At 58.0% G+C, this 56,492-nt stretch carries 56 protein-coding genes (1 of these 56 running past the window's edge); 16 read left to right on the top strand and 40 right to left on the bottom strand.

The window, feature by feature from the left end:
* Positions 1–860, bottom strand: the 5' portion of a protein-coding gene (locus ACSEXW_RS24055) for an ABC transporter permease (RefSeq protein WP_438448732.1). 115 nt of this gene lie to the left of the window's left edge; 860 of the gene's 975 nt are visible here — the first part of the coding sequence; its start codon is at positions 858–860; its stop codon lies off the left edge, out of view.
* Between the two features lie 184 nt (positions 861–1,044).
* Here ACSEXW_RS24055 and ACSEXW_RS24050 point away from each other — a divergent pair, with 184 nt between their 5' ends.
* Entirely contained in the window at positions 1,045–1,461 is a 417-nt protein-coding gene (locus ACSEXW_RS24050; RefSeq protein ID WP_438448731.1) for a MerR family transcriptional regulator, read from the top strand.
* 71 nt (positions 1,462–1,532) lie between these two features.
* Positions 1,533–2,486, top strand: coding sequence for an alpha/beta hydrolase (locus ACSEXW_RS24045; protein WP_438448730.1), 954 nt, complete (start codon positions 1,533–1,535; stop codon positions 2,484–2,486).
* 16 nt (positions 2,487–2,502) lie between these two features.
* Here ACSEXW_RS24045 and ACSEXW_RS24040 read toward each other — a convergent pair whose 3' ends face one another.
* From ACSEXW_RS24040 to ACSEXW_RS24030, 3 genes are all read right to left on the bottom strand, one after another.
* Complete coding sequence (locus ACSEXW_RS24040) at positions 2,503–2,961, bottom strand: DUF3939 domain-containing protein (RefSeq protein WP_438448729.1); 459 nt, start codon at positions 2,959–2,961, stop codon at positions 2,503–2,505.
* 547 nt (positions 2,962–3,508) lie between these two features.
* Complete coding sequence (locus ACSEXW_RS24035) at positions 3,509–5,143, bottom strand: response regulator transcription factor (RefSeq protein WP_438448728.1); 1,635 nt, start codon at positions 5,141–5,143, stop codon at positions 3,509–3,511.
* Complete coding sequence (locus tag ACSEXW_RS24030) at positions 5,136–6,884, bottom strand: sensor histidine kinase (protein ID WP_438448727.1); 1,749 nt, start codon at positions 6,882–6,884, stop codon at positions 5,136–5,138. The genes ACSEXW_RS24035 and ACSEXW_RS24030 overlap by 8 nt, the downstream gene beginning before the upstream one ends.
* Before the next feature lie 286 nt (positions 6,885–7,170).
* Here ACSEXW_RS24030 and ACSEXW_RS24025 point away from each other — a divergent pair, with 286 nt between their 5' ends.
* From ACSEXW_RS24025 to ACSEXW_RS24015, 3 genes are all read left to right on the top strand, one after another.
* On the top strand, positions 7,171–8,220 hold the full coding sequence (locus ACSEXW_RS24025; RefSeq protein ID WP_438448726.1) for a LacI family DNA-binding transcriptional regulator: 1,050 nt from the start codon (positions 7,171–7,173) through the stop codon (positions 8,218–8,220).
* Positions 8,221–8,390: 170 nt separating this feature from the next.
* Positions 8,391–10,838, top strand: coding sequence for a glycoside hydrolase family 94 protein (locus ACSEXW_RS24020; RefSeq protein ID WP_438448725.1), 2,448 nt, complete (start codon positions 8,391–8,393; stop codon positions 10,836–10,838).
* Between the two features lie 89 nt (positions 10,839–10,927).
* Positions 10,928–11,140, top strand: coding sequence for a hypothetical protein (locus ACSEXW_RS24015; RefSeq protein ID WP_438448724.1), 213 nt, complete (start codon positions 10,928–10,930; stop codon positions 11,138–11,140).
* Between the two features lie 98 nt (positions 11,141–11,238).
* Here ACSEXW_RS24015 and ACSEXW_RS24010 read toward each other — a convergent pair whose 3' ends face one another.
* The 3 genes from ACSEXW_RS24010 to ACSEXW_RS24000 are packed head-to-tail and all read right to left on the bottom strand — an operon-like array spanning position 11,239 to position 12,291.
* Positions 11,239–11,394: a hypothetical protein gene (locus ACSEXW_RS24010; protein WP_438448723.1), complete on the bottom strand. Its 156-nt coding sequence runs from the start codon at positions 11,392–11,394 to the stop codon at positions 11,239–11,241.
* Complete coding sequence (locus ACSEXW_RS24005) at positions 11,391–11,741, bottom strand: MmcQ/YjbR family DNA-binding protein (RefSeq protein ID WP_438448722.1); 351 nt, start codon at positions 11,739–11,741, stop codon at positions 11,391–11,393. Before ACSEXW_RS24005 ends, ACSEXW_RS24010 begins: the two co-directional genes overlap by 4 nt.
* Before the next feature lie 22 nt (positions 11,742–11,763).
* Complete coding sequence (locus ACSEXW_RS24000) at positions 11,764–12,291, bottom strand: cysteine hydrolase family protein (protein WP_438448721.1); 528 nt, start codon at positions 12,289–12,291, stop codon at positions 11,764–11,766.
* A gap of 195 nt (positions 12,292–12,486) precedes the next feature.
* Between ACSEXW_RS24000 and ACSEXW_RS23995 the strand changes: the two genes are divergently transcribed.
* From ACSEXW_RS23995 to ACSEXW_RS23980, 4 genes are all read left to right on the top strand, one after another.
* Entirely contained in the window at positions 12,487–12,726 is a 240-nt protein-coding gene (locus ACSEXW_RS23995) for a hypothetical protein (RefSeq protein WP_438448720.1), read from the top strand.
* A 121-nt stretch (positions 12,727–12,847) separates the two neighbouring features.
* Positions 12,848–13,780, top strand: coding sequence for a nucleoside hydrolase (locus ACSEXW_RS23990; protein WP_438448719.1), 933 nt, complete (start codon positions 12,848–12,850; stop codon positions 13,778–13,780).
* A complete protein-coding gene (locus ACSEXW_RS23985) occupies positions 13,777–14,322 on the top strand; it encodes a D-glycero-alpha-D-manno-heptose-1,7-bisphosphate 7-phosphatase (protein ID WP_438448770.1) in 546 nt (181 codons plus the stop codon). Before ACSEXW_RS23990 ends, ACSEXW_RS23985 begins: the two co-directional genes overlap by 4 nt.
* The gene (locus ACSEXW_RS23980) at positions 14,294–14,488 is read left to right on the top strand and encodes a YwbE family protein (protein ID WP_438448718.1); all 195 of its coding nucleotides are present in this window, start codon (positions 14,294–14,296) and stop codon (positions 14,486–14,488) included. The genes ACSEXW_RS23985 and ACSEXW_RS23980 overlap by 29 nt, the downstream gene beginning before the upstream one ends.
* 41 nt (positions 14,489–14,529) lie before the next feature.
* On the opposite strand, the gene ACSEXW_RS23975 is transcribed toward ACSEXW_RS23980, so the two are convergent.
* Positions 14,530–14,892 (bottom strand): YkvA family protein, encoded by a 363-nt coding sequence (locus tag ACSEXW_RS23975; RefSeq protein ID WP_438448769.1) that lies wholly within the window; start codon positions 14,890–14,892, stop codon positions 14,530–14,532.
* Positions 14,893–15,041: 149 nt separating this feature from the next.
* On the opposite strand from ACSEXW_RS23975, the gene ACSEXW_RS23970 reads away from it, so the two are divergent.
* On the top strand, positions 15,042–15,863 hold the full coding sequence (locus ACSEXW_RS23970) for a DUF2935 domain-containing protein (protein ID WP_438448717.1): 822 nt from the start codon (positions 15,042–15,044) through the stop codon (positions 15,861–15,863).
* A 52-nt stretch (positions 15,864–15,915) separates the two neighbouring features.
* Here ACSEXW_RS23970 and ACSEXW_RS23965 read toward each other — a convergent pair whose 3' ends face one another.
* The 11 genes from ACSEXW_RS23965 to ACSEXW_RS23915 form a co-directional block, all read right to left on the bottom strand.
* Positions 15,916–16,431, bottom strand: a complete 516-nt coding sequence (locus tag ACSEXW_RS23965) for a GrpB family protein (protein WP_438448716.1) — start codon at positions 16,429–16,431, stop codon at positions 15,916–15,918.
* 185 nt (positions 16,432–16,616) lie between these two features.
* The gene (locus ACSEXW_RS23960; RefSeq protein ID WP_438448715.1) at positions 16,617–17,531 is read right to left on the bottom strand and encodes a hypothetical protein; all 915 of its coding nucleotides are present in this window, start codon (positions 17,529–17,531) and stop codon (positions 16,617–16,619) included.
* Between the two features lie 161 nt (positions 17,532–17,692).
* On the bottom strand, positions 17,693–18,427 hold the full coding sequence (locus ACSEXW_RS23955; protein WP_438448714.1) for a WecB/TagA/CpsF family glycosyltransferase: 735 nt from the start codon (positions 18,425–18,427) through the stop codon (positions 17,693–17,695).
* A 93-nt stretch (positions 18,428–18,520) separates the two neighbouring features.
* A complete protein-coding gene (locus ACSEXW_RS23950) occupies positions 18,521–18,973 on the bottom strand; it encodes a VOC family protein (protein WP_438448713.1) in 453 nt (150 codons plus the stop codon).
* 119 nt (positions 18,974–19,092) lie between these two features.
* A complete protein-coding gene (locus tag ACSEXW_RS23945) occupies positions 19,093–19,353 on the bottom strand; it encodes a hypothetical protein (protein ID WP_438448712.1) in 261 nt (86 codons plus the stop codon).
* 18 nt (positions 19,354–19,371) lie between these two features.
* Positions 19,372–19,689 carry a hypothetical protein gene (locus tag ACSEXW_RS23940; protein ID WP_438448711.1) on the bottom strand — a complete coding sequence of 106 codons (318 nt, stop codon included), beginning with the start codon at positions 19,687–19,689 and terminating at the stop codon, positions 19,372–19,374.
* A 229-nt stretch (positions 19,690–19,918) separates the two neighbouring features.
* Positions 19,919–20,404, bottom strand: coding sequence for a GNAT family N-acetyltransferase (locus ACSEXW_RS23935; protein WP_438448710.1), 486 nt, complete (start codon positions 20,402–20,404; stop codon positions 19,919–19,921).
* A gap of 215 nt (positions 20,405–20,619) precedes the next feature.
* Positions 20,620–22,095 (bottom strand): glycoside hydrolase family 28 protein, encoded by a 1,476-nt coding sequence (locus ACSEXW_RS23930; RefSeq protein WP_438448709.1) that lies wholly within the window; start codon positions 22,093–22,095, stop codon positions 20,620–20,622.
* A 25-nt stretch (positions 22,096–22,120) separates the two neighbouring features.
* Positions 22,121–23,242: a glycoside hydrolase family 88/105 protein gene (locus ACSEXW_RS23925; RefSeq protein WP_438448708.1), complete on the bottom strand. Its 1,122-nt coding sequence runs from the start codon at positions 23,240–23,242 to the stop codon at positions 22,121–22,123.
* A 39-nt stretch (positions 23,243–23,281) separates the two neighbouring features.
* Complete coding sequence (locus tag ACSEXW_RS23920) at positions 23,282–24,394, bottom strand: prenyltransferase/squalene oxidase repeat-containing protein (RefSeq protein ID WP_438448707.1); 1,113 nt, start codon at positions 24,392–24,394, stop codon at positions 23,282–23,284.
* 86 nt (positions 24,395–24,480) lie between these two features.
* Positions 24,481–25,902 carry a family 43 glycosylhydrolase gene (locus ACSEXW_RS23915; RefSeq protein ID WP_438448706.1) on the bottom strand — a complete coding sequence of 474 codons (1,422 nt, stop codon included), beginning with the start codon at positions 25,900–25,902 and terminating at the stop codon, positions 24,481–24,483.
* A gap of 314 nt (positions 25,903–26,216) precedes the next feature.
* Here ACSEXW_RS23915 and ACSEXW_RS23910 point away from each other — a divergent pair, with 314 nt between their 5' ends.
* Positions 26,217–27,041 (top strand): sugar phosphate isomerase/epimerase family protein, encoded by an 825-nt coding sequence (locus ACSEXW_RS23910; RefSeq protein ID WP_438448705.1) that lies wholly within the window; start codon positions 26,217–26,219, stop codon positions 27,039–27,041.
* 54 nt (positions 27,042–27,095) lie between these two features.
* On the opposite strand, the gene ACSEXW_RS23905 is transcribed toward ACSEXW_RS23910, so the two are convergent.
* Positions 27,096–28,505: a sensor histidine kinase gene (locus ACSEXW_RS23905; RefSeq protein ID WP_438448704.1), complete on the bottom strand. Its 1,410-nt coding sequence runs from the start codon at positions 28,503–28,505 to the stop codon at positions 27,096–27,098.
* Entirely contained in the window at positions 28,495–29,169 is a 675-nt protein-coding gene (locus ACSEXW_RS23900) for a response regulator transcription factor (RefSeq protein ID WP_438448703.1), read from the bottom strand. The genes ACSEXW_RS23905 and ACSEXW_RS23900 overlap by 11 nt, the downstream gene beginning before the upstream one ends.
* A gap of 176 nt (positions 29,170–29,345) precedes the next feature.
* Between ACSEXW_RS23900 and ACSEXW_RS23895 the strand changes: the two genes are divergently transcribed.
* On the top strand, positions 29,346–30,149 hold the full coding sequence (locus ACSEXW_RS23895) for a hypothetical protein (RefSeq protein WP_438448702.1): 804 nt from the start codon (positions 29,346–29,348) through the stop codon (positions 30,147–30,149).
* A 256-nt stretch (positions 30,150–30,405) separates the two neighbouring features.
* Here the strand turns inward: ACSEXW_RS23895 and ptsP are convergent, their stop codons facing one another.
* From ptsP to ACSEXW_RS23830, 13 genes are all read right to left on the bottom strand, one after another.
* Entirely contained in the window at positions 30,406–32,139 is a 1,734-nt protein-coding gene (gene ptsP, locus ACSEXW_RS23890; protein ID WP_438448701.1) for a phosphoenolpyruvate--protein phosphotransferase, read from the bottom strand.
* Positions 32,136–32,405, bottom strand: a complete 270-nt coding sequence (locus ACSEXW_RS23885; protein WP_438448700.1) for an HPr family phosphocarrier protein — start codon at positions 32,403–32,405, stop codon at positions 32,136–32,138. The genes ptsP and ACSEXW_RS23885 overlap by 4 nt, the downstream gene beginning before the upstream one ends.
* 15 nt (positions 32,406–32,420) lie before the next feature.
* A complete protein-coding gene (locus ACSEXW_RS23880) occupies positions 32,421–32,873 on the bottom strand; it encodes a PTS sugar transporter subunit IIA (protein WP_438448699.1) in 453 nt (150 codons plus the stop codon).
* 70 nt (positions 32,874–32,943) lie between these two features.
* Complete coding sequence (locus ACSEXW_RS23875; protein WP_438448698.1) at positions 32,944–34,338, bottom strand: fructose-specific PTS transporter subunit EIIC; 1,395 nt, start codon at positions 34,336–34,338, stop codon at positions 32,944–32,946.
* Positions 34,339–34,395: 57 nt separating this feature from the next.
* Complete coding sequence (gene pfkB / locus ACSEXW_RS23870) at positions 34,396–35,334, bottom strand: 1-phosphofructokinase (protein WP_438448697.1); 939 nt, start codon at positions 35,332–35,334, stop codon at positions 34,396–34,398.
* On the bottom strand, positions 35,331–36,116 hold the full coding sequence (locus tag ACSEXW_RS23865) for a DeoR/GlpR family DNA-binding transcription regulator (protein ID WP_438448696.1): 786 nt from the start codon (positions 36,114–36,116) through the stop codon (positions 35,331–35,333). The genes pfkB and ACSEXW_RS23865 overlap by 4 nt, the downstream gene beginning before the upstream one ends.
* A gap of 288 nt (positions 36,117–36,404) precedes the next feature.
* Complete coding sequence (locus ACSEXW_RS23860) at positions 36,405–36,884, bottom strand: YbaK/EbsC family protein (protein WP_438448695.1); 480 nt, start codon at positions 36,882–36,884, stop codon at positions 36,405–36,407.
* Positions 36,881–37,249, bottom strand: a complete 369-nt coding sequence (locus tag ACSEXW_RS23855) for a sensory rhodopsin transducer (RefSeq protein ID WP_438448694.1) — start codon at positions 37,247–37,249, stop codon at positions 36,881–36,883. Before ACSEXW_RS23855 ends, ACSEXW_RS23860 begins: the two co-directional genes overlap by 4 nt.
* 123 nt (positions 37,250–37,372) lie before the next feature.
* The gene (locus ACSEXW_RS23850; RefSeq protein ID WP_438448693.1) at positions 37,373–38,461 is read right to left on the bottom strand and encodes a GerAB/ArcD/ProY family transporter; all 1,089 of its coding nucleotides are present in this window, start codon (positions 38,459–38,461) and stop codon (positions 37,373–37,375) included.
* A 17-nt stretch (positions 38,462–38,478) separates the two neighbouring features.
* The gene (locus tag ACSEXW_RS23845; RefSeq protein ID WP_438448692.1) at positions 38,479–38,706 is read right to left on the bottom strand and encodes a hypothetical protein; all 228 of its coding nucleotides are present in this window, start codon (positions 38,704–38,706) and stop codon (positions 38,479–38,481) included.
* Position 38,707: 1 nt separating this feature from the next.
* On the bottom strand, positions 38,708–39,916 hold the full coding sequence (locus ACSEXW_RS23840; RefSeq protein WP_438448691.1) for a Ger(x)C family spore germination protein: 1,209 nt from the start codon (positions 39,914–39,916) through the stop codon (positions 38,708–38,710).
* Positions 39,917–39,927: 11 nt separating this feature from the next.
* Positions 39,928–41,526, bottom strand: a complete 1,599-nt coding sequence (locus tag ACSEXW_RS23835; protein WP_438448690.1) for a spore germination protein — start codon at positions 41,524–41,526, stop codon at positions 39,928–39,930.
* Between the two features lie 75 nt (positions 41,527–41,601).
* Complete coding sequence (locus tag ACSEXW_RS23830) at positions 41,602–43,272, bottom strand: ATP-binding protein (protein ID WP_438448689.1); 1,671 nt, start codon at positions 43,270–43,272, stop codon at positions 41,602–41,604.
* 288 nt (positions 43,273–43,560) lie between these two features.
* Between ACSEXW_RS23830 and ACSEXW_RS23825 the strand changes: the two genes are divergently transcribed.
* Positions 43,561–47,547, top strand: coding sequence for an AAA family ATPase (locus ACSEXW_RS23825; protein ID WP_438448688.1), 3,987 nt, complete (start codon positions 43,561–43,563; stop codon positions 47,545–47,547).
* A gap of 106 nt (positions 47,548–47,653) precedes the next feature.
* On the opposite strand, the gene ACSEXW_RS23820 is transcribed toward ACSEXW_RS23825, so the two are convergent.
* From ACSEXW_RS23820 to ACSEXW_RS23810, 3 genes are all read right to left on the bottom strand, one after another.
* Complete coding sequence (locus tag ACSEXW_RS23820; RefSeq protein ID WP_438448687.1) at positions 47,654–48,142, bottom strand: hypothetical protein; 489 nt, start codon at positions 48,140–48,142, stop codon at positions 47,654–47,656.
* Positions 48,143–48,249: 107 nt separating this feature from the next.
* Positions 48,250–48,540 carry a CGCGG family putative rSAM-modified RiPP protein gene (locus tag ACSEXW_RS23815; protein ID WP_438448686.1) on the bottom strand — a complete coding sequence of 97 codons (291 nt, stop codon included), beginning with the start codon at positions 48,538–48,540 and terminating at the stop codon, positions 48,250–48,252.
* 117 nt (positions 48,541–48,657) lie between these two features.
* Positions 48,658–50,943: a nitric-oxide reductase large subunit gene (locus ACSEXW_RS23810; protein ID WP_438448685.1), complete on the bottom strand. Its 2,286-nt coding sequence runs from the start codon at positions 50,941–50,943 to the stop codon at positions 48,658–48,660.
* Positions 50,944–51,091: 148 nt separating this feature from the next.
* Here ACSEXW_RS23810 and ACSEXW_RS23805 point away from each other — a divergent pair, with 148 nt between their 5' ends.
* A complete protein-coding gene (locus tag ACSEXW_RS23805) occupies positions 51,092–51,643 on the top strand; it encodes a hemerythrin domain-containing protein (RefSeq protein WP_438448684.1) in 552 nt (183 codons plus the stop codon).
* 67 nt (positions 51,644–51,710) lie between these two features.
* Here ACSEXW_RS23805 and ACSEXW_RS23800 read toward each other — a convergent pair whose 3' ends face one another.
* A complete protein-coding gene (locus ACSEXW_RS23800) occupies positions 51,711–52,394 on the bottom strand; it encodes a hypothetical protein (RefSeq protein WP_438448683.1) in 684 nt (227 codons plus the stop codon).
* 253 nt (positions 52,395–52,647) lie between these two features.
* Between ACSEXW_RS23800 and ACSEXW_RS23795 the strand changes: the two genes are divergently transcribed.
* Positions 52,648–53,214: a hypothetical protein gene (locus ACSEXW_RS23795; RefSeq protein ID WP_438448682.1), complete on the top strand. Its 567-nt coding sequence runs from the start codon at positions 52,648–52,650 to the stop codon at positions 53,212–53,214.
* 297 nt (positions 53,215–53,511) lie between these two features.
* Positions 53,512–54,732, top strand: a complete 1,221-nt coding sequence (hmpA, locus tag ACSEXW_RS23790; RefSeq protein ID WP_438448681.1) for an NO-inducible flavohemoprotein — start codon at positions 53,512–53,514, stop codon at positions 54,730–54,732.
* A gap of 152 nt (positions 54,733–54,884) precedes the next feature.
* On the opposite strand, the gene ACSEXW_RS23785 is transcribed toward hmpA, so the two are convergent.
* Positions 54,885–55,436: a hypothetical protein gene (locus ACSEXW_RS23785; RefSeq protein ID WP_438448680.1), complete on the bottom strand. Its 552-nt coding sequence runs from the start codon at positions 55,434–55,436 to the stop codon at positions 54,885–54,887.
* A 185-nt stretch (positions 55,437–55,621) separates the two neighbouring features.
* Positions 55,622–56,167, bottom strand: coding sequence for an NAD(+) diphosphatase (locus ACSEXW_RS23780; protein ID WP_438448679.1), 546 nt, complete (start codon positions 56,165–56,167; stop codon positions 55,622–55,624).
* Positions 56,168–56,492 lie beyond the last annotated feature (325 nt).

Genomic DNA, 56,492 nt, shown 5'->3' with positions numbered 1-56,492 from the left:
CCCATGACAAGGAAGGTCTGATAGACGTAGGTGTCGATCACCTGTGTGGTCGGATAGAGCGCTCCCGCATTCTGCGTAACCTGGAAGAAGAGGCCGAAGTCGGCATAGAAGATTCTTCCGATCTGTAGCAGAGTCATGACGATGATGACCGGGCGAATGAGCGGGATGGTGATCTGCATGATCTGCTGGCGCTTGGTCGCTCCGTCGATAAGAGCCGCCTCATAATACTCCGGGTCTACACCCAGCATGGACGCCAGGTATATGACGGCGAAGTAACCGACGTTGCGCCAGGTGTTGACGATGGGCAGGATGTACGGCCAGTACTTGGATTCCGTATACCACTCTACCGGATCCCATCCCAGCTTGGGGAACAGCCAGGTGTTCAGGAGTCCGTGCTCGGCTCCCAGGAAGGAGAACACCAGATAGCCGATGACGACCCAGGACAGGAGATACGGCAGGAACATGGTACTCTGATGGAACTTGGCCGCCCACTTGCTGCGCATCTCGCTGAACATGATGGCCAGCGCGACGCCCATGATCAGGTTCATGGCGATGAACACAACGTTGTAGGCCAGTGTGTTGCGGGTGATCTCCCAGGCGACGGCCGTATCGAACAGGAACTTGAAGTTGTTCAGGCCGTTCCAGGGACTGTGAATGAAGCCGTCCGTATAGTTGATGTTCTTGAATGCGATCAAGACGCCCAGCATCGGCACGTAATTGTTGAACACCAGAATCAATATAGCCGGAAGCATCATCACATAGAACACTTTGAACCGGCGGACGGTCTTGAAGAATCCGGCTGCGCGCCCGGTCCGGGGAACGGGACCTGCGGGTGCTGCGGCTTGGATGGGGGAAGACATGGCTACCACTCCTCGGTTATCTGTATGTTGTTTGGTTTCCCGATAGTGTCATTGTATCCCGCCGCAGCGCACGCAACTATCTAACGGAATGACCTTTCAGTCACTATTGTGACTTCCAGTATTCTCAAGCACTGGTCCGGAATGGTACCATGAGGGCAGGAATATTGAAGGAGTTGGGCGTCGGATGAACGGATATTTACGCGGACAGCTGGCCAAGCTGGCGGACGTCAACATGGAGACCCTGCGCTATTATGAGAAGAACGGGCTGATCCCCCTCCCCTCCCGTTCGGATGCCGGGTACCGGATCTATCCGAAGGAGGTGCTGGGCCGTCTGATCTTCATTAAGAATGCCAAAGCGTGCGGCTTCACCCTGAAGGAGATCCGCAAGGCGCTGGACAAATCCGGAGAGGGGGGGCCTGGAGCCATCCGGGTGGAGGACTTCATCGGGGTCATCGACCGGAAGCTGGCGGAGTTGGACCGGGAGATCGCAGAGCTGGAACGCACGAAGGAAGCGCTGGCGGGACTTCGGGGCAATCTGCTGGCTGCCGAACGCCACCCGGGAGTTCGGGACACGCTGAGGATTCTGCAGATGGAGGAATAAAAAAGCCTCTTGACCTTGTACCCGGCTACAGGCTTTATGCTTGCCGTATCAAACGGCAGGAGGAATGGTACATGAAGAGCACCCCACGAACGGATGCGGCGCAGTTAACAGGGATTAAGGCGTTCCTGAGACAGACGGGCTCGACAGGAAAGAGCGTGGAGCAGATTCGCGAGGAGATGATGACGGCAGCGGCCCGGTGGCCGGAGGTGCCGGGGGTCCGGGTCACATCCGTTCAGGTCGGCCCTCTGTACGGGGAGTGGCTGGAGCCGGAAGAGGGGCCTGGAGCCGGCCCGGGGGAGAATAATCGGAGGAAAGCCATACTCTATCTGCACGGGGGAGGCTTCACGGCAGGAACCTGCGCCTTCTACCGTCCGCTGGCTTCGCGCATCGCCCTCGCGTGCGGGACGCCGGTGCTGCAGGTGGACTACCGGCTGGCGCCGGAGCATCCGTACCCGGCGGCCAATGAAGATGCGCTGTCGGCCTACCGGTGGCTGCTGAAGCAGGGATACGCGCCGGGTGACATCGGCCTCGGAGGCGATTCCGTAGGGGCCAGCCTCGCCCTCATGACCCTGCTTGCGCTTCGGGACTCGGGAGAGGAGCTGCCTGCAGGCGCCTTTCTGATCTCGCCCCATGCGGATCTGGTGCACTTGGATGGCGAATCCTACCGGAGCAATGCGGAGGCCGATCCCACCGGCAGCCTGGAAGGGAACCGACAGCTCTTCGAAGCGTATTGGGGCGGCCAATCGGGGGAGCCGCCTGCGATTCTCTCGCCGCTTCGGATGAGCCTGGCCGGGCTGCCTCCTCTTCTCATCCAGGCGGGAGACCAGGAGGTGCTGCTGAGCGACGCCGAACGGCTGGCCGGCCGCCTGAAGGCGGACGGCTCGGAGGTTACGCTGGAGATCTGGGAGGACATGTGGTGCGTCTTCCATCTTCTCGCCCACCTGCTCCCCGAAGCGCGCGAAGCCGTCTCCCGGATCGGCGCCTTCATGCGGGGCCGGCTGGAGACGGCTTTGTGGAGCGTCTGAGAAACCCGGGGAGCAATTACTTCACTGCCGGGATATGCGTGATCAGATCCTCCTGATCGCTCAGGTAGAAATCCAGGGGCGGCAGCTCCTTCAACAGGTAATATTGGTGCAGCAGCGCGCAGTTGATCCTTCGCTTCACGTCTCCGAAGACGACCGGAGCCGCCCCCTCTTCGACGATATAGGCGTCCACCGCCCGCTGTACGATATCCAGCCAATACGGAATGTGCCGCTCTTCCTCCGGGAAGATCTCGAAGGTTTCCCGGGACATGTAGAATTTCCGGCTGGGCAAGCCGTGCAGATAGGGGATCAGCAAGTGAAAGTTGATCTCGTTGTCCGGACCGATGAGCACGGTCCGGTTCATTCCTTTGGGCAAATGCTGTTCGAATTCGCGCACCAACGACTTCACCTCAGCCAGCGTGACAGCAACGGTCGGCGGCCCTAAGACCACCTTAGGCTTCTTCTTCATCCCGAACATGAGAACCAGCCCCCTTTGGATTGTATGCGCTTTCTTAATCCTATTATAGCATATGTCCGACCCCTCCGGCCCGTGTAAGAGAATTGTGAACAAATCTTGCAGATTGGTCCTCTCATAAGGAACCCGGTTTGGTGACATACTTTCTAACGGACCGAACAGGAGGTGAAGACGACCATGAGCACGAAAGCCAAGCCCGATAAAAACAATCCCCAGAACAGCCCAACCAGGCCCAGCAACCCGAACGAACAAGGAAAACCGCGGGTGCAAAATTCTTGAACCCGTGACCATGCGCCTGCTGGAGGCGCTCTGAACAGAAATAGCCCCGTTTGGGGCTATTTCTACGAGCGGATGCCTCGAACACTGCAAAATAACTCCTTTCGGAGCTATTTTTGTCACGCATGCGCCTGCTGGGGGCGCTCCGAACAGAAATAGCCCCGATCGGGGCTATTGTATCGAGCGGGAGCCTCGAGCTGCACAAAATAGCTCCTTTCGGAGCTATTTTGCAGCGTATGTGCCTGCGGGTGTCACTTCCCACATCCACCTGCTCCTACGGCAGCTTCCGGTGGCGCTTGCGGTATTCGTGGGGCGAGAGACCCGACGCTTTCTTGAAGATCTTGGCGAAGTAGGAGAAATGGGTGTAGCCGATGGCCTCCGCCACGCTGCCCACCTTCAGGTTCGAGTGGGCCAAGAGCTTCATGGCATGCTCCAGCTTCACCTCCTGGATGAACTCCGTCAGGGATACGCCGGTTTCCTTGCGGAACAGCCGGGACAGGTAGGCCGGGTTCAGAAAAACCGTGGCGGCCAGCTGCTCTCGGCCCAGCTCCCCCTCCGGGTGGGCCTTGACGTAGTCGATCACCTTGGCGATAACGGGCGAGTGCCCCCCGTTCCCCGACGGCGATGCCGCCCAATGCCGCTCCACCAGCTGCGCCGACCAATTGCGGAGAGCGGGCAGGGACTTGACGGGTGGCGCACCTGCCACAGCCTCCCAGACGGACAGCACCTCCGGCGCCGGCAGCCCCTTCCTTCGGGAGCCCTCCAGCATCAGGTGCGCGAAGCCGAAGTAGTAGGCCTGCAGCGCCTCCGACGTAGGCCGGCCTTGATCCAGCCGCCGGAAGTACCGCTCCACCCGCTCCGCCAGCGCCTCCTTGTCCTCCGTCTCCAGGAGAGGAGCCCACTCCTGGAAGGGCGGAGGGGGCACGGCACCGTCGGGGCAGCCCTCCGCCTCGGCGGCGTTCATGACGCTGTTCGTCGCGGTAACGTTGTCCCGCTCCGCTGCAAGCAGCGTCTGGTAGGCACCCGCCAGCGCCACCACCTCCACTGGCTGGCCCACGTAGCAGGACAGCCGGCAGTGGAAATACTCGTTGCACGAGGCGATGAAGGAACTGCATCGCTCCGTCAGTTCCCCTTCCGCCTCCTCCGGAGGGATTTCCGCTGCCGTTTCTCCCTCTCCCGGCAAGTAGAACAAGATCAGGCCGCTGCCGCTCCGCTCTCCCACCACCACACCTGGGTCGCCGTTCAGCACCAGCTCCTCCGCCGCCTTGCGGACGGCGTACTCCATGATCTCCTCGTCCCGCGCGCCGAACTCCATCTCCCACTTCTCGATGCTGATCAGGACCGGCCGAACCCGGCCGTCCGCCGCCAGAGGAATGTCGTATTGGCGCAGCATCGGCTCCAGGCGCTCCGTCCGGGCGGGAATCCGCCCAGCCGCTGCATCCTGCCAGAACCGGTCCACCAGGATCGGCTTCTGGTTTTCCCACAGGGCATAATATTTGCGGTAGGTGCTCTGGTAGTCCAGCCGCTCCCGGTCCGCCCGGATCTTCTCCGCCAGTTGGCGGATGATACCGCCCAGCTCGTCGTAATCCACCGGCTTCAGCAGATAACGGAAGGCGCCGACCTCCATCGCATGCTGGGCGTAAGCAAAATTGGCGTGGCCCGTCAGGAAGAGGAGCTCCGTCTGGGGGCTCGTCTCCGCCAGCCATTCCGCCAAGTCCAGCCCCGATTGGCCCGGCATCTCGATGTCCAGCACCGCCACATCTACAGCATGCCGCTGGACCACCTCTTGAGCCTGGGCCACATCGAATGCCTCGTACACCGTCTCGAAGCCGTACGAGCTCCATTCCACTCCGGCCGCCAAGCCCCGGACGGCATATTTTTCATCGTCTACCAAGAGCACGCTATACATCCTGCGGTTCCTCCCCCATCGGCGTGTAATGGAGGGGCAGCCGGAGCAGCACCTCCGCCCCCTCCTCCGTATTCCCCAGCGTGACCGTCGCCGCCTCTCCGTAATGGATGTCCAAGCGCCGCATCACATTCCAGATTCCCACATGCTCTCCCTGCATGGACCGCCAGTCCGTGGCGGCGAACTCCCGCAGCCACTCCTCCGAGAAGCCGACCCCCGTATCCCGAACCGACACTTGAACCCGTTCCATCCCGTCTGACCCGGTCTCACTTATCGCCTCAATCCGGATCTCAAAGGGAAGGTTCCGGTTCTTGAAGCCGTGGAGAATCGCATTCTCCACAAAAGGCTGCACGGTCAGCGGCGGGAGCTCCAGCTCCCGGAACTCCGGCGGCAGATCGATGACGTACGTCAGATTGTCCGGGTACCGGAGGCGCTGAATCTCCATGTAGTTGCCGATGTGCTTCAGCTCCTCCGCCAGCGTGATGAGACTGCGGTTGCTGTGGATCGTAAAGCGGAAGTAGTCCGCCAGATGGAGCGCCATCTTCTTCAGCGTCGTGAAGTCCCTAAGCACCGCCAGGTTGTAGATGATATTCAGACTGTTCATATAGAAGTGAGGATTGATCTGTACCTGCAGATGCTTGTATTCCGCCTGCTGCACCCGGAGCTTCTCCTCGTAGACGTTGATCTTCAGCGCACGGATCTGCTCCGCCATATCGTTGAACACCTTGATGAGAAAGGCGAACTCCCCCCGCTTCGGCATGTGGAGCCGGGTGTCCAGCTTGCCTTGGCCGATGCGGCGCATCCCGCGGATCAGCGCGGAGAAGGGGCCGATCAGCACCCGCTGCAGAATGGACAGGTACAGCCCCAAGACCAGAAGCACACCGAACGGAATGATGTAGACCACCTTCTGGAAATAGGGGAGACTCTTCAGGATCGTCGTCTCCGGAACCGCCAGCATATAGCGGACCCCGGTGGAGGGGGAGTCGGCCTTGACGAGCAGCCTCTTGACTGTTAGAGACGGGTCGTCGATCAGGAGGTAATTCCCGGCGTGGCCCGGCCCCTTCTCCGAGAAGATCTCCCACAGCTCCCCCTTCATCCGGGAAGGAGTCAGAAGGGAACGCCCGCCCGTCAAATCCAAGGCCGCCGCTTCCCCCTCCGGCCCCAGATTCCAGGTCCGCAGCGGTTCGATGAGATTATCCAGCTTGATCCAGACGCCAGCCACCACCTCCGAGGAGACGACGGCAATCTTGGCGATGGCGTACCCGTCAGAAGTCTGAATCAGCTGCCACTTGCCGTCGCCCGAGCGGGTCAGTCCATCGATGTGTCGACCGATCTCCAGCAGTTGGGCGTTGTGGTCCTCGCCGCTGGCCAGCAGCAGCTCCTTATAGGCCGGCGAGTACATAAAGAGCGAGCTGATCACATTGTAATACCCGATCCCCGAGTTCAGCTTGTTGAAGATCCGGATCTTCGTTAAATAATATTCATTGGAATCCGGACCGGATGCGTACAGCGTCGAAAAGTCCGGATCATTCACGAACCGGTAGAGATAAAGGCTGGTCTCGTCCAGCATTTTGTCCGTATTCTGTACGTACTGCTGCAGCAGATTGTCATAGTTGCTGGACAGCTGCTCCCTTACCAGCCGGATCGAATAGGCATTGTTGAAGAATAGAAACGCCACGATCGGCGCTATCACGAAGGCGAAGCCCAGGATGATCCTAAGCCGCACCGAATGAATCCATTCCATGTGATGACGTCCCCCATTCCGCTCCGGCCTCCAGCCCGTAAGGCTCCATGAGCCTGCCGTCAGCCCGCAAGCGCTTCCTGATGCGTATAGATTCTGGAGCGGGATCCCCAATTCCTTCCTGTTCCGCTATCCCTTCAGCATAATTCACCGGCTCTCCCCCAATCTAGCTAATCCGGGCACTTGTTGAGCACTATGGTGATTTCTTCGCCAAGCTATTGCCAGACGGACGGGGATGAAGGTACAATGAAGGCATAAACGCGTGTTCACAAACACCAGTGGAGGGACTATGCGCAGCGAAGACATCGCGCGGCTGGCGGGCGTATCAAGAAGCACCGTCTCCCGCGTCATCAACAACTATCCGAACGTGCCCGATGAGACGCGGCGCAAGGTCATGAAGATCATCGAGGAGCACCAGTACGAGCCCAACACCTCGGCGCGGGTTCTAGCCGGCAAGGGCACCGACACCATCGGGCTCTTCATCGTCAGCACCGCCGAGCGGCCGGATGTAACCCGGATCTACGACAACAGCTATTTCGCCCGGTTCGTGGACGCCGTCGTCGAGAACGCCAACGTCAGCGGCAGCTACGTCCTGATTCATACCGTATATTCCCGAACGGACTTTCTGAAGGTCAAGCAAGCCTTCCTCCAAAAAAGGATCGACGGCGGCATTATCGTCGGCACCGGCAACGACCCGGAGATGATCCGGGAGCTGGCGGACCTGGGTTCCCCCATGGTCCTGATCGACTACGACATCTCCGACATCATCGCCAACCGCCTGGACCGCAACCATCTGTCCGTCATCAATTCCAAGGACTACGACGGCGCCCTTGCGGTCATGAACCATCTGATCTCCCTGGGCCACCGGGAGATCGGCTTCCTGGCCGGCCGGATGGACACCTTCTCCGGCCGGGAGCGGTACAAGGCGTACGAAGCCGCCATGCTGGAGCACGGTCTGCGGATGAACGCGGAGCATATGATCCGCGGCGATTTCCTGAAGCAGACGGCCTACGAGGAGGCCGGACGGCTTCTCCGCTCGGGACAGCTGCCCACCGCGCTGTTCTCGGCCAACGACGACATGGCCATAGCCGCCATGCAGGCCCTGTCCGAGCACGGCGTCCGGGTGCCCGAGGACCTCTCCATCGCCGGCTATGACGATGTGCCAGCCGCTTCACTTCTGACGCCGAAGCTGACCACCGTGCGGCTGCCCATCTACGACATCTCCCGCGCAGCGGTGGAGGCCATCGAACGTTTGCGCCAGGCGGGCTCCGCCTCCTTCGGCACCATAAGCTTCCCGTCGGAGCTCATCATACGGGAGTCCACCCGGGCGCCGGGCTGAACGAGGGCCATCTCCGGACACACCATTCGTGAGAGCCCCCCAAGCTTTGCCCGCCCCCTTTCCCCTGTTTCTGAGGCAGGGGATCCTTTACCCGCGGTATGAACGCGCGTTTACGAACGCGTGTTTATATAAGGCTTTCAAGCTTGAATCAAGAGAGGAGACGATACATCTTGAAATTCGGTTATTTCGACGACAAGCGCAAGGAATACGTCATCACTACCCCCAAAACCCCTTATCCCTGGATCAATTACTTGGGCAACGAGCAGTTCTTCGGCTTGATCTCCAACACTGCCGGAGGTTACTGCTTCTACCGGGACGCGCGTTTACGCCGCCTGACCCGGTACCGGTACAATAACGTGCCGCTCGACAACGGCGGACGGTATTTTTACCTGCATGACAACGGCGATTATTGGACTCCCGGCTGGATGCCGGTCAAGCGGGATCTGGACCGCTATGAGTGCCGGCACGGGCTGGGTTATACGGCGATTACCGGCGAGCGCAACGGGATCGAAGTAAAGCAGTTGGCCTTCGTCCCTCTGCATTTCAACGGCGAGGTCTATCAAGTCAGCGTCAAGAATACCGGACCTGCCGCCAAGACCGTGACCTTATTCTCCTTCATTGAATTCTGCCTATGGAATGCCTACGACGATATGACCAACTTCCAGCGGAACCTGAGCTTGGGCGAGATGGAGCTGGAGGGCTCCATCATCTACCACAAGACCGAATACCGGGAGCGCCGCAACCACTATTCCTTCTACTCCGTCAACCGGCCCATCGACGGCTTCGATACGGACCGGGATTCGTTCCTCGGCGCTTACAACGGCTTCGATCGTCCCCAGGCCGTGGAGGCGGGCCGCTCGAATAATTCCGTCGCCAGCGGCTGGTCCCCTATCGGCTCCCACTCCATCCAGCTGACCCTGCAGCCGGGGGAAGAACAGACGATGGTCTTCGTGCTGGGCTATGTGGAGAACCCGGAGGAGGAGAAGTGGGAGAAGCCCGGCGTCATCAACAAGACCCGCGCTCACGACATGATCGCCCGGTTCTCCACCGATGAGGCCGTGGAGCAGGCCTTAGCCGAACTGTCCGCTTACTGGGAGGTGCTGCTGGGCAAGTACACGCTGTCCGCCGGAGATGAGAAGCTGGACCGGATGGTGAACATCTGGAATCCGTACCAGTGTATGGTGACCTTCAACATGTCCCGCTCGGCCTCCTACTTCGAGTCGGGCATCGGACGCGGCATGGGCTTCCGGGATTCCAACCAGGACCTGCTGGGCTTCGTCCATCAGATTCCCGAGCGGGCCCGGGAGCGGATCATCGACATCGCATCCACTCAATTCGAGGACGGCAGCGCGTATCATCAGTACCAGCCGCTCACCAAAAAAGGCAACCACGAAGTCGGCGGCGGCTTCAACGACGACCCGCTGTGGCTGATCGTGGGCACGGCGGCGTACATTAAGGAAACGGGCGACTTCAGCATTCTGGACGAACAGGTGCCCTTCGACTGCAACCCGGACAATACGGCGACGCTGTTCGAGCATCTGAAGCGCTCCTTCTACCATGTGATCCACAACCTGGGTCCCCATGGCCTGCCGCTGATCGGCCGGGCCGACTGGAACGACTGCCTGAACCTGAACTGCTTCTCCAAGGAGCCGGGAGAGTCCTTCCAGACCACGGCCAACATTGAGGGACGCGTGGCGGAATCCGTGTTCATCGCAGGGTTATTCGTATTCACCGGTCCGGATTTTGCCGCGATCTGCCGCCACCTGGGAATGGAGGAGGAAGCCAGCCGCGCCGAATCCCACATCGAGAAGATGCGCCGGACCACCATGGAACACGGCTTCGACGGCGACTGGTTCCTCCGGGCCTACGATCACTACGGCCAGAAGGTCGGCAGCAAGGAGAACGCCGAAGGCCAGATCTTCATCGAGCCCCAGGGCATATGCGTCATGGCGGGGATCGGTGTGGAGGATGGTGCGGCACAGAAGGCGCTGGACGCCGTGCAGGAGCGCCTCGAGACGCCTTACGGCATCGTTCTGCAGAACCCGCCCTACTCCGAGTACTACCTGAACCTGGGCGAGATCTCCTCCTATCCTCCGGGATATAAGGAGAATGCGGGCATCTTCTGCCACAACAACCCCTGGATCATGATCGCCGAGACCGAGCTGGGACGCGGGGACCGGGCCTTCGAGCTGTATGCCAAGATCGCTCCGGCCTATCTGGAGGACATCAGCGAGATCCACCGGATGGAGCCGTATGTGTACTCCCAGATGATCGCGGGCAAGGATGCCGTGCGGCACGGCGAAGCCAAGAACTCCTGGCTCACCGGCACCGCGGCCTGGAATTATGTGGCCATTACCCAGGCCATCCTGGGCATTAAGCCGGACTTGTACGGCCTACGGGTGGACCCCTGCATTCCGAAGGAGTGGGACGGCTATAAGGTCACCCGCGAGTTCCGCGGCGCCACCTATGAGATCGAGATCCGCAACCCGGACCATGTCAGCCATGGCGTGGCATCCCTAACCGTAGACGGCGTCCTGGTGCAAGGCAGCCTGATTCCGGTGAAGACCGACGGCGGGGTGCACCAAGTGACGGTCGTGATGGGACTTCCGGAGCATTAAGGAAACGTTCAGCTTGAACTCATGCGGAATTCAGCTTTCTCCCTCATAATGGGCTTATACAGAGAGCTTCACGATGAGGAGACAAAAAGGTGCATGAAGCCGAACGCTTCATGAAACAATCCAACGTTCGAGACGAACCCGTATCCAGATGCTGCAGTCCCGGCTTCACCCTGTTCGCGTCGGCCCACCCGGTCCGTATGGTTGTTCCTTGCAACGCCGGCATCGTTCTGCCGGACCGGTTGCCGGACGGCGCCCAGGCGGAGAAGCCGCTTGAAGGATCCCGCATGCGCTCATCGGCTTGAGCGTATGCCCAATAAAAGAGGCAGCCCCATCCGTCAACCGGAAGGGGCTGCCTCTTCTATTGGGCCGTTTCTCACGACACTGTAACCGGTACGTTCGCTTATCCCTCCGCCGCCGCCAACGCCGCCTCTTCCGTCTGATGCAATCCGTACTCCTCCAACGCGTGGAGCCATTCCTCATAGCTTAGCAGCTCAGCTCCGTTCCGGATTCGAGACACCAGCTCCTGAATGCTGTCCTGGTTCAAGACGCCCTTCACTTCAGCTCCAGGCGCTTGGCCTTCGGCAAACTCCGGACCACCAAGTCATAGGAATGGTCGATCATGGCCTGCAGCTCCTCTTCGGGCATGGAGCCGTCCACGGTCACCGTGTTCCAATGCTTCTTATTCAGGTGATACCCGGGACGGACGCAATCGTGCTGCTCCCGCAGGTTCTCCGCAATAAACGGGTCGCACTTCAAGGATATCTGAAGATCCTCCCCGCTGCCTGCGATCAGGGCGAACATTTTCCCTCCCACCTTCATCACCAACGGATGGGGGCCGAACGGGTAATCGTCCGCCGCCCCTCTCTTGGTCAAGCAATAGGCCGTTAATCGATGCTGCTGCATATAGAGCTCCCTCCCCCGGTTCTTAGAAAACGACGCGGTCCGTCGTCTCCAGCCGGGCGAACCTGCCGCCTAGCGTACGGTTATGATGCCCGATGATCCGCTCGGCGGGCAGCGCTTCGGTATCGAAGGTAGAATGAGCATCCTGCACCAGCACGTTCTGGGTATAACCCAGGCTGTAAGCCCTCCGCACCGTCGTGTCCAAGCAGAATTCCGTCTGCATGCCTGCGATGACCAGCTTCCGGATGCCTCGTTCCTCCAGAACCTGCTGGAGCTCCGTCTGGTGGAAGGAGTCCCAGCTTGTCTTACGGACGATCGGGTCGGAAGGAAGCGGCCGGATGGCCTCATGGATCTCCCAGGTCGGAGCTTCCGGGGCAAATTCCCCCTCCGGCTCGGTATGCTGCACGTAGATGACGGGAGTATCCGTCTCCCGTGCTTGGCGGATCAGCGTCTGGAGACGGGACAGCAGGGTCTCCCCCTGATATAGCCCATACTCGGGCAGGAACAGCGCATTCTGCACATCAATGATTAACAAGGCGGTTGGGGTATTCATTCGACAGGCTCCCTTACGGTAGATTCGGCGATAGGACGGATTGACGGATTCTTTCGTTCCGAACGCATGCGGAACACACGTTCCTAGCGCTGCTATTTCCTATATTATACAGACTAATCCCTGTCACGGCTACATAAAATCCCCTGCATATGCCCATATTGATGGAGGTATTCTGCAAGAAAGGAGGAAAATCAGATGGCACAAGACCGCAATAAGCTGAGCCAGGCCCAAAACGCCGTCGAGACCGCCAACAACGCGGTCGGGCAGGCGGAGGATCATCCGTCCGACAAGATGGTCCAGCAAGCCGAGATGTCCTTGCTTCACGCCCAAGCAGCCGTGCACCAGGCCCAAGACGAGTCCGGCTCCGCGGAGCAGCTGCAGGATCAATTGGCATCCGACCGTTCCGCGTTGAGCGGCACCAAGAACACGAAGTAATCCGTACTCTCGGCCGGCGGGGTCCCCGCCGGTCTTTCTTTTGCACAAAAGGACCGTTCGGTTGCATCTCCTCTGCCGCTGTGGTTACATGGAATCATCATGATGTGGAGGAGGTCCGCCCATGACGCGAAAAATCATTCTGGATGCGGATACGGGAATCGACGATGCTCTGGCCCTCGCTTACCTGGCGGCATCTCCGGAGGCCGAGCTGCTGGCGGTGACGGTCACCTACGGTAACACTCCGCTGTCCAACGCACTTCGGAACACCATAGAGCTAATGAAGCGGCTGCAGCTCACGGTTCCGGTCTATTCCGGAGCTGAGGCCCCGATGGTCCGGACCAAGCGGTATAGCGGAGCCTTCCATGGAGAGGACGGTCTTGGCGAATCCTTGGGGGTTGGCGAAGCGCCTCCCCATACGCCGATCCGTGCCTCCGACTTTATTGTGGAGCAGGCGCATCGGCACGGCAAGGACTTGACCGTGGTTACCACAGGACCGATGACGAATTTGGCGGAGGCTCTCTTGACAGATCCGTCCCTCGCAGACAAACTGGGAGGAGCAGTTTGTATGGGAGGGGCGGTTGCGGCACCGGGCAACGTAACCAAGTTCGCGGAGGCCAACGTCTTTATGGACCCGGAGGCGGCCAACACCGTGTTCACCTCCGGTCTTCCCGTCATGCTGATCGGTCTGGATGTGACCCGCAAAACCCTGCTCACGGAGGCCGACACGCGCCGCTGGAGGGATTCGGGCTCCGGTCTGGGACGGTTTTTCGCGGATTTTACGGCCTTTTACCTGGATGCGTACAAGCGCCATTATCCTTATCTGAAGGGCTGTGCCCTGCATGATCCTCTGGCTGTGGGGGCTGCGCTTCATCCGGAATGGGTGCGTACCGTCCCCTTCTTTCTTCACGCGGAGACGGATGACGATTCCCGGGGACGGACCATTGAGAATCTGTTCCCGCCCGAGGGGGCCCGGCCTAACGTGGAAGTGGCCCTTCAGGTGGAGGCGGAGGCGTTTATGAAGGATTTTTTTGCGAAGGTGGAGGGACTGTTCTGAAGGCGATATTTCTGGACCGGGACGGTGTGCTGAACGAGGCCGGCAATGTCAACACCCCGGAGGAACTGAAGCTGCTTCCAGGCAGTGCAGAAACCGTGAAGGTCATGAATGACGCCGGCTACCAGGTGTTCGTCGTGACGAATCAGGGCGGAGTCGGCCTGGGCAAGCTGTCCCGGCAGGATCTGGACCGGATCCACTTGAAGCTGACCGGTGCGATCACCGAAGCCGGCGGCGTCATTACGGAGATCCGAGCCTGCACCCACAAGCCCCATGCCCGCTGTTATTGCCGGAAGCCCAAGCCCGGACTGCTTAAGGATCTGATTCTCCAGTACGGGCTTGACCCCAAGAGGAGCTATATGGTCGGAGACCGGGGCACGGATATCCGGGCCGGACAGCGCGCCGGAGTCCGAACTGTCCGGATCGGGATTCCCGAGCCGGGTGATCCCAAGGCCGATTGGACGTTCGGCAGCCTCCGGGAGGCGGCAGAGTCGTTATGGAAAGGAGAAGAGGCGCATGAACGGACAGAACCGGGCGGACATTAAGCCCGGCTTGGAAGTGGATATCGTCCTGAAGCAGGACCAGCGGACCGGCAAGCTGACCCGTGGGACCGTGAAGGACATTCTTACGAATTCCCCCCGGCACCCGCACGGGATCAAGGTTCGACTCACGGACGGCCAAGTGGGCCGGGTGCAGGTGATCCATCCGTAAATAGAAGAGCCGATTATCCCAGCGATAATCGGCTTTTTTTGTTACTTCAACCGTCCATACATGTACCATCCACTCCATAGGGCCAACGCGAACCAAAGGGCAATGATGAGTGTGCCTGTAATCCAGTTCTTGGGTTTTCCCAGCTTTCTACGTTCTTCTGCCCTTGCCCGATAGTCTTCCAGCACTTCTTTTGGAAACAGCCTCAGGGCGATGTATACCCCTAGCGGAACAAGGATCAAATCATCCAGGTACCCCAGAATCGGTATAAAATCAGGGATTAAGTCCACTGGACTAAAAGCATATGCAACAACGCAAATGGCGAATATTTTCGTAAACAGCGGTACCCGCGGATCCCGATAAGCCAAATACATGACCATCAAGTTAGATTTAAGTTTCTTTGCCATCGTTTTCAATCTGCTTAGCAAGCCATCCACTGTCCAACCATCCTTTTTGAAGTGAGGTTTTTCTACAGCTCCGTTTATTAATAACCTTGTGTCATTGGACATTTAACCCCCAACATAGAATGGTAATATCGTGATAAGGGGGGATTTCGTTGGATGCTTTTGTAACGCGATCACTTGAGGAGATTAGGTTCTGGTCCAGAATCATGAAAGAGCATTCCCTATTCTTGAAGCTTGGATTCCGCGCCGAAGACACTCAGCTTATTCAGGAAGCAAATGCCTTTTATTCCATCTTCGAACATATCGAGGCTCAATCTCATGCTTTCCCTGCCAATACGGATCCCCAGCAAATCCGGGCGTTTAATACAGAGGTCCACAATGCTGTATCGCACATATGGGTCTTCAAGCGTAAGGTACTTGGGCTCATTCTTACTTGTAAGCTTCCTGGAGCGAATAACTATCCTCTTCTAGTGGACCACGTAAGTCGAGAGGCCAATTATTTCAGAAACCGGCTGGCCGAGTTGAATAGCGGACGACTGGAGCCATTGGCTGACGCCATTATTGACGAGAATGTATTCTTCTTGAGAATTATGGCTGACCATGCCAAATTCATCGGGCATCTGCTTGATCCTTCCGAACGGAAATTAGTCGAGCAGGCTAGAGAGTTTAGCCATGATTTCGATACGCTGCTCTGGCAAGCCAAGGACTTGAGCTCCATGCGCCCACAATCCCAAACACAGCCTTTACTGAGTCAATTTCTCGATCAAAATCGTGTATCCGTCGTGAGCCTCCGCGATTTTAAGAAGACAGCTCGAGACCTTATAGATGCTTGTCGTATTAAGAGCATCATACATCCTTTGTTAGCGGACCATGTCTATAGAGAGGCAGAGCATTTCTTGACGATTATCGATATGTTTGAGAACCATTTGAGAGGAAATGCCTCTTTTGACCCGGATCAAAGCGTATGGCACTAATCACGAAGAAATGGCGAGCCCGTAAAGCTCGCCTTCTTCGCGCGTTGTGAGACTAACTTCTCATAGCCCATGCAGCTGCTTGCCGATCAATTTCAAGCCCCATTGTTTCCTTCCCCTTGATATACGATGCTATATCATAAGGGAATTGGGCGGCCAGTTCTGCTTTAAGGTCTCCGTAGCTTTTGGCGACATTCGGATGTGCCTTCAGATAATCTCTAAAAGCAAGATGCCGCAGAATTTGAGGATTTCCAACCGCATAAATGTGTATGTGATGGGTCCGTTCGTCGCCGCCTTTTGTATAATAACGCCTTCCGGTTATTCCGTTTTCACCTTTTGGTTCATAACCTCGGTTTCGCAGCTGTTCGTTATATGAGTCTACCCTACCGATATCTTTAACTACAGGCATCACGTCAATGATTGGCTTCGCACTCAGCCCTGGAACAGATGTACTCCCGATATGATGGATGTCGATCATCTCCGAACCCAGAATCGACCGAAGATTTTCCACCTCTTCTTCAAATTTGGAAACCCACAGCGGATCGTAAGGAAGAACCTCTACTTTCCTCATTTGGATCGCTCCGTTCAATGAAATAATTCATCACTGCATCCTCCCTCTCGAGATGGAGAATAAAAAACACTCGCCCTTGAAGGGAAGAGTGCATTACCCTTGTTACCACCCTAGTTCCATCATCCAACCTTGGTTTTGCGCGGCAACTGAAGAGTCCCTTCTCTCAAAACCCTACAATACAATCCTCATTCAAATCTCTTATATTTTATATCACGCGATAATTTATGATATCGATCCATCAGCATTTGATTCCCTTGATCTATACAGAAACAAAGACCACTCCCTGTTAAATCAAGTTTCAGCTCCATCAAACGATCATAAAAATTGTGTTCATGGAATTCGACACGAAGTAATCGATCCAATGGAACATAGGTAAAAGCATAGCTGTAGACGCTGTCACTGCGTGTTCGGAAACTCTCCCCCCTACTGATGATAATCAGTTCCTTTTGATTGATCAGATGAAGGGTGTCCAATAATTGAGTTCTAATTAAGCGATGAACCATCTTCTTTACAGGATTGCCGTTTCTTAATGTTACAAATACGGGAGGTTGGTACGCATAAACCTTGAGATCATGATCACAAGATTTCATGTCTTTAAACAGGTTATTGTACAAGCCATCGAATAACACGCCATCTGAGGGATAGGCAGCATTCAAAATATCATGCACCTTATTTGTGTAACGGTTTCGAATAATAGTGGTAATCTTATTCACCATTTCAGCAGAAGATGTATTGTAAGGAATGATAAGCTTCCCCCGTTTCAAGTAAATCGTTAACTTCCCCTTCAGCAAGTCTCTTTGGTCTTCGATGGCTTCTATCTCCAGATAGGTGAACTTGGTTTCTTCCACTTTTGTTCCCACACGTTTCAGGATATAGATGACATTCTCACATAACCCAATGATGTAGTCATATAAATCCATTCCCGGCTTGACGTCTTTCCTATCTACGTTTCTTGGTACTTTGACTAATAGCAGATAATCGTTGTCTGCCTTGTAGTAGGGTTCGAATAAAGGTGGCATAGGATTTTTGCTGGATATTTCATAAATCCACGGGCCGAATTTATAGTGTTCTGAATGGGAGTCGATCATTGTCCGTTCCATCGCCCTTTCATCAAGGCTTCGAAATGAAATCACTGTACTTTTGTTATGAAATGGTCACGGTCATTCAATTACAAGAACACTCATGCCCGTTAGGTGAAAAGAGGCCGCCTGCGAATTACGTGGCAGCCTCGTGACGTATTTAGGATAGTAGAAATAAAGATTTACTTTTCTCTAAACATCAGCGCACGAATGGCGAATTGAGGCAAGATTAACTGCCGCCTCCATCTTGAAGGTTGTTGGATTAACCTGAAAAGCCATTCCAAGTTTAACCGTTTCCAAACTTCTGGGGTCTCTTTTACTTTTCCTGCGATTACATCAAGACTTCCTCCAACACCTATTGCAATCTTCGCATTTAACTTTGATTTATGATTGTGAATCCATCTCTCTGCATATGGGGCTCCAAGGGCAACCACTAATATATCAGGCTTTAACTTGCTAATTTCCTCGACAATCTTGTCTTCTTCATTTTCCTTGAAGTAACCATGGTGTCTGCCCAATATTGTCAGATCAGGATACTTTCCTTCGATAACCTCGCACACCTTTTCATTAGTGAGAGGATCTGCACCCAGAAAATAAAAGGACCATTTTCTCTTGTTCCCGGAATCAAGTAACCCTAACAACGTGTCGTACCCCGTAACCCTTTCGGGAAGATTGCCGCCTCTTACACGGGAGACCATTACAATACCAATACCATCAGCTGTAATGAGCCCTGCTTCATCAATGATGGATCGTAATGAATTATCCTTCTGACAGGCGATGGTGATCTCAGGGTTAACCGTTATGACATGGAAAAGTTCTGCTCTATTCTCTTCAATAACATCCGAAAGAACCTCTATTGTACGGTCTAACGTCAATTTAGGGAATTTAACTCCCATCACCTTGGCGTATTTCTCCATAGTGGTTAGTCCACCTTCGTTAAACATGTTTGCTATATTTTAACATGGGTGATATAAAGACGCTATATTTCTGGGGGCTAGAGTAACCGTCTCTTATTTATTGCGGAGTTGTTCCGCCAAACCGATTAGTATTCCTTCAACTCCGCGAATGTAGCAGAGCCGATACGAGTCCTTGTACTGAACCACTTCGCCAACGAGCTGAGCACCGCGCTTTGTGAGTCTGGATACCATGTCGTCAATGTCTTCAACGGCGAACATAACCCGCAGATAACCGAGGGCATTCACCGGAGCGGTTCGGTGATCGGATATGGCAGGTGGGGTAAGAAATCGCGAAAGCTCAATTCGGCTATGGCCATCCGGAGTAACCATCATTGCAATCTCTACACATTGTGAACCCAGCCCGGTTACGCGACCAGCCCATTCACCTTCGATAGTAGCTCGCCCTTCGAGCTTCAAGCCAATTTCCTCGAAGAAAGGGATTGTTTCATCAAGGGATTCAACAACAATGCCAACATTGTCCATTCGTAGTAAATTGTTTTTTGCCATAGTTTTATCCCCTTTTGTGTACGAATTTATGATCTGATCATCTTCATTTTGCGAATGAATAACTACATGAATACATCTTTGTACCATAACCCTGCGAAGAGAAATGAATTGAAGTGCCCTTATTTGTTTGAAAAGCAAAACCTCTGCATCAATATATGTATACTTTTTGCGGACATTAGACTGTATTTATCCGAAAGATGATTTTGTAGCAATTTTGCTGAATCTACAACTGTTTTTTGGTTGTCAGGAAAGCGATCAACTTCATCTAACAAAAATTTAATCTTTTCAATACCCAACATACTTGTAGTCCCTAGACGTATTGTTAAACCATTTGAATTTTCTTCAATAATACGGTTAATTTCAGGCCAATCTAATTCCATTTCTATTCACCTCTACTATCATATGACTTTGAAGTTTCCGTTATAATTACTCCAATATTGACCTGAATACAGTTCTTTGTGCGATTTGGTGATTCTTACGATATCTATACCAGTCAGACTAACTGGGTAGGAGATTTGTACATGAAAATTTCCGTTCACTTCCGTCACAATACCTCCCATAATATCGTGCCTATCCCCTTTAGGATAAAAGCAAATACTATCTCCCACGCAAATTTCTTCTGGAAGTGATCCTTCAGTGAAGTGTCCTGTTTTTGTCCCAATATATCCTTGAAATATAGACTCATCTTTGTATAAGGAAAGTAACCTTTCCGACATGAATACCATCTCCTGACTTTTTCCAGTAGGAATAATAATTCAATGACCCGCCGGGGAGGCGGGTCATATGTTTATTCGGGAACCTGTTCTTCAGACGCCGATGAATTTATTATACAGCAATAATAAATTATGGGCACCAGGCTGCAGCGACACAAAAAACCTGCCCCGGCATCCGGATGCAAGCAGCATCCCGGCCTGAGGCAGGTTGAGTTATGTCCTCGTCCTTCAATTACACCAAGGCTTTCGCCAATACGCCCTGCTCCGCCGCGGCACCGTATCCCAACTTCCGGAAGAAGCCGTTGTCCTTCAGCTTCGGAGAGACGCTGATGCGCTTCACGCCCAACTCTCCGGCACGCTTCTCCGCCGTCTCCACCAGCATGGCGCCGATGCCCGAATCCCGGTGCTCCGGTGCGACGCATAGCGCCTCCACCCGGCGACCTTCCTCCGACTGGTCCAACAGGATGGCTCCTACGATCTGGGAACGGTATACGGCCACATAGGCAAGACGCTCGTTCATCCGGCGGATGATTCTCTCCTTGGAGTAAGCATCGGCCCCTTCTTCTAACTCGGCCGGAGTGGCCGCAGCCAGAGCTTCCGGCAGACTCTCCCGGATGAGACGGGAGACCGCCTCGGCATGTGCGCTGGAGAAGCAAGTAACTACAAGATCGTGGTCCATCTTCATCGATTGATCGCCCTTTCCGCTCGTTTTCTCCACGATAAGGCAATCCGTTCCATCAGGAAATGAAGATTGTCACTTTTTTCACAAAGTCCCCCGCCATCTTCATCTCACCTCTACGGCAAGAAGCCATGCCCGGCCGACCCGGCTGAGGCACGCTGCATCTGCCATGCCACCGGCGATTGCCTCTACTCCCCATGCAAAAAAAGCCCAAGCAGGCTAGACTACAAGTCTAACCCGCTTGGGCTTTGTGCTTACTGGACGTTAAACTCCGCGTTCGACTGAATCTCCTCGCTGCTCTTCACGCGCATGGCCGGGGTGCCGGCATGGCGGCGCAGCATGCGGAGGCCGTCCACGACGGCGTCCTTCACCTGGTCCAGGATCAGCGCCGGGCCTTGGCGGGTGGCGACGGCTACGCTGTGCAGCTCCAGACCGCGCACATGCTTGCAGAGGATGCCTTCGCCCGCCATTACCAGGTTCTCGCGGACCATGTCCGGTTCGCCCCCCTGCTCGTTGGGATCATCCGTCATCTCGATGCGGATGTGCTGCAGGGACAGGTTCTCGATGGGTCTCTCCGGAAGCCCGTAGATGAAGCCTGCTGCCGCCTTGCAGTTCAGCGCCGTAATGTTGCTGATGCTGATGTTCTTGATGACCGGAGTCGCCTCGGTGATCGGAACGGCGTCTGGGCTCGTCATGAGCGGATTGGTCTCATCGACTCCGTGCTTGTAGAAGCCGTTGATGGCAATCGGGCAGAGCACGTCGCGCATGAAGATGTTCTGCAGCAGAATGTCCTCGGCGCCGCCGCCGCGGGCCCGGTTGGTCTTGAAGCGGATGCCCCGGTCCGTGCCCAGGAAGATGCAGTTGGAGATGGTCACGTGGCGGATGCCGCCTGCCGTCTCGCTGCCGAACACGACGCCGCCGTGGCCGTGCAGCATGGTGCAGTTGGTAACGGTCACGTTCTCCGTCGCCTTGCCGACCCGGCGTCCGTCCTCGTCGATGCCGGCCTTCAGACACAGGCAGTCGTCCCCTACGTCGAAGTGGGAGTCGGAGATGCGCACGTCCACGCAGGAGTCCACATCCAGGCCGTCGCTGTTAGGCGCGTCATACGGGTTGCGGAAGGTCACGCCGCGGATGCTCACGTGCTCGCAATAGACCAGATGCGTGTTCCAGAACGGAGAGTTGCGGAAGGTTACACCCTCCAGCACCACGTCCTTGCAATCCAGGAGCTGGATCAGCGGCGGGCGGAAGAAGACGGTGCCCCATTCCACAATGTTGCTCTTCACGCTGCCGACCAGACCCGCATTCTTCTCCACCAGCTCGTCGCGGACTTTGGACTCTGGCACCACGCCCTTGTAGCGCAGCTCCCTGTAGGCTTCCCACCAGGCTTGGCCCTGGCCGTCCAGAATGCCCTCGCCCTTGATGGCGACCTGCTCCAACCCATGTCCGTAAACCAGCGGATGATAGCCGTAGCCCTCATAGCCGGACCAGCGCGTGAAGACCGCCGGGTAATCGTCGAACCGGTCGGAGAACTTCAGGACCGCGCCGGCTTCCAGATAGAGCGTCATGTGGCTCTCCATCGCGATGGGGCCCGTCAGATACGTGCCGGCAGGAACGTAGACGGTGCCGCCTCCTTTTGCCTTACAGGCTGCTACTGCGGCACGGATCGCTTCCGAGCAGTTCGTCTGACCGTCGCCCCGGGCGCCGAATTCGGTAATATGATAAATCGCCATTCGATATTAATCCCCTTCCGAAACGTTAGATAAGTCCATCCATCTCGACGCAGGCCAGGATAAAGGCGCCTACGCCATGCAGATCGTTCTCGCTGACCGGCCGCGTCACGTAATTCTGATAGTCGCCTGCGGAGGTGCCGATGCAGATCTCCGGCACAACCAGGTGTCCGGCTTCGTCAAACTTCAAGCGGCTGAGGAGTCCCTTGTAGCCGGCACGTGCGGCTTCCAGCGCTTCCTCGCCTACGGCGCCATGCTTGTAAGCCTTGGCGATGGTATAGACGAAGAGGCTGGTGCAGGAAGTCTCGAGCCAGTTGTCCGGACGGTCGCCCTTGTCCACCACCTGATACCACAGGCCGGAGGCCTGATCCTGGAACCGGATCAGCGCACGGGAGAAATCACCAAGCACCCGGGTCAGGTCCGCACGAGCGGCGTGGTCCTTCGGCAGCTCGTCCAGGAAGTCAGCGACGGCGATGCCGTACCACCCCAAGGAGCGGCCCCAGAATTCCGGGGAACAGCCGGTTTCCGCGTTGGCCCAAGGCGCACGGCGGGTTTCGTCCCAAGCGTGGAAGAGAAGACCGGTGTTCGGGTCATACATGTTTTTGCGCATGAGCTGCTCTTGGTAGGCCACCATGTCGAACAGGGAGCTGTCGCCGAACCGGTTGGCGTACTGCACCGCGAACACGCCGCCCATATACAAGCCGTCCAGCCACATCTGGTACGGATATTTGTCCTTGTGCCAGAACCCGTCCTCGGAGGTGCGGTTGATGGTGTCGAACAGCGAGCGGAGCTTGAAGGAGGCCTTGCGGTAGCGGGCGTCCTCTTGGCCGAACTGCTCATCCAAGGCCAGCAGCAGGAGACCCGGCATGATGGAGTCCAGCTGGTCGCGCTCGAACAGGAGACCGCCGTAAGGGTCGATCAGCGCGTCGGCATAGCCCTTCGGATAGGTCAGATAAGCCTCCGTTCCTAGCTTCTCCCAGACTTTCAGCATTCCATACAAAAAGATCCCCTGGTGGTAATGCCACCGGTTAGCGGGCGGAAGGTCCGCCGGCTTCGGAAATTTGGCCATCAAGGCGTCACAGGAGGCCTTGGCCCACTCCACCGGCTTGATGTCCGTGCGGTTCGTTACGGCTTGAAGCGTGGTTGTCATTGGGATTCCATCCTTTCTATTGGCGGTTCGGATCAATCTCTACTTTCCGGAGAACACGTGTGCAGGTGCATGGAGCGGCACGGGAGAATCGGCCAGACGCCGCAGCAGGGTGCGGATCAGAAGCGCCTGGGTTCCTGCGTTCATATCTCCCTCTACCTTGCCGAGACCGATCGGCACGGCCTTCGGCATGTCCGGATACCATTCGTCCTCTTTTACCTGGGCCACATTAGGAGCTGGCGGGGAGCGGTGGTGCTCCCGGGAGAAGCCGCCGTCGGGCCGCTTCAGCTTCTTGATGTTCGCAAGCGTAATCTCCAGAATCTCGGCAAAATCCTCCTCGAGGATATGGAAGTTCTCCATCTCCGAGAGCAGGTCAATCGGATTGCGGATGTAGCACATATCCTTGGCGAACTCGGTCCGCAGGCAGTGCAGGATGCTCTGGTAGATCAGCTCCTGGCGCGGCACAGGCATAGCGAAGGTCCGGTAGAAGGTCAGCAGCTTGAAGGTTCCCGAGATGCGGACGTAGGGGGCACCTTGTCCCCACAGGCCGGTCTCCTTGTCCTGGATCCGGTCCAGGAAGGCGAAGGCAGTGGCCAGATAAGGCTTCCGATCCTCCTCCGGCAGGGCACGGATATAAGGGGCGGAATTGCAGAGGCGGTCACAGCCTCTCCAGCTGTTGCACAGCTCCACGTTCTCCAGCCATTGCAGGTACGTCTCCGGCGACTCCATATAAGCCGGGGCATTCTGCACGGAAGGCAGCGGGTACAAGGGGGCGGCGCCCAATTTGTGCAGGGAGTGGGAGCTGTAGCCGATGGCCCGGCCCACCATCACCTCATCCAGACGCATGTTCGGATCTTCATCGTAGAAGTAACCCGACGGATCCTGCTTCCCTTGGAAGAAACGGATCAGGCCGTTCTTGATCTCCTCGGGGAGGCGCTCCAGAATGCCGGCTCGCTCCATGATGTTGACCGCCTGGGCGGTGGATTCGATGTCCGGGATGAAGGCGCCGGACTCCTTGGAGCTGCGGGCGTAGAAGAAGCCGCCGCTCTTCGGATCATACTGGCCCTCCAGCCATTCGAAGAAGCCCTCGAACAGCTGATCCATGGCGGCCAGAGCCTGGTTTTTGCGGGTGTCGCATTCGTGTTGCCGGTTCATTACATCCATCTCCTTCACGGGAATATGACATTCGTGCCGCTTGCGGCGCCATCCGTTGATGAAAGCAGGGATATCTCGATGTCCGGTTACGGTAAGGGCTGATACTGGAAGCGGTGGAAGACAGCGGTTCCGTCCCCCGTAATGTCCAGGCCGATCCGGAGGCTCAGGAAGAGCCCCAAGGTGTTGTGATGGAAGCCGGAGGCGTCCACTACCTTGTCGTACTTGCTCCAATGAGCGCCGTCTGCGCTGTAGTAGAAGCTCACGATATGCCGGTCGTTGCGGATCCGAAGCCAGCCGCGATCGGTCCCGAGCCCCGCATAGGAGTAAGTCTTGAAGGAGCGCAGATGCCGGACCCCCTTGGCAGATAGGGCGATGCCCAGATAATGCTCCGGGCTGTAGTACAGCAGGAGCCGCCCTTCGGCGTCGCCGGTCACGCTGACCTCCAGCGTCACCTCGTAGCTCTTGTGGGCCGTCATATAGAGCAGCGGGCTCCGGCCGGCTTCGGAGCCGGACCCTGCAGCCGTCAAGCCACCGGACGGAAGCACCCGGAACCTTGCTTCGGGCAGTGCCTCGGGGCTCTGCCACGCCAGGTCCAGGCGGCCCTTGTCGAAGCGGTCCTCATACGGATCCGAAGAAGTCACGAAGTCCAATCCCGTCCCGTTCAGAACGGGCTCCTGCGAACGGAGCTTGAACCAGCCGTCCTCCGTCCATTCCACGGCTTGGAGCAGCGTCTGCCGGCCCACGGTGGCAAAGCCGTTCTCGTAGGCATGATAGACGACGTACCAGTCGCCCTCCGGCGTATCGATCAGCGAGGCATGGCCCCTCGACCACCAGCGCTCCGCCGCCGATTCCGTATGGACCACCGGATTGTACGGGGAATGCTCCCACGGCCCCCAAGGAGTCCGTGAGCGGGATACGGCCGCCATATGGCTGGTGGGCGGTCCGGCGGTGCCGCCGATGGCGATGGTCAGATAATACCAGCCGTCCTTGTGCATCAGCTTCGGCCCTTCCATGCTATAGGCCTCCACCACCCAATCGTCGGGGTAGCGCCAGCCCTCGTACACCTTCTGCGGCTCGCCGGTTACGGACAAGCCGTCATCCGCCAGCCCGATAATATAGCCGTCGGAGATGTGCAGATACCGTCTTCCGTCCGGTCCGACCACATGACCCGGGTCGATGCCCTTGATCTTCAGGTCCACTGGAGCGCTCCACGGGCCCAATGGGGAAGGAGCGGACACCACCCAATTGGTCCGGTTGGCCGGGAAGTAGATATAGAACATGCCGTTGTGGTGAACGAAATCCGGAGCCCATACGTCTCCGATATACTCCGTCAGAGCCGCCGAAACCGGCTTCCAGGACACCAGATCCTTGGAATGCCAGATGATCAGTCCGGGCAAGGACTTATAAGAAGTGTGCGTCATGTAGTAATCGCCGCCGACACGGATCACCGACGGGTCAGCATAATTCCCCGGAATGATTGGAATGATAGTGTGGTTATTGACTGTCATAGAACCATCCTCCAATCTGTTATTCTTAAACCGAATAACAAGAAAGTATAATTTCATCAGAAAATAACAAGGTTTTATTCATATTCCAGTTATATCGTTACGATTATACTTCTCCACATTCGATTCGTAAATGCTTTGACGAACTTTTTTTCCATCGATCGGCACCCTTGTAACCACATCGCCACAGGCGAAAGGCGGTTCCGTCAACTTCCAAGCTGATGATTACCCCGGTAATGACCAGTGATTATTCCCAGCCACGCACGACCTGTGGTATAGTGACGACGGACAACATGTTTACGAAGGAGGAGCAATCCATGGCTTACGGCACACTGGCTCACGTCCCCGGCAAAAAACCGCTGGCGGAGCTCGTCGGCAGCTTGAAGCAGCACGAGGAGCTGGATTTCGTCCAGCTTGCCTTATCCAAAGCGGTGGCGGACATCGACACCGGACTGGGCAAATTAAACCCGGGGTTGGCGAACCGTATCGCCACCCACTTCCGCGAGGCGGGCATCCGCATCGGCGTGCTCGGCTGCTATATCAACCCGGTTCATCCGGATCCGGAGGCCCGCCGCAAGGAGATCGAGCGGTTCAAGGAGCACATCCGCTTTGCCCGCTGGCTGGGCTGCCCCATCGTCGCCACTGAAACGGGCGATCTGTCGCTTCACGAGGAGGATGCCGGCTGGGAGATTCTGCGGGAGACGGTCAAGGAGTTGGCCCGGGAGGCCGAGGTATGGGGCGTTACCGTCGGGCTGGAGCCCGTCAGCACCCACACGCTGAGCACGCCCGAGAAGATGCGCCGCATCTTGGATGAGGTGCCTTCCCCCACCCTCGGCGTCGTATACGATCCGTGCAATCTGATCGACAAGAACGATCTGGACTCCCAGGACGACATGATGGATCGCTCCTTCCGGCTGTTCGGCGACCGGATCGTCCTTGTCCACCTGAAGGACGTGATCCGGACGGAAGCGGCTCCGGGCTGGGACTATGTCAAGGCGGGACACGGCTTGTTCCACACGGAAGCCTTCCTTACCCGTCTGCGGGAGTACAAGCCATACGTGGATATCTCCCTGGAGGCACTGAAGGAGCCGGAGATCAACGACAGCATCCGGTTCGTCCGCCGGCTGAACCAAGAAGGCTAAAAACAAACAGCGGTCGGACAGGAAATCTCCTGCGCCAACCGCTGTTTTGTTGTACTAGACCGGTATCTGGACCGTGAACGTGCTGCCCTGCCCCGGGATGCTGGCGGCTCGGATCGTTCCGTTGTGGCTCTGCACGATCCATTGGGCGATGGACAGCCCGAGACCATGGCCGCCCGACTGCCGGGTCCGGGATTTGTCCGCCCGGTAGAACCGGTCGAAGATCCGGGGCAGATCCTCCTGGGAGATCCCTGCTCCGGTATCGCTGACGATCAGGACCAGGGACCGCCCCGGATCCTTGCCCTCATCCCGGAGCTCGACGCGGACCGCTCCCCCCTCCGGCGTATATTTAACCGCATTGTCCAAGAGAATGTACATGAGCTGCTTCAGCCGCTCCAAATCCCCGACGGCCGGCAGGCTCTCCGGAATTAGCGCCTCCAGGCGCACCCCCTTCGATTCCGAAACCGCCTGCATCGCTTCCGTCACGCTTCGGGCCGGTGGACCGAAGTCGAAGCTCTCCCTCATGATCTGATGCTCCGTCGAATCGGAGCGGGCTAGCGTCAGCAGGTCGCCGGTCAGCTTCGCCATACGCTTCACCTCGTCCTTCATCGTTGCCGTCAGCCTGCGGACGAAGGGGTCCGTCTCCTCCGACTGCTCCAGCTCCAAGGCCTCCACCGAGGATTGGATGACAGACAAGGGCGTGCGCAGCTCATGGGAGGCATCCGCTACGAATTCCCGCTGGAGCCGATAGGACCGGCGAACCGGGATCATCGCCCGGCGGGACAACGCATAGCTGATCCACAAGGCCCCTGCGAAGAACATCAGCGCGATTCCGCACAGCACGAGCAGCATCCAATTCAGGAGCTCATAGCTGTAGGATACGTTCAGGCCGATATATACGGAGCCCACCTGAGTTTCCCCCAGCATAATGGGACGTCCCGTCACCAACAGCCGAATCTGACCCGACTGCCCCTTCTGAAGAATCTGCCGGTACGCTCTCGGCCCTCTCCGCTCGTCGGGGGAGCCCGGGGTGTAGCTGATGGTGGTCTCCCGGATCTTGCTCTCGCTCCCCGTCCAGCTCTGGATGGCGGCCATGAGCGGCGCCTTATCCCACCGGCCGGCTTCCATCGATTGGATCAGCTGCCCCTTACTGCCCAAGATGTAGGTGAACAACTGGTTCTCCGACCCTGCCATAATGTCCGGATTGTTCTTCAGCTGCCCGTCCAGAGTACGGACCATCCGCACATGGTTCTGCACCATGCGCTGCTGCCGGTCGGCCAAGGCGCGGAGCTCCTGATTCTGGTCGCTGATGATCATATACCGGAGCAGCATATAGACGATTCCGACGAACAAGGCGAGGAAGGAGATCAACACCCCGCTGTATAAGAGCGTCAGCCGCCGTTCGGTTTTCCGGAACAGCTCATCTCCCCATAAGCCCCGCCACCAACGCATCCATTTAGTTCTCAAGCTTGTATCCCACCCCACGGACACTTTGGATCATCTCCTCCAAGCCGAAGGTTTCCAGCTTCTTGCGGAGGAGCTTGACGGTCGCATCCACGATTTTGGCCGATACGTCGGCATCGTATCCCCAGATCCGGTCCAGCATCAGTTCCCGGGTCAGCACCTGTCCTTGATTCGCCGCCAACAGATCCAGGAGTTGGAATTCCCTCGGGGTCAGCTGGATGCTCTCCCCCTCCCGCTGCACGGTGAAGCTGTTGCGGTCCAGCGTCAGACTGCCGATCGGCATCACCTCCTGGATAAGAGGCGCGTAATTCCGGCGTGTGAGTGCCCGGATCCGGGCCAGCAGCTCCTCCAGCTCGAAGGGCTTCACCAGATAGTCGTCCGCCCCCGCATCCAGACCGTCCACCCGGTCCTTCAGGGAGTCCTTGGCCGTCAGCATCAGGATGGCGCCCTGATAGCCGGTTTTTCGCAGCTTGCGGCAGGTATGGATCCCGTCCCCGTCCGGCATCATCCAATCCAGGAGCAGGATATCGTAATGGGAGGCCGTGGCGTAATCGTAGGCATCTCGGCCCGACATTACCCACTCCACCCGGTAGCCCGCTTTGCGGTTCAGCATGTGGGACACCAGCTCCCCCAAGCGCTCGTCGTCTTCCGCCAACAGAATGTTCATCCGCTCTCACCCTCCTTCCTTCGCCTATCTCCACACAGGATAACACCCGGAGATGAATTTAAGATGAAAAAAACGCCGCCGAACCGGTTTCTTTCACCGTAATTTCACCAATCTCCGATAAAGTGGGATCATGCGGTTCACCGCTACCATCCCTTTACATAAGGAGAGATGAGATCATGAGAAAAATGTTGTCCGTCACGTTAGGAATCGCCTTGCTCGCCGCAGCAGGCACCGCATATGCCGCCACCACCGACGGCACCGGCACCGGCTCCACCGATTCGGCGGCTCCGCCGGCCGCAGCCGCCAAGCCCTTCGGCAAGGACATGGGCAAAGGCATGGGCAAGGGAATGATGAACATGGGCGCAAGCAAAGGCGCCGTGGCCGGGAACAATACCGAGCTGCTGGCCCTCTTGGGTCTGGACCAGGCGAGCTTGTCCCAGGAGCTGGCGGCGGGCAAGTCGCTGGCCGCCATTGCAGAGGCCAAGGGTATTGCCAAGGATAAGGTGGTCGAGCTCCTGTACAACCAGGAAGCCGCCCGTCTGGACCAGCTGGTGAAGGACGGCAAGGTGACCCAGACCTTCGTCGACCAGCAGAAGGCCGCCCTGAAGGACCGCATTACCGCCATGGTGGAGAATCCCGGATACGGCAGGCACGGCAAGATGGGCGCCGGTACGGACATGGGCAAGGGCATGGCCGGTCATATGGGTAAGGGCCGCGGCGGCATGGGCTTCGGCAATCTGACTGAGGCTGCCGGTATCCTGGGCCTGACGGAGCAGGAGCTGAAGACCGAGCTGCAGTCGGGCAAGTCCTTGAGCGAGATCGCCCAGAATAAGGGCATCTCCGAGGACCAGCTGGTCAACTCTCTGCTGGAGAAGGCCAAGGAGCGCATCAAGGAATACGTTGGCAAGAAGGGCCAAGCTCCCGCCGCCAAGACCCCGGCCAAAACTCCGGCCGCTACCGGAGACGCAGCCAGCTCCTAAGCGTTAACAGAAATAGCCCCGAAAGGGGCTATTCTCTGCGAGCGCGGACCTCGTGCGCTACAATATAGCTCCGAAAGGAGCTATTATCATGATGCGTTGTCTGTTCAAGTCGATCTAAACAAGAAATAGCCCCGAAAGGGGCTATTTCTGTAAGTGGATGCGTGGAGCGGCGCAAAATAGCACTTTGGGGAGCTATTTTCTTGAGGCATTCGCCTGTCAGGCGGTGCTTTGCCAAGGAAATGCGGCAACCGTTGGATTAACGGCTGTACTCCCCTAGGAACTCCTGCAGGGCTTGCCGGACCTCCTCCGGTGTCTCCAGCTCCAGAATCCGCTCCGCCAGCCGGATGCAGTCCTGCCGGTTCAGCCGGGTCACCGTTTCCTTCACCCTGTGAAGGGCGGACGGCGACATGCTCCATTCGTGCAGGCCCAGACCGACCAAGAGCGGTGCCGCCAGAGGGTCGCCGGCCATGCTGCCGCACATGCCGGTCCAGATCCCGGCCCGGTTCGAGGCGTCGATGACGGTCTTGATGAGCCGGATGACGGCGGGATGGAAATAATCGTATAAGTTCGCGACCTTCTCATTCATCCGGTCCACCGCCACCGTGTACTGCACCAGATCGTTGGTGCCGATGCTGAAGAAGTCCACCTCCTTGGCGAACTGGGGAGCCAGCAGGGCAGCGGAGGGAATCTCCACCATAATGCCCAGCTCCACCTTCTCGCCCATCGGCTGGCCTTCGGCAGCCAGCTCCTGCCGGACCTCCTCGGCCAGAGCCTTCGCCCGGCGCCATTCGCCCAGACCCGAGATCATGGGGAACATGATCTTGACGGTGCCGAAGGCGCTGGCCCGATAGATGGCCCGGAGCTGGGTACGGAACAGGTCCGGACGATCCAGGGTCAGACGGACAGCCCGGTACCCGAGGAACGGGTTCAGCTCATGGGGCAGCTCCAGATAAGGCAGCTCCTTGTCTCCGCCGATGTCCAGCGTGCGGATGACCACCGGCTTGCCCTGCATGGCTTGGGCCGCTGCCTTGTAGGCTTGGAACTGGGTGTTCTCGTCAGGCATGACGGTTCTGCTCATGAAGAGGAATTCCGTCCGGTACAGCCCGACGGCCTCGGCCCCCTTCTGGAGCAGGCTCTCCGCCTCCGCCGGGGTGCCGATGTTGGCGGCGATCTCCACGCGGAAGCCGTCGGAGGTGACGGCCGGCTGCTCGGAGAACCGCTTCAGCCGCTCCAGCTCCTCCCGCTCGGCTAACATTAGGCTGCGGTACCGCTCCACGGTTGCCGCCTCGGGGTGCAGCAAACATTCTCCCGTGGAGCCGTCCAGAATGACGGTCGCCCCGTCCGGCACTCCGTCCAGCGCGTTCCCCAGTCCGAGCACGGCCGGAATCCCCAGAGAGTTGGCCAGAATGGCCGTATGGGAGGTTTTCCCGCCGATTCTCGTCATGAAGCCAAGTACTAGAGCCGGATCCAGCTGTACCGTATCGGACGGTGTCAGATCCTCGGCGATTAGAATGGACGGCTCCTTGATATCGGTTAACCGGTTGCCCCCATTGCCCACTAGCTTCGCCGTCAGCCGGCCGCCAACGTCCCGGATGTCCGCTGCGCGCTCCTTCATATAGTCATTGGGCATGTTCTCGAAGATGGCCGCGATGCGGGCCACGATCTTGCCCACCGCGGTCTCGGCGGACCAAGCGTCCTTCGAGATCAACTGCTCCATCGGAGGGTAAAAGGTCGGATCGTTCAGGAAGCTGATCTGTCCCTTCAGGATGGCGGCCTTCTCCTCTCCCAGCGTGCTGCGGGTCCGTTCCACCAGCTCCTCCAGCTCCGACAGACAGCGGGCCTTGGCATGGCGGAGGCGGGTAAGTTCCTCTTCCGCATTGTCCGCCTTCCGCTCTTGAAGCTCGCCCGGCTTCACCGGGTTGTAGACGAAGGCGGTGCCGATGCGCACCCCTGCGGATACGCCGATGCCTTGATACCGGATCTCCGTCATTCGCCGAACCCGCTTTCCACCAGCTCGGCCAGTGCGGCAACGGCTTCCGCCTCATCGGGGCCTTCCGCGGAGATGGAGATGACCGCATCCTTGGACAGGCCCAGGGTCATGAGGCCGAGAATGCTCTTGCCGTCGACGGCTGTATCGGTGCCCTCGGGCTGGATGGTGACGGAGGACTGGTAGGCACCCGCTTTTTCGGTGAACAGCTGGGCCGGTCGGATATGGAAGCCGGATTCGTTCCGGATGGTGACTTGTCTGGTATGCATGGGGATTCTCCTTCCTTAGATCGTGCTTAGCAGCTTCATCAGGTCCTGAGGCTTCTCCACCTGCATGAGCTGGCTGCGGAACTCTTCATCGATGAGCTTGCGGGAGATGGCGATCAGAATCTTCAGATGATCATTGCCCGCCGCTTCCTCCGGCACGGCGATCATGAAGACGGCCGTGACCGGGTTGCCGTCCAGAGAGGCCCAGTTCACCGGCTCCTCCAGCTTGGCGAAGGCGATGCCCGCTTTGGCCGCTCCCTTGGACTTGCCATGGGGAATGGCCACGCCGAAGCCGATTCCGGTAGAGCCGGTCTGTTCCCGGCTCAGTACGGCCTCCACAAATGCGGATTTATCGGACAGGACGCCGTTCTCGGCCAAGCGTCCGGCCATCTGCTCGATAACCTCCAGCTTCGATTCGGCCTTGAGCGGAATAAGGACGGATTGTTCATGGAGCAATTCAGTGATGTTCATAGGAGCCTCCTTCTCGGTAATGGTCGATATCGGACGGGATATAGTATTCCCTATTGTCTGGTATTCTCTGTTAGGCAGCTGCTTTGGCCGCTTCAACCGGCTTCTTGATTACGGTCAAGAGGAGCGCGGTGACAACGGTGCCGATGGCGATGGACAAGGCATACAGGGCCAGATGGCCGACCGCGTTCGGAATGGCCAGAACGAAGACTCCGCCGTGGGGAGCGCGCAGCGTGGCGCTGAACATCATGGACAGGGCGCCGGTAACGGCAGAGCCGGCCATGATGGAAGGAATGACGCGGAACGGATCGCTGGCCGCGAAGGGAATCGCGCCTTCGGTAATGAAGGAGATACCCAGTACGGAGGCGGCTTTGCCTGCATCCCGCTCATCCTTGGTGAACTTGCCGGGAGCCAGCAGCGTGGCGAGCCACAGTCCCAGGGGAGGAGTCATGCCGGCAGCCATAACCGCTGCCATCGGGCCGTACACTTGGCTGGCCAAAAGACCAACGGCGAAGGTATACGCCGCTTTGTTCACGGGACCTCCCATGTCGAAGGCCATCATGGCGCCGAGAAGCAGACCGAGCAGAACGGCATTGGCGGAGCCGATGGACTGCAGCCAGTGGGTTAATCCGTCCATCACGGCCTTGACCGGCTCGCCGATGACATAGACCATAAGAAGACCGGTGATGCCGGTAGCTAAGAGAGGAATCAAGAGAATCGGCTTCAAGCCTTCCAGGTTGCGGGGAAGCTTGATGGTATCCTTCAGCCACTTGGCTACATAGCCCGCCAGGAAGCCGGCGATGATGCCGCCCAGGAAGCCGGCGCCGATCTTGGAGGCCAGCATGCCGCCGACCAGACCGGGCGCCATACCCGGCTTCTCGGCGATGGAGAAGGCGATGAAGCCGGCCAGGATGGGAACCATCAGGGCGAATGCGGCTCCGCCGCCGATATCCATGAGAGCAGCGGCCAAGGTGCCCTGCTCCTTGAAGGCCTCGATGCCGAAGATGAAGGACAGGGCAATCAGGAGACCGCCCGCTACCGTCAGCGGAAGCATGGCGGATACGCCGGTCATCAGATGCTTGTAGGGTCCGGTACGCTTGGCGCTGCGTTCGGCCTTGCTCGCTTCCACCTGTGCGGCAAGATCGGATGCGGCAGAGGCGGAGGCGGTCTTCGCCAGCGCCTCATCCAGGAGGCCGGCCGGATTCTTGATGGCTTGGGCCACGGGCACCTTGACGACGGGCTTGCCCGCGAAGCGGCCCTCCAATACATCGGTATCGGCCGCTACGATGATGGCGTGCGCTTCGGCGATTTCCTCGGCGGAGAACTCATTCTCCACGCCGACGGCGCCGCGGGTTTCGACTTTGAGCGGGATTTGCTTCTCTTTGGCTGCTTTGATCAATGATTCGGCAGCCATATACGTATGGGCGACTCCGGTGGGACATGCGGTTACGGCAAGCAGCTTCTTCATGAAGGATATCCCCTTTATCGTCTATAGTGTGGTGCAGTATATTCAAACCGGTCTGGATTACAACCGGGACAATCCGACCAGCTCCAGCTTGCCGGCGACCTCCTCCAGTGTGCACACCTCGGTTCCCGGCTTGGAGGCCGTTACGGTTCCGGCGGCGGAGCACAGCCGGGCTATACCGTCCAGCGGCAGCCGCTGGAGAAGCCCGTGCACCATGGCGGCTACCATGGAATCCCCTGCCCCTACCGTGCTGCCTGGAGTGATGGGGAACGGCCTGGCCCGATAGGCGGCGCTTTCATCTGCGAGGATCGAGCCTTCGGCCCCCATGCTGATCTGCACCAGCTTCACGCCCTTGGCTATCAGCAGCTTGGCGGCGGCCGCCACCTCTTCCTCCGACTCCAGCTTCTCGCCCAGGTACGACTCCAGCTCGTGCAGGTTAGGCTTCACCGCATACGGGGCTGCCGCGATTCCACGCTGGAACGCTTCACCGTCCGCATCCAGCAGGACCTGCACGCCCCGGGTACGGGCCGCTTCAATCAGGATGCGGTAATAGTCCGGAGGAGCCCCAGGTGGAAGGCTTCCTCCCAGAACAGCGTAGGAGACTCCATCCAAGCCCTCCACGAATCGGGCGGTGAACCGCTGCAGCAGGTCTGCATCAACCCGGATGCCCGGCTCATTGAATTCGGTGGTGACCAGAGTCTCCGCATCCACCACCTTCAGGTTGGTCCGGGATTCTCCCGGCGCTTCCATGAATTCGGTCGGAATGTCCGCCGCGCGGAGCTTCTCTTCGATCACGCGGCCCTGGTACCCTCCGGCTATGGCCCAGGCGGCTACCGGCACGCCGAAGCTCTTCAATACCTTGGCCACATTGATTCCCTTGCCTCCGGCATCGGTACGGACATCCTGAATCCGGTTCAGCCGGCCCAATGCGGCATGGGGTACGGTAACGGTCTTATCGAGGGAAGGATTCATAGTGACGGTAATGACGTTCGGTTTCATGCTTCATCTCCTTGCAGTTCTGCGATGCTCAATTGAATGCCCGCCGCCTCCAGCTCGCCTGCGGCCAGTGCCGGGATACCGGAATCGGTAATGATCTGGTGAATCTCCTCCAAGCCGGCCACCCGGGCAAAAGAAACCTTGCCGTACTTGCTGTGGTCAGCCAGCAGGATCACCTGCTTGCCGGCCCGGATCATGAGCCGCTTCATCTCCGCCTCGGACATGGACGGAGTCGTCAATCCGGCATCGGAATCCAGACCGTTAATGGCCAGGAACACCTTGTCGACCCGAACCATTCCCAGCGTCTTCTCCGCAACGGGGCCGACCATCGCCAAGGTCTCGTGCCTGAGCGTCCCCCCCGTAAGCAGCAGATCGATATGGGGCTGGCTGCTGAGCTCCTGGGCCGCCACGATGGAATTCGTGACCACCGTCAGCTTCTTGAAGGCCTTCAGCTCCTTGGCCAGATAATACGTGGTGGAGCCCGCATCCAGCAGGATGCTGTCCCCCTCCCGGACCATAGCCGCCGCTGCTCGGGCGATGGCTTCCTTCTGCTTGCGGAGCCGGTCCTCCTTCTCATTGAAGGGCGGCTCGGTATTGTCGCTCAGCACCGCAACGGCCCCGCCGTGGGTGCGCTTCAGCTGCTTGGAATCCTCCAGATCCTTCAGGTCCCGGCGGACTGTGGATTCGGAGACCTGGAACGCCGCGGCCAGCTCCTGAACCGATGCCCGCTCGTGGGTCTGCACATAATCCCGGATCTTCAGCTTCCGTTCTTCCTCGAACAACATAACCCTCCCCCTCTCTTATGCTTATTCATGCTCGAATTAGGCTGTTTCCATGTATATACGCGGGTATGCGAGAGTGAATGTAATCGTTTGTGACCATTTACTGCTTGATTATGATTTTATATGACCATTTGTGATTTGTAAAGCGCTTTTATTCTGTAATTCAGTCACGTTCGATCACCACCCACTCACGCCACGAGCCCGAACAGGAAAAAGCCCTTCCGTCTCCTCTTCAGGATACGGAAGGGCTTCCCGCCCTCTTGCTGCTTCGTATGGCATGGCGTCAAGAGTCTACTTCACGGCCATGACGCTTCCCCCGGTCAGCCGGACCAGGTCATCGGGGCCAAGCGGGAACACCGACTTGGGGTGCCCTGCTGCGGCCCATAATTCCCGGTGGAGGAACAGGTCCTCGTCGATGATGATGCGGATGGGCCTGACATGCCCCACCGGCGATACGCCGCCGATGGCGAAGCCCGTGCTCTCGCGGACAAAGACGGCGTCTGCCTTCGAGAGAGTCTCCTCCAGCAGGCGTCCCACCCGTTCCTCGTTGACCCGGTTGGTGCCGCTGGCCACGACCAGGAGCGGCTCTCCGCTGCCGGCCAGACGGAAGACGATGGACTTGGCGATCTGGGCCACGGAGCAGCCCAAGGCGTCGGCCGCCGCCTGCGCGGTCCGGGCGCTGTCAGGCAGGAAGCGGACCTGCCCCTCATGCCCGGCTGCCCTAAGCGCCTCCTGGACCCGCTCCGCCCCTTCGTTCCACTCGTCGCTCATACGGGAAACGCCATGGTGGTCATCAGACTGTTCTCCGCCTGGGTCGCATCCAATCGGCTGTATTGGACGATGACCGGCACATTGCTTTCCACCTCCAGGGCATAGGGAACGCCCTTCGGTATCTTGTGTCCATCCTTCTCCAGACGGTCCGTCCGGAAATGGCCGGTTCGGCGGGCCGGCAGCAGGATCTCGATCCCTTCGATCGGATCCCGGTCCTCGAAAAAGACGTTCACCCGAAGTCTGGCATCCTCCATGCCCGTATTCAAGACGCAGATCGCCTCGTGGCTGATCAGCTGTCCGGAGCTTACGGTTGGAATGTAGCTGTCCGGAATGTACCAGCTGCGGTGTCCTTTGGCTAATGACATCTATCCTGCACCTCCGACTGTATGGGCTTCGCCCTAATCCTTCCATTCGATCATACGCCCGATTCCCCTGGAAGGACAATCCCCCTAACGGAGAATCTTCCCCTCCGATCCGGGGGAAGGCGGTTAAGCCCCGCTCCTGCGAATTCCCCGGACGATGAGAAGAAGGAGCGGCAGCAGGAAGCCGAACACGGAGCATAGGGGACTCCAGCTTTCCAGGGCGAATCTCTGGAAGTAGATAATATTGGGGGCGATCAGGACAGACAGCCCCAGTACCAGCAGACCCAGCGGGTAAGTCAAGGATCGGTATGTCTTCAAGCCGAGCATCTCGGCGGCACTGGTTGCCGTGGCATAGAAGCAGATGATGATCTTCATGAAGAGGGTGATGAACATAAGGCCGCCCGACAGAACCTCCACCCGCTGGATGAACTTGCCGATCTGAATCTTCTCCGCCAGCCCGTAGATCGGATAATTCAACTGGCTGGTGAAGTCCGCCCCTAGAACCGCAATGGCAAGGAAGGCGTTCATGGCCAGAATCCCTCCTCCGATCCATACTCCCGTTCGGAGATTTTGGCCGACGTACTGCGTCTTGGCCACATAGGGAGTGATCGTCAGGAAGACGATCAGATCCATATAGGGGATGCCGAACAAGGGATACAAGCCGAACAGTACCGGCCGCATCCCTTCCTCAAGCACAGGTGTCAGACGGGACAGATGGATCTCCGGCAGCAGAAAAGCGGTCAGGATGATGAAGAACATCATGATCCAGGGGATTAGAATTTCTGCCGTCCGTGCGAAAACCTCCAGTCCCAGGCGAGCCCCCATGACCACCACCAGCAGCATGGCCAGCTCTGCGGCTTGGATCGGCGTTTCCGTAATGATCAGGGTGGTGAGGAAATCCCCGATGATCCGAACCAGCGCAGACGTCAAGAGAAGGAAGAACAGGACGAACAGGAGCGCAACCAGCTTCCCGGGCCACTTGCCCAGGATCCGCTCACACTTCTGCGCCAGACTCAGCTCCGGATCCCGATGAGCCAGCACGCCGCACAGCCAAGCGAAAAACAGCCCGATGCTGATGGCCAAAAGCCCGGAAATCCAGGCATCCCGCTTGGCTTCCATGACCAAGAGGGGGGGCGCGATCAGCGTGGAGCTGCCGATTAGAAACATGATCACCAGAATCGTAAACTGGCTGTTGGTGATGACTCCTTTTTCCATCCGGAATCCTCCTTATCCTAGAGGGCATGCACCCACCGGTATACCGGGCTGAAGAGAGCGATAAGACCGTCCACCGGATTCGGCAGCGGTACCCGTAAGGCTTGTGCGATCGTCAGTCCGGCCGCCATGGCCAGCAGCACGGAGAAGACGGCCAGCTCTCTTCGCCGTTTTTCCCGGAGTATCCCCGGCACCTCCAGCAGCACGATGATGACGCACGCCAAGACAATCATTAATCCGCTTAGCATCCTACTTCCCCTCCTCCTTGTGAGTGAAGGACCGGTTGACGGTGCCTGTCCGCCGGATCTTCACATCCGACATCAGCTTCACCTCCAGATTGGTGAATTGCTCGTCCCAATCCTTCTTCAGGGTCTTCCAGGCTTGGGGATCGGAGTGATGGATCGCATCGCCGAATCCGAAGATATCCGATTTCAGCTTCTTGGCCTTCGCGACAGAGGCTTCCAATATCTCTAGATTCCTCTTCTCGACCTCCTCCTCCATCCGCCGGATCGTTCCGGGATCGGTAATATCGACCTGACAGGCAACTTCCCCGATGTTCACCTCAATCTCCAACCGTACCTCCACGGATGGTTTCCCTTGCACCACCTTGCCCTTCACGTGAGACTTGGAGTGGAGAATCTCCACCCCGAACCTGCCGCCGTCGGGACAATTAATCGGGCCTACGGTACTTTTCACATGATTCGTAATGTAGTTGTATCCCTTGCTCTCGCTCTCGTTGAGCCAGCCCACCAGCTTGTCCTTCCGGAAGACAGCGATGTCCTGGTATTCCAATTGGGCATACGCACGAGTCCGGTCCACATTCTCCCGGGTGCCGCTCTTGGACTCATCTCCGAACAAGACAAGCCCGGTCAGCACAGGCTGCCTCCCCCCGTCACTGGACAAGCCTTCGATCAGATCGTCCAGCTGGACGGCCAAGGTAGGCGCCCATGACTTCTGCGAAGTCTGCAGCGAGGAATTCATCTTGTTGGCCGGAATCTTCTCCAGCGCGGTGACATTCTCCAGCATCTCCCGCGCGGGCCGGTTGCGGCTGATTACCACGTAGAAGTCCTTGCGGAACTCATTGTCCCGGTTGATGAAATCCAGCGTCTTGGAGATCCCTTCCTTGGCCACCGCCTCACTCAGCACCAGCATCTGGAGATGGGGAAAATAAAGACGGCGCGGGGTCACCTTCGTCATCTTCCGGACCGTCTCGAAGATCTGCTCGCCGGTCTCCGAATAGACGGCGACGGGAGTGCGCCAAGTGCTGGATTGCCTGGATGCGATCTCGGCAGGCTCCACGACCTGTACGCTTACCTGGTACCCCTGTTCTGCTTTGTCGATCGACATGGCCACCACCAGCGCCAGATCGTTCAGCTCCCTGCGGTTCCAGCAGCCGGACAGGAAGAGGAGACCGATCAGAAGCGCGGCAAGGCCGCAGCACCTCTTCACATGAACCACCCTCCGGCCTCTCATGATTTCTTGTGCTTGGGCCCTGCCCCCGTCCGGATCACATTCTTCTGGCTGATCAAGCGGGGACGGGAGATCAGCCCCCAGAAGGGAACCCGGAGGATTGCATCCTTCTGGTCCTCCGCGACGTAGGGGCCGAACGGAGCCATATAGGGGACGCCGAAGGACCGCAGAGAGGTCAAGTGCAGCAGCAGTGCCAGGAGGCCCAGCGTGATGCCGTAGAGGCCGAAGGAACCGGCCAGCCCCATCATGACGAACCGGAGCAGCCGGACGGAGATGGCCAGGTTGACGGAAGGAAAGACAAAGTTGGAGATGGCTGTCAGCGAAACGACGATGACCATCGAGGCCGAGATGATTCCCGCCTCCACCGCCGCTTGGCCGATGACCAGCGCCCCTACGATGGATACGGCTTGGCCGATGGCGCGGGGCATCCTGACCCCGGCTTCCCGGAGAATCTCAAAGGTGACCTCCATAATGAAGGCCTCGATGAAAGCCGGAAAAGGAATGCCCTCCCGCTGGGCCGCCAGGCTGATGAGCAGCGGGGTCGGCAGCATTTCCTGATGGAAGGTGGTCACCGCGATGTACAGAGACGGCAGCAGAAGCGCAATGAAGAAGCAGACCAACCGCAGAAGGCGCAGAAAGGTGCTGATGTCGGCGCGCTGATAATAGTCCTCTGAAGACTGCAGGCTCTGGATAAACAGAAAGGGCACCACAAGAACGAAAGGGGTGCCGTCCACAAGAATAGCGACCCGTCCTTCCAAAAGACAGGCCGCGACGGAGTCGGGCCGTTCCGTATTGTACACAGTCGGGAAAGGCGTAACGTTCTCGTCCTGGATCCATTCCTCCACATTGCCGCTCTCCAGAATGCCGTCCACGTCGATCCGGTCCAGCCGCTTCCGGACCTCCTCCACCACCTTCGTATTGGCGATGCCCTCGATAAACATGATGGCAACGGAGGTTTTGGTGACCCTCCCGATCTGCATGCGCTGACATGCCAGTCTGCTGTCCTTGATCTTCCGCCGGACCAGGGCGATATTGGTCCGCAGTGTTTCGGTGAAGCCTTCCCTCGGCCCCCGCACGACGGTTTGGGACATGGGCTCGGACACCTCGCGGTCCTCCCAGCCACAGGTATCTGCGCCGATTGCGGCCTGCATCCCATCGGCCATAACGACCGTGAAGCCTGACATCACCAAGGTGGCTAGCGTCTCCAGGTCCCGGACTTCCTTCAGGTTGCCGATGGTAATGATCCGGTTCTTAATCCAATCCGAAGGGGAGGGAGGCTCAGAGGTCCGGGAAGCTTGTCCTGATGCCTCCCTCTTTTCGGGGGTCCACATCAGGGCGGCCAGGATGGAATGCTGAACGGCAGCCCCATCCACCAAGCCGTCCGCATAGACGATGGCGGCCCGGCAGACCTCCTGGCTGCCCAACTCGATCTCCCGGATCATGATATCCGTACTTAAGCGGAAGGCGTGACGGACCTCCTCCAGATCCTGTTCCAAGCGGCCCGTCAACGGAACGGAAGAGGGAGGATTATCCTTCCCGTCTGAAGAAGTGCTCCGATGCGGGCCCATCACTTTGCGGATCGTTCGGGAGATCCCCATTCCCCATGCTCCTCCTTCAAGCTGATCTGACCTTAGCTTGAACAGGAGCCCCCTGTTTTATCCAACTTTGTCATGTCATTCCGAGGCTGAAGCCGCCTCCAGACAGGCAGAGCCTGCTTCCTCCAGGACAGGAAGCACCAGCCCGACGCTTGTCCCTTCCCCAGGGCTGCTTGCGATGTCCAAGCTCCCTTTGTGATCGGCCAGAATGCGCCTGCTGGTCAATAAGCCAAGACCGGTCCCCTTTTCCTTGGTGGTGAAGAAGGGCTCGCCGATCCTGCTCAGGATCTCGGCCGGGATCCCGCCGCCATTGTCCTCGAACCGGATCAGGAGCATCGCTCCCTCCTGGCTCATCCGGATCGTGAGCAGGCCTCCCTCCGGCATGGCCTCTATCGCGTTTTTGCCCAGATTCACGAACACCTGCTTCAACTGGTTCCCATCCGCCAGCACCAAGGGTCTCCGGTCCGTAAAGTCCTTGCGGATCTCCACATTCTGCATGTTGCCTTCTCCCTCCAGGAGGGAGGCCACCTCCTCCAGCTTCTCCTTCACATCCACCGGCCTGTAGGAGACAACGTGGGGCTTGGCCAGAATCAGCATCTCGCTTATGATGCCTTCGATCCGCGATATCTCCTCCTGAATGATGCCGTAATACCGGGAGTGGGAAGGACCGCCGGGTTGGGACAGCAGCTGAAGGAAGCCCTTGACGGCCGTCAGCGGGTTCCGGATTTCGTGGGCGATCCCTGCAGCCAGCTGTCCGATCATCGTCAGCTTCTCGGAGTTGCGCACCATCTCCTCCGCCTCTTTCATCTCCGTCATATCCATCACCATGGCAAAATAGCCTGCAAGGGCCTCGCCCGCCATGATCGGAAGCATCGTGAAACGGACCGGCACCCGGTGGCCGTTCTTGTGGCGGAGGGACACCTCGATGTTCTGCATGATGCCACCCGGCGCCGCCTCATGGAGAATGGCTTCCGCCAACTCATGATCCGGCTCAAACCACAGCTCCAGACGAGACCTCCCCACAAGCTCCTCCTTCTTGTAGCCGATGATCCGCTCATAAGCCGGATTGACGGAGACGAAGCGCTTATGCTCATCGAATAACACGATCCCCAAGGGATTGTAATCGATGATCGAGCTCTGGCGCTCCATCATCCGCCCATGCTCAATGATATTCTCCAACAGGAAGAACAGAAGCCCCATGATCACGAGCTGGATCACGCAGGCAATGGCCAGGAAGGGGATATATTCGGAAAGCCGCTGGAGTCCCGATCCGCCGAAGCGGGCTGTAAAATAGGCGAGCAGGAGCATCAGCTGGACCAGCAAGGTCACCACGGATAGCAGTTGAGAGACGAGGAGCCGTTTGCGCTGAGCAAGTTTGTCGAAGCGCAAGCAGTAAGCCAGAGGGATGGCAGAGTAGATCAGCACGGCGGAGATATCCCACGCCATGACGGCGTTGAACGGGTCCACCGCCGCCTTATACACGATCAGAATGGTGATGGACAGAAGTCCCGCCCGGCGTTTGCCGTACAGGATGGACAAGATAATCGGCACGCATTGGAAGTTTTCAGGCTTGCCGAGAATGTGGACGGGCATGGTCTGGCACAGAATGGCGGAGAGTCCCCCATACAAGCCCAGCATCCAGGTTCTCTGGGGAAGCTGGTTGTAGGACTTCCCGAACATCCAGATCTGATAGACGGTGATGGGGAACATGATGATCCCCAGCTGAACAAAATATTCCTTCAACAGCATGATTCACTCTCTCTCCGATAGAATCGGCCTCTCTCTCTTTGCCGGTTTTTACATCTGGATTTTGAAAAATTGTTACTATTTAGTATACATTACTCTCTACGATAGAAGCTATCGAACCTTTCAACGACAACTTTCGTCACTCAGCTCCCTCCTGCAAGTTCCAAAGTCCCGACTTGCGGTCATGACGGGTGAGACCTCCGTTCTATAGTGCCAGATTTTGACTATCGCCTATAATGAATGGGTGTTGACAAGGGAAGTACGATTGGCGAGGAAGGAGACCACACCCCCATGAACCGTCTTGCGGAGCAGTGGACACAATATCTGCCGGACTGCATGCTGGCCCGCCTGTGCGATAAAAGCTGGAGCCGGCTCCACCCGGTTGCGGTGCAGGAAGAAGGCGCCGTAATGCTCATCGATATCTCCGGCTTCACCCCGTTAACCCGCCGGCTCATCCAGAACGGAGCATCAGGTCTGGAGCAGCTGACAGTAATCTTGAATACTTATTTCGGTGCGATGACAGCGCGGATCCGGGATGCCGGGGGCCAGACGGTCCAGTTCGCCGGCGATGCCCTGCTGGCCGTCTGGCCGGCGCCTGGCCCGGAAGCCCCGCTGCGGTCAGCCTTGGAGCAGGCCGCCCTGTGCGGACTCCGTCTGCAGCAGCTCCTCCACCATCAGGAGCTGTTCCCCGATCTGCAGCTATCGCTGCGGATCACGGTAAGCGCCGGCTCCCTCACCTATCATTACGCAGGCGGTGTACGGGGCCGCTGGGATCTGGTTCTGTCCGGGGATGCCATCCGTCAGATGTCGGCTTGCGGGGGCTCGGCCGAGCCGGGCAAGGTGCTGCTCTCACCCGAGGCGTACACTCTTCTGGATGGGTCCGCCTATAAGGTAGAGCCTGTTCCGGGCGCAACCGCAGGAGTGGTCATCCGGGCGGAGATGCCCTTGCCCGAGCCTGCACCGCTTGCGGCCGCCGCAGCCGTCCGGGAGCCGGAGCCGGGACTCTTGAGCCCGTACCTGCCACCGGCGGTATGGGCCGCCGTCACCTCCGGTCAGGGCGAATGGGCCGCGGAGCTGCGTCATGTCACGGTGCTGTTCATCCATCTGCCTGAATTCCATATCCGTACCGGCACCGAACGGCTTCACCAAGCAATCGAGGTCATCCAGAACGTTCTCCTGCAGCAGGATGCCGCCATGAACAAGATCAGTCTGGACGACAAGGGGATCGCCGTCATCGCGGCCCTAGGACTGCCCTCCATGACTCACGAGGATGACACCTCACGCGCCTTGGCCGCAGGGCTAGCCCTGCATGCCCATCTCGCGAAGCTCGGCGTCCGGGCCTCTGTAGGCATCGCCACCGGCCCCGTCTTCTGCGGCTCCATCGGCAGCGAGATCCGCCGCGAGTACACCATGATCGGCGATACCATGAACCTGGCCGCCCGGCTGATGCAAGCCGCAGACGGAGCCATCCTGTGCGATGAGGCTACCCGCCGGCCGGCCTCGGGCTTCCGATGCGAGGCTCGGGGCACCTTGAGCCTGAAGGGCTTCCCCGAGCCGGTCCGGGTCTATCAACCCGTCGAAGCGGTCCGGCGCACTGCAATGGAGCCGATGCCGGACGCCTTGATCGGACGGCTGGGTGAAACCGGCGAGCTCTGGAGCCGGATGCAGATCTTGCCGCAGGGAGCAGGCGGAGCCGTGCTCATTACGGGTGAGGCCGGGATGGGCAAATCCCGCCTGCTCCATGCCGCCCGTGCGATGGCTGAGGAGCTTCGCCTGCGGGTGCTGTCCGGCGCCGCAGATTCCATCGACCGTCTGACTCCCTACTATCCTTGGCGGCAGCTGTTCCACCAAGCCCTAGGAACGGTCTTGGATAGGAGGCCTGAGCAGGCGGCCAAGGAGCTTCTGGAGAAGGTCCGGAGTCTGCTTCCGGCCGGACGCGAGCCACTTCTGCCCCTGTTGAACGCCGTCCTGCCATTGGGACTGAAGGACAACGACCGAACCGTCCACATGGCGGGACGGATCCGGGCGGACAACACCCAGTCGCTCCTCGCGGAACTGCTGCATGCGGCCCTGGGAACAGAGCCTGCGGTCGTGATTCTCGACGACGTGCACTGGATGGACTCTGCCTCCTGGTCCATGCTGCTTACCGCCTCCAGGCATCTGCCGACAGTGCTGTTCATTCTGGCTATGCGGCCGGAGCCGCCGGACCAGAGCCTGCTGCCGGCGGAATACCGGATGTACCTCGAAGCCTGCCGTCCGGAGCCCATCCTCCTGGAGGGACTCTCGGAGTCCGACACGGTCCGCCTGATCTGTGAGCGGCTCGGCGTTGCGTCGCTTCCGGAGGAAGCGGTGAAACTCATCTGGAGCAAGACGGAGGGTCACCCCCTCTTCAGCGAGGAGCTGGCTTATTCACTCCGTGACCGGGGCTTTCTGGAGATCGATGACGGTACATGCAGGATGCGGAACGGCTCCGGCAGCTTGCAGGACGTGCTGTTCAATCCGAGCATCCAAGGAATCATCATGAGCAGGATCGACCGGCTGCCCGCCAAGGATCAGCTGGTCCTGAAGGTGGCCAGCGTCATCGGACGGCTCTTCACCTGCTCCTTCCTGCTGGGCATCCTGCCCTACCGGACGGCCGAGCAAGAGATCAAGACGCAGCTCACCACCCTCGAAGAGGTAAATCTGACCGTCCTCGAAAGTCTGGAGCCCGATCTCAGCTACCTGTTCCGGCACATCCTGACGCAGGAGGTCACCTATAACATGCTGCTCCGCTCCCAGCGGAAGCAACTCCACCAGGCCGCCGCCGAATGGCTGGAGAGCCGGGGCACAGATCTGTCACCCTATTATTCGCTGTTGGCGCACCATTGGTCCAAGGCCGAGAATACGGACAAGGCGGTCGGTTATCTGGAGCAGGTCGGCCTGCAAGCTATGAAGACCGGTGCCTACCCCGAGGCGGTCCATGCCTTCAGAGAACTGCTGGCCCTAGTGCCGGACAACGCCCCCATACCCCACACCGCCCGCTGGCACCGGCTTCTCGGCGAAGCCTGCATGGGAGTGGGCGATATGGCGGAGGCCTACGTCCAGCTGAAGAAGGCGCTGGCTCTCTTCGGGAAGGAGCCGGCTTCGACCGCTGTGCAATTCGTGCAGCATACGGGCAAGCAGCTGCTGCTGCAGCTCCTTCATCGGCTCCGTCCCGCCCGGTACTTCGGCCGGCTGGAGGGCCGGAGCGGGGATGCTCCGGAACTGGCCCGGTGCTACTTCCGGCTGTCGGAGATCGCCTTCTTCACGAACAAGCCGAAGGACAACATCTACCACTCCCTTCATGGCCTGAACCTGGGCGAGGAGACAGGAGCCTCCGTAGAGCTGGCCCAGATCACCGGCAACATGTGCGTCACCGCCGGCATCGTCTCCCTGCACCGGCTGGCCCGGGCCTATAAGCGGCAGGCCTTCCAGGTGGCGGAGATGTTGGGGGACCCCGTCGCGACGGCCTGGGTGAACATGGACTGCTCCCTGTACCATATCGGTATCGGCGAATGGGAATCCTCCAGCGAATACGCCCAAGTGGGCATGGCCATCTACGAGCGCCTCGGAGACCGCCGATACTGGGAGGCCTGCTCCTACCTCTATGTGAAGGTTCTTTGCTACCGGGATGCGGATTTTGAAGCCAGCAGCAGGCTGGCGGCTGAGATTTACGACTCCGGCAGCCGCAGCGGCAACGTCCAGGCCAAATCCTGGGGGCTCATGGCCCAGGCGGAGAATCGCCTCTATCAGGGCCGTCCCGGCGAGGCTCTGCCTCTCTTGCTGGAGGCCGAAGGTCTGATTCCGGCCAATATCGGGCTGACGGAGGAAATCCGGGTATACAGCCAATTGGCCTGCACCCACCTGCGCCTGGGACAGAGGGATCAGGCCAAGTCCTACGCCGCCCGGGCGTTGGCTTCCATCCGGCAGTCCTCTCCGACGGCGTATTACGCCTATGATGCGTATGCGGCACTGGCCGAAGCTTATCTGGAGCTGTGGGCCGGCAGCAAGACCGGGGAGAGCACGGCGCTCCGGCGGGATCTGCATACGGCTCTGCGCGCACTGAAGACCTTCGCGGGCGTCTTCCCCATCGCGAAGCCGAGGTATCTCCGCTGCCGGGGGGCCTTGGCCCGGCTGGAGGGCGCGCTGCGGAAGGCCGCCCGCTTCCTGCGGCAGAGCCGGGAGCTGGCGGAGCAGCTCCGGATGCCCCATGAGGCGGAGCAGGCCCGGCTGGAGCTTGAGGAGCAGGGCCGCCGTTAATGGGGATCCGGACGGCAAACAAAAAAACTGCTCCGGCGGTCATACGCCGAGCAGTTTTTTTGTTTTTGTAAGCACGAGGCTGCTGTAGAGACAGCCTCTTTATCTTTTACCCCTTCAACCCGGCCTTCGCCTTCAGCGTGCGCAGGACGGCTGCTTCGAGGGAAGCCGCCCAGCCGGATTTCTCCAGTCGGTCCAAGAGCCATATGGGCACCAGCAGGCCGCTGAGCGACACGAGAACCGCCGCCGGCAGTATCCAGACGGCTGTGGGATGGACGAAATACGGGATGATCGAAACAGCCATGATCGGCGCCGCATCCAGCCGGCTGACCTGGATCAGGGTCAGAGTCAAGGCCGTCGTGATCAGGAACGAGACGGCTCCGGCATCCACGTAGTGAAGCAGGCTGCCGATGACGGCCGAAGCGCACGCCCCGAGGATAATCCGCGCCATGTGCGGAAGCGGTCCTCCCTTCTTCATGAACAGGAAGCAGAAGGCTCCCAGCGTCGGATAGAAGGCCATCTTGGCCGGAGCAAAATGATGGGAGAGCCAATACACGGCCACCAGATAAACGCAGATGAACACGTTACGCAAAAACACGGATCGAATCCCCCACTTCTGGAATTCCAAGTATTATGCTTGGATTAACCAATTTTACAGAAGGGGACCTCTCGCCGTCAACCCATTTTTTATGAAATCCGGCCAGATTATCGGAACACCCGGGTGACGAAGCCCCCGCAGCCGCACTCGCCGATATAGCGAATCTCCGCCACATCGATCCCGTCCTCCCGAAGACGGCGCTCCAAGGCCGGGATGAATCCCTCCTCCGGATGTCCCGCTCCGCCCGGGGTGACGAGGTTGACATAGCAGCCGGCGTCTGTCCCGCGAATTCCTTCGACGGAAGCCGCAAGCAGCTCCTCTTGATTGTCCGCGTAAGCTTCATCCTCCAGGTTCAAGGACCAGTCCCTGGTCCGGATTTCCCTCCAGCCTCTTCCCATCGTAAGCTCCTCCCTGCTCTCGTAGATGCGGCGTATTCCGGTTACCGGAAACGCTGGCTTCAGCTTATCACAAGGAGATGCTGCCGGCGTGACGGGCGTCACAGGATCCAGAGTTTCTTACTTCCGGGCCGAAGCGCCGTTATCGCCCACGTAGGGCACCCGCTCGTCCTTCAGCGACCAGCCGGTCTTCAGTCCCAGGACGAACCACCCCAGCGCCAGGAGCCCCGCCGTGAAGATCGTATCCCCGATCACCCGCATCCATACGAAGTTGTGGATAATCCCCTTGCCCATAAATTCGGCGGATCTTGCGTACCACATGCCATGCTCCACGCTGGCCCACGTCTGCATAAGCCCGATGGGCAGCAGGCTGACCAGGACCATAAGCGCCAGCCCGATATTGATGCTCCAGAAGGAGAAGCGGAGCACCCCCGTTTTCCACTCCCGGTTGGTGGTCAGGCCGCGGAGGCAGAACAGCATCAGCCCGATCCCCAGCGTGCCGTACACGCCGAACAAGGCCGTATGTCCGTGGACCGGCGTCGTGTTCAAGCCCTGCATATAGTAGAGCGCCACCGGCGGGTTGATGAAGAATCCGAACAAGCCGGCCCCCACCAGATTCCAGAACGCCACCGCCACGAAAAAGTAAATCGGCCACTTATAAGCCGTCACCCAAGGCCTTGCCCTCGTCAGCGTCAGGTTCTCGTAAGCCTCGAAGCCGATCAGGCACAGAGGCACCACCTCCAGCGCGCTGAAGGCGGCTCCGAAGGCCAGTACGCCGATGGGCGTCCCGCTGAAGTACAGATGGTGGAAGGTTCCGATGATGCCGCCGAACAGGAAGATCACCGTGGAGAACAGCACCGAGCTGTTGGCCGTGGCGACCCGCAGGAGGCCCATCCGGGTGAACAGGAACGCGATGACCACGGTAGCGAACACCTCGAAGAAGCCCTCCACCCACAGATGCACCACCCACCAGCGCCAATACTCCGCCAGCGCCAGGTGCGTGTGCTGCCCCCACATCAGCCCCGGTATGTAGAAGACGGGGATGGCGGTGGAGGCCAATAGGAACAAGGCCAGAAGGTGCTTGCCCTCCTGCTTGCGCTTCAGGGCCGGCCAGATGGCGCGCGTCATCAGGAACAGCCAGAGGAACAGCCCGACGGTCAGGAAGATCTGCCAGAACCGTCCCAGGTCCACGTATTCGTAGCCTTGGTGGCCGAACCAGAAGTTGGTCCGGAAGCCCAGCTTCTGCTGGATGGCGAACCACTGCCCCGCCATGGAGCCCACCACGATGATCAGGAGGCAGACGAAGAGGAAGTTGATTCCCGCTCTCTGGAACTTAGGCTCATGCCCGGAAACCGCCGGAGCGACGAACAGACCCGTGGCCAACCAAGCCGTGGCAATCCAGAAGATGCCCAGCTGGGTATGCCAGGTCCGCGTCACCGAGTAAGGGATCCATTCCGAGATGGGGATGCCGTAGAAGCTGCTCCCCTCCACCTGGTAGTGGGCGGTGATGGCGCCCAGCGCCGCCTGTACGACGACCAGCGCCGTGACGACCCAGAAAAATTTAAGCGTCGCCTTCATCGAAGGAGTGGGAGACAGCCCAAGAAGCGGGTCCTTGTCCGGGAACTGTTCCTCTCCCTCATGATGCTTCTGGGCGGCGTAGTACCAAGCCAAGGCACCGACCCCGGCCAAGAGGAGCACGAAGCTGACGACGGACCAGATCACCATGGACCCGGTCATCGTATTGCCCACCAGGGACTCGTGGGGCCAGTTGTTGGTATAGGTGATGGAGCTGCCCGGCCGTTCCGTGGAGCAGGACCAGGCGGCCCAGAAGAAGAAGGCGCTGAGCGCTTTTTGCCTGGCGGGATCGGAGATGGCGTTCTTGGGAATCGCATAGCCGTCCCTTAAGGAATCGAAGGCCGGATCGTTCCCGAACAGAGAAGCATAGTAGCGGCTCAGCTCGTCATAGGCGTAGGCCCGGTCCGTGGAGATCACCAGCTTGCCGGTATCCGGCTGGTAAGTGTTGGTGCGCATTTCCTTCTTCAGTCGGGTCAAAAGCACCGCCTGGGTCTCGTCGTCCAGGCTCTCGTAGGTTTTGGGCGGCGTCACCTTGGCCCAACGGCCCAAGATCAGCTCGGATTCCCGGTGCAGCCAATCCGCCGACCAGTCGGGAGCCACATAGGCACCGTGCCCCCAGATGCTTCCCACCTCCTGTCCCCCGATGGATTGCCATACATTCTGACCGTCGAGGATATCCTGTTCGGTCACGATGACCTTGCCGTCACTTGTGACGACCTGCTTCGGGATCGGCGGCATGGTGTGGTAAATCTCACCGCCGTAATAGCCCAGTACGGCAAATGAAGCGACAATCACGATCGCCAAGCTGATCCATAGTTTTTTGGCATTCAATGCAGATCACACCTCCTGTTAGGGTTCTATAGGTAACGTTTCCAACGATTCACACTTCCATGCATGCATAAAATGTGCGCCGAATCACAACCTGGATTCCGATATAAGCTACACTGGAAAGAACAGTAGAATAATGGGAGGAATCACGATGGATGCACACGGTCATACCTGCGCCAGTGCCATGATGGGAGCGGACAGCGTCGAGCTCTGCGCCCCCCTCGCCCAGCTCAAGCGCGAGCACGGCCCCCTTCGGGAGCAAATGAACGAATTCGCACGGATGGCGGCTCCGATCGGTCAAGACGATAGCACCACGGATTGGAGCGAGCCCTTGGCGGAGCTGCGGACCAAGGTCCAAGCCTTCGCGGAGCAGCTGGACCCGCACTCGGGAATCGAGGAAGGCGTCCTCTTCCCGCTAATGGCGAAGTACATCGGCCGGGAGACAGGCCCGATCGCCGTCATGGAGTACGAGCACGATCAGGCCAAGGCCAATCTGGGCCGGTTTCTGGAGGGCACTAAGGCGGAGACGGCCCCCGTTCCCGCCGCACGCGCCGCAGAGCTGGCCGGCTACGCCATCGCCGCCCAAACCATCTTGACGGACCACTTCATGAAGGAGGAGAACATTCTCTTCCCGATGGCTGAGAAGCTGCTTACCCCCGAGGACAAAAACCAGCTGGCCGGCCACACCGGCACCTCGGCCTAACCCGTATAACGAAAGAACGCTCCGGCTCCTTCCCTTAGAGGAAGGCTTCCGGAGCGTTTTTGCGTTTTTACAGATCGATGGAGCCGGCCACGATGGGGCCGTTTTCTCCGGCGTGGTAGACCAGCACGTTGCCTTCTTTGTCCTCCACAACGGCGTATGGGCAGCAATCGTACAGGATCAGGCCTCTCAGCTTGCCTTGAACCCGGATGGATTCATGGAAGCCTTTGTCCAGATCGGAGAAATCGTTGGCGGTGTAAGCCACCACCTCGTCCCCGTCCTGCTCGGCGTAATGGTGCCCGGTCTTGCTGACGATCTTGGCTTGGGCGGTATAGAATACGCGGCCGCTGTCATACGCCTCCACGGTGTCCTCGGCCTTCGCCTTGTCGTCCTTCGTGAACTCCGGCCATAGGTCGCTGAACACCTTCAGGCCTTCGTCGTTCTTCACCAGCACGAAGGGCACCTGCGCCGGCCCATACGGGAGGACGAACAGATCCTGGAAGGAGCCCTTCTGCCCCTTGCCCGAGGTCTGGAACAGCTGGCCGTCCGCATTGTAGACGTAGACGGTCTTGCCGATTTGCAGCGAGGTGAATTCCCCTTCCGTCTCCAGCTTCACATGGCTGGGCTTCACCGGGGGAGCCTCGGGAGGTGCACCCGCTCCCTTTTCGGCTTCGGCTGCGAACGCGGCGGCAGGCAGGCTCAGGAAGGCGGCCAGGGCGGTGATGGTCACAAGGCGGATTACGGATTTTCTCATGGATGGACACTCCTTTAATCGTTCGGATTGATTTGTTACAACGATTATCATCTTATAATAATTTCCAGATACATTCTGTAACGGATACCACATTATATCTGTTAACAAAAACACCTCTTCCCGCTCTGTGCCTTTAGGAGAAGAGGCCGATTTTTCAGCCAACATTCAGGCTGGCTTAACGCTGCGGTAACATCGTGCGGTATAATAAGAAGCAAGCATTCCCCAATTATTCGGAAAGAAGGCGCCATGTTCCATGTCCTCGAGCAAACGCGTTTGGATCCCCTCCCTTCTTCTTCTTCTGGCCGCGGCGGGCTTATGCTCCTATTCCTTCCTCCTGCCGGAAGCCCGGCATGTGCACAGCTCCCTGAAGGAGGCCATGACCACCCTCGGAACCGCCGCCGTCTTTCTCGGGGCCTTATCCTTCCTCTGGATCCGGTTCAAAAGTCTGCGAAGGTCCGAATCGATCCTTCTTAAGAAGCTCAGCAAGCTCCTCCGATCCGTCCATCAAGCCTCGGGCTATGCCGCTTTGGCCCTCATTCTGGCCCATGGCGTGTACTTCCTGTTCTATACCAGCTTGCAGCCCGGCACCTTATCCGGTCTGGCAGCCTTCACTGTACTCGCCGCCCTGGCAGGCTACGGGATGCTGATGAAGCGGATCCGCAATGTGCATATGCGGACGATCCACCGCACCTTAAGCATCGCCTGGATCCCATTCCTCCTGATACATGCCGGAGGTTCTGTGATACTGAGTGCCCTGCTCTCCGCCGCCATCTGCGGAGCAGCATGGCTGGTGGAGCGGCGGACTCTGCAGTCCCGGTAGACGTGATTTCGAGGAAAGGAATGGAAGAAGCCTCTTCTATGGCATATGGGCCACAGATGAGGCTTCTTCTATCTTGTTGGGATCCGGCATCTACGCGCCTTCCCGAGCTTATCCTACATCAAGACCATTCAACACGTGCTTCGGTTCCCTCCATCCGCTGGAGTTCTGTCCTTAGGCGAGTTGGTGTTGTGTGATTTTTGTCACTTTAGTGCCATAAATGTGACGAATATCACACCTGAGCCCTTTTACATGCTCTAGAGTAGACGGAAGAAAATACCGTGAGGAGGAACTGCTGTCATGCCGCTACAAAAAGATACCATTGAGATCATCAAATCGACCGTACCTATCCTAGAGGTCCATGGAACCGCCATTACCACCCGGTTCTATCAGCTGCTGTTCTCCCGGCATCCGGAGCTCTTGCATGTGTTCAACCATGCCAACCAAAAGCAGGGGCGCCAGCAAACAGCATTGGCCAATGCCGTCTACGCGGCTGCCGTCCACATCGAACGGCTGGAGGCCATCCTGCCGGCTGTCAGACAGATCGCCCACAAGCACCGCAGCCTGGGTGTCAAGCCGGAGCACTACCCCATCGTCGGCCAGTGTCTGCTGGCCGCCATCCGGGACGTGCTCCAGGACGCTGCGTCGGAGGAGATTCTGGACGCCTGGGCCCAGGCGTATGGCGTCATCGCCGATGCCTTTATCGGCGTGGAGGCTGAGATGTACCGCCAAGCGGAAACCCAGCCCGGGGGCTGGAAGGACTTCCGAGAATTCCGCGTTATCCGTAAGGAACAGGAGAGCGACTCCATTACCTCGTTCTATATGGCACCTCTGGATGGCGGCCCCCTGGCCCCCTTCGAGGCCGGCCAATATATCAGCCTAAAAGTCCGGATACCCGGAGAGGAGCACACCCTGATCCGCCAATACAGCCTGTCTGACCGTCCGGGCCAGCCTTATTACCGGATCTCCGTTAAGCGGGAGGCCGGCACGGAGGGTAAACCGGACGGCAAGGTTTCCGTCTACCTTCACGACCATATCCAAGAAGGAGACCGCCTATGGATCTCGGCGCCGGCCGGAGACTTTACGGTCAATCTGGAGGATTCGCGCCCCCTCGTCCTGATCAGCGGCGGCGTCGGGCTGACACCCATGGTCAGCATGCTGGGTGCAGCTCTGGAGGCCCAGCTGGAACGGACGGTGACCTTCATCCACAGCGCGGTGAGCGGTGACGTTCACGCCATGAAGGCAGAGCTGCTGCGCCTGGAGCGAGAGCATCCCGCGCTGTCCGTCCGCTTCTGCTATGAAAAGCCGACGGCAGCCGATCGGGCCGAGGGCGCCTTCCATAAGGAAGGGTATCTCGACCTGCACGTGCTTCAGGAATGGATCGGCGAACCCGACGCCGACTTCTATTTTTGCGGCCCCGTTCCCTTCATGAAGGCGGTTAACAACGCCCTGCAGGAATGGGGTGTCCCTTCCGGCAGCATCCATTATGAATTTTTCGGACCGGCCGGAAGCCTCCAATAATCGCCGGCAGCAGTTTCAGCCCGTTCAGTGGCAATCTGAACGGGCTTTATCTAATCAGATCCTTTAAACCAATACTTTTGTCACACGAGCGGCAATAATATCTAATTTCGCGTTTATACTGATTGCCAAGGGCCGCCAGGCCCGCCGCGTGATCAGACCCTCAACATTCCTTTATTCCCTATTTTCATGGTCTCCCAATACACTTCTTTAAACTCTTCTTGGCCTAATTTGAATTTATGTCCTGTTAATTCTCCGTTGTATGCATGAAGTAAGTCAAAATGACCTATATGAACCCAGTCCCATAACATAGACATAAAATTATAAGCAATCATCAAATCTTTCAAAGAGTTTCTAATTGCTATACATTCTTCTCTAGTAATTCCACATGATTCTAGTGATTTCAGTGCTTTTTCCTTTATCTCTTCACTAAATTCTGTGTCTAAAAATCCATCCAATATGAGCCCCCAGGTATCAATTCGACTAACCTTAGGTATCACATTATAATCTGCGAATGCTTCTAATTGCTCTTTATAGGTTGCGTTAACAAAAATAATTTCTCCACCTATTGTTCTTACTTCAGGTGGCATTTGCTTTAATAGCACTTCCTTTATATCATTTGCATGTAAAATTCCATCAGGATAAACGGATGCCGCCGTGAAGGGATATTCTGTGAATTCTATCTGTCTTTCTTTGAATTTAATCATTTGATTTCCTTCTTTTTATTATTCTGCTTAATATTTCGTCTAACGTTCTTGTATTCACGAACCCTCACTGGCTTAAGGGCGCTTGCGCCCGGGTCCGACGGATAGTGCAGGATTGTCTGCTGATTCCGCTTGGCAGAATATCCTCTAACCTGGGCCCAGACAGGGCCACCGCGTGAATACGGGTGTTAGTTGATGTCTCCGACTTCCCAATTAGCAACTGTGTTATTCTGTTTCTTTATTTCTTCTAATGACTTAAGTAGGTGTGTTTTTCCTATACTTTCATGTCTTAATAGACTCTTACTTTCCTCTGCTTTGTACCAATCGACATTATCTACTTCTTTAGACCTTACGAAATCTTGTTTTCTTACTCTTACAATAAACCCAAGCATCAAAAGCCCTTTTCTCTCATGATAGTAGCTTCTAACATATGTAATTTTTTCTGCATCCTGGCCTGTTTCTTCCTTAACTTCGCGAATGGCTGCCTCTTCAGCAGTTTCACCTTTCTTTACATAACCTGCAACTAACACTAAATTTTCTTCAGATATCTTTTTTTGTTTTAACAAAGCGACCTCATTAAACTCATTAATAACAACGACAATTACACACTGGTGAAACAGATCAAAAAAAGGTTTCTTACACTCTACACAGTAAGGTAGCAAACCTTCTTCTCCTATTTCTTTTTGTATCGTTTTGGCACCACATTCAGGACAATAGGAGTAGTTCATTTTCATCGTCCTCTCCCTCATAATCTTTCAGGCAAATTCACCTAACGTTCTGGTATTCACGAACTCTCACTAGTTTAAGGCCGCTTGGACCGGATGGCTCCGCCACTTGGCCAGTGCAGGTTGTCTGCTGATTCCACTTCTCCAAAAAGCCTCTTGCAGTCCAAGGGCCTTCAGGTCCGCCGCGCGAAAAGAGTCTGTAAAATATTTTGTGTAAACTCTCAAAACCAAATCTAGTAAACTAGAAGGAAAGGTCGGTTTGAGAGGATGACACAGGTGGCACGGTTTAGTAAAGAACAGGTGAAGGCATTCGTCAAGGAGAATAATCTGAAGA

Origin of the sequence: Oryzibacillus soli, assembly GCF_051594765.1 — a bacterium.
Taxonomy (GTDB): Bacteria; Bacillota; Bacilli; order Paenibacillales; family NBRC-103111; genus Paenibacillus_AR.
This window is presented reverse-complemented; position numbering and strand designations above follow the sequence as displayed.

Excerpts from the sequence above, each read along its gene's own strand:
- ACSEXW_RS24000 (WP_438448721.1), bottom strand. The coding sequence starts at position 12,291 with ATGAATACCCCAACCGCCTTGTTAATCATTGATGTGCAGAATGCGCTG.
- ACSEXW_RS23815 (WP_438448686.1), bottom strand. The coding sequence starts at position 48,540 with ATGGGAAGAGGCTGGAGGGAAATCCGGACCAGGGACTGGTCCTTGAAC.
- ACSEXW_RS23990 (WP_438448719.1), top strand. The coding sequence starts at position 12,848 with ATGACGCGAAAAATCATTCTGGATGCGGATACGGGAATCGACGATGCT.
- ACSEXW_RS23975 (WP_438448769.1), bottom strand. The coding sequence starts at position 14,892 with ATGGCAAAGAAACTTAAATCTAACTTGATGGTCATGTATTTGGCTTAT.
- ACSEXW_RS23800 (WP_438448683.1), bottom strand. The coding sequence starts at position 52,394 with ATGAGAAAATCCGTAATCCGCCTTGTGACCATCACCGCCCTGGCCGCC.
- ACSEXW_RS23780 (WP_438448679.1), bottom strand. The coding sequence starts at position 56,167 with ATGAAAATGAACTACTCCTATTGTCCTGAATGTGGTGCCAAAACGATA.
- ACSEXW_RS24030 (WP_438448727.1), bottom strand. The coding sequence starts at position 6,884 with ATGGAATGGATTCATTCGGTGCGGCTTAGGATCATCCTGGGCTTCGCC.
- ACSEXW_RS23855 (WP_438448694.1), bottom strand. The coding sequence starts at position 37,249 with ATGTCATTAGCCAAAGGACACCGCAGCTGGTACATTCCGGACAGCTAC.
- ACSEXW_RS24050 (WP_438448731.1), top strand. The coding sequence starts at position 1,045 with ATGAACGGATATTTACGCGGACAGCTGGCCAAGCTGGCGGACGTCAAC.
- ACSEXW_RS23940 (WP_438448711.1), bottom strand. The coding sequence starts at position 19,689 with ATGTCGGAAAGGTTACTTTCCTTATACAAAGATGAGTCTATATTTCAA.
- ACSEXW_RS23920 (WP_438448707.1), bottom strand. The coding sequence starts at position 24,394 with ATGAACCGGCAACACGAATGCGACACCCGCAAAAACCAGGCTCTGGCC.
- ACSEXW_RS23955 (WP_438448714.1), bottom strand. The coding sequence starts at position 18,427 with ATGGAGAAATACGCCAAGGTGATGGGAGTTAAATTCCCTAAATTGACG.
- ACSEXW_RS23960 (WP_438448715.1), bottom strand. The coding sequence starts at position 17,531 with ATGGAACGGACAATGATCGACTCCCATTCAGAACACTATAAATTCGGC.
- ACSEXW_RS23835 (WP_438448690.1), bottom strand. The coding sequence starts at position 41,526 with ATGGGGATCTCCCGAACGATCCGCAAAGTGATGGGCCCGCATCGGAGC.
- ACSEXW_RS24045 (WP_438448730.1), top strand. The coding sequence starts at position 1,533 with ATGAAGAGCACCCCACGAACGGATGCGGCGCAGTTAACAGGGATTAAG.
- ACSEXW_RS23995 (WP_438448720.1), top strand. The coding sequence starts at position 12,487 with ATGGCACAAGACCGCAATAAGCTGAGCCAGGCCCAAAACGCCGTCGAG.
- ACSEXW_RS24025 (WP_438448726.1), top strand. The coding sequence starts at position 7,171 with ATGCGCAGCGAAGACATCGCGCGGCTGGCGGGCGTATCAAGAAGCACC.
- ACSEXW_RS23925 (WP_438448708.1), bottom strand. The coding sequence starts at position 23,242 with ATGACAACCACGCTTCAAGCCGTAACGAACCGCACGGACATCAAGCCG.
- ACSEXW_RS23950 (WP_438448713.1), bottom strand. The coding sequence starts at position 18,973 with ATGGCAAAAAACAATTTACTACGAATGGACAATGTTGGCATTGTTGTT.
- ACSEXW_RS23965 (WP_438448716.1), bottom strand. The coding sequence starts at position 16,431 with ATGAGGAAAGTAGAGGTTCTTCCTTACGATCCGCTGTGGGTTTCCAAA.
- ACSEXW_RS23865 (WP_438448696.1), bottom strand. The coding sequence starts at position 36,116 with ATGTTGTTCGAGGAAGAACGGAAGCTGAAGATCCGGGATTATGTGCAG.
- ACSEXW_RS23980 (WP_438448718.1), top strand. The coding sequence starts at position 14,294 with ATGAACGGACAGAACCGGGCGGACATTAAGCCCGGCTTGGAAGTGGAT.
- ACSEXW_RS23900 (WP_438448703.1), bottom strand. The coding sequence starts at position 29,169 with ATGAACATTCTGTTGGCGGAAGACGACGAGCGCTTGGGGGAGCTGGTG.
- ACSEXW_RS23945 (WP_438448712.1), bottom strand. The coding sequence starts at position 19,353 with ATGGAATTAGATTGGCCTGAAATTAACCGTATTATTGAAGAAAATTCA.
- ACSEXW_RS23830 (WP_438448689.1), bottom strand. The coding sequence starts at position 43,272 with ATGCTGTTGAAGGAATATTTTGTTCAGCTGGGGATCATCATGTTCCCC.
- ACSEXW_RS24035 (WP_438448728.1), bottom strand. The coding sequence starts at position 5,143 with ATGTATAGCGTGCTCTTGGTAGACGATGAAAAATATGCCGTCCGGGGC.
- ACSEXW_RS23805 (WP_438448684.1), top strand. The coding sequence starts at position 51,092 with ATGGATGCACACGGTCATACCTGCGCCAGTGCCATGATGGGAGCGGAC.
- ACSEXW_RS23895 (WP_438448702.1), top strand. The coding sequence starts at position 29,346 with ATGAGAAAAATGTTGTCCGTCACGTTAGGAATCGCCTTGCTCGCCGCA.
- ACSEXW_RS23850 (WP_438448693.1), bottom strand. The coding sequence starts at position 38,461 with ATGGAAAAAGGAGTCATCACCAACAGCCAGTTTACGATTCTGGTGATC.
- ACSEXW_RS23795 (WP_438448682.1), top strand. The coding sequence starts at position 52,648 with ATGTCCTCGAGCAAACGCGTTTGGATCCCCTCCCTTCTTCTTCTTCTG.
- ACSEXW_RS23930 (WP_438448709.1), bottom strand. The coding sequence starts at position 22,095 with ATGGCGATTTATCATATTACCGAATTCGGCGCCCGGGGCGACGGTCAG.
- ACSEXW_RS24005 (WP_438448722.1), bottom strand. The coding sequence starts at position 11,741 with ATGCAGCAGCATCGATTAACGGCCTATTGCTTGACCAAGAGAGGGGCG.
- ACSEXW_RS23785 (WP_438448680.1), bottom strand. The coding sequence starts at position 55,436 with ATGATTAAATTCAAAGAAAGACAGATAGAATTCACAGAATATCCCTTC.
- ACSEXW_RS23845 (WP_438448692.1), bottom strand. The coding sequence starts at position 38,706 with ATGCTAAGCGGATTAATGATTGTCTTGGCGTGCGTCATCATCGTGCTG.
- ACSEXW_RS23915 (WP_438448706.1), bottom strand. The coding sequence starts at position 25,902 with ATGACAGTCAATAACCACACTATCATTCCAATCATTCCGGGGAATTAT.
- ACSEXW_RS24040 (WP_438448729.1), bottom strand. The coding sequence starts at position 2,961 with ATGTTCGGGATGAAGAAGAAGCCTAAGGTGGTCTTAGGGCCGCCGACC.
- ACSEXW_RS23860 (WP_438448695.1), bottom strand. The coding sequence starts at position 36,884 with ATGAGCGACGAGTGGAACGAAGGGGCGGAGCGGGTCCAGGAGGCGCTT.
- ACSEXW_RS23910 (WP_438448705.1), top strand. The coding sequence starts at position 26,217 with ATGGCTTACGGCACACTGGCTCACGTCCCCGGCAAAAAACCGCTGGCG.
- pfkB (WP_438448697.1), bottom strand. The coding sequence starts at position 35,334 with ATGAAACCGAACGTCATTACCGTCACTATGAATCCTTCCCTCGATAAG.
- ACSEXW_RS23825 (WP_438448688.1), top strand. The coding sequence starts at position 43,561 with ATGAACCGTCTTGCGGAGCAGTGGACACAATATCTGCCGGACTGCATG.
- ACSEXW_RS23875 (WP_438448698.1), bottom strand. The coding sequence starts at position 34,338 with ATGAAGAAGCTGCTTGCCGTAACCGCATGTCCCACCGGAGTCGCCCAT.
- hmpA (WP_438448681.1), top strand. The coding sequence starts at position 53,512 with ATGCCGCTACAAAAAGATACCATTGAGATCATCAAATCGACCGTACCT.
- ACSEXW_RS23880 (WP_438448699.1), bottom strand. The coding sequence starts at position 32,873 with ATGAACATCACTGAATTGCTCCATGAACAATCCGTCCTTATTCCGCTC.
- ACSEXW_RS23885 (WP_438448700.1), bottom strand. The coding sequence starts at position 32,405 with ATGCATACCAGACAAGTCACCATCCGGAACGAATCCGGCTTCCATATC.
- ptsP (WP_438448701.1), bottom strand. The coding sequence starts at position 32,139 with ATGACGGAGATCCGGTATCAAGGCATCGGCGTATCCGCAGGGGTGCGC.